This window comes from Rhodococcus daqingensis, from assembly GCF_042665615.1.
Taxonomy (GTDB): Bacteria; Actinomycetota; Actinomycetes; order Mycobacteriales; family Mycobacteriaceae; genus Rhodococcus_G; species Rhodococcus_G daqingensis.
Window position 1 is genome coordinate 170,937 of the sequence record NZ_JBHTCS010000012.1, and the last position, 56,314, is coordinate 227,250.

At 69.9% G+C, this 56,314-nt stretch carries 53 protein-coding genes and 1 pseudogene (2 of these 54 only partly in view); 28 read left to right on the forward strand and 26 right to left on the reverse strand.

The features are described 5' to 3' along the window. Positions 1-179 carry the 5' portion of a DUF4185 domain-containing protein gene (locus ACFQS9_RS11050; protein WP_378404456.1) on the reverse strand. 1,348 nt of this gene lie to the left of the window's left edge, so only the first 179 of its 1,527 coding nucleotides appear in the window; its start codon is at positions 177-179; the stop codon falls past the left edge of the window. Between the two features lie 149 nt (positions 180-328). Between ACFQS9_RS11050 and ACFQS9_RS11055 the strand changes: the two genes are divergently transcribed. From ACFQS9_RS11055 to ACFQS9_RS11070, 4 genes are all read left to right on the forward strand, one after another. Next, on the forward strand, positions 329-931 hold the full coding sequence (locus ACFQS9_RS11055) for a TetR/AcrR family transcriptional regulator (RefSeq protein ID WP_378404457.1): 603 nt from the start codon (positions 329-331) through the stop codon (positions 929-931). Next, on the forward strand, positions 928-2,124 hold the full coding sequence (locus tag ACFQS9_RS11060; protein WP_378404459.1) for a DUF418 domain-containing protein: 1,197 nt from the start codon (positions 928-930) through the stop codon (positions 2,122-2,124). The genes ACFQS9_RS11055 and ACFQS9_RS11060 overlap by 4 nt, the downstream gene beginning before the upstream one ends. Beyond that, the gene (locus ACFQS9_RS11065) at positions 2,114-3,163 is read left to right on the forward strand and encodes an alpha/beta hydrolase family protein (RefSeq protein WP_378404461.1); all 1,050 of its coding nucleotides are present in this window, start codon (positions 2,114-2,116) and stop codon (positions 3,161-3,163) included. Before ACFQS9_RS11060 ends, ACFQS9_RS11065 begins: the two co-directional genes overlap by 11 nt. Positions 3,164-3,384: 221 nt before the next feature. After that, positions 3,385-3,930 (forward strand): hypothetical protein, encoded by a 546-nt coding sequence (locus ACFQS9_RS11070; protein WP_378404463.1) that lies wholly within the window; start codon positions 3,385-3,387, stop codon positions 3,928-3,930. A gap of 18 nt (positions 3,931-3,948) precedes the next feature. Here ACFQS9_RS11070 and ACFQS9_RS11075 read toward each other — a convergent pair whose 3' ends face one another. Both ACFQS9_RS11075 and ACFQS9_RS11080 read right to left on the reverse strand, forming a co-directional pair. Beyond that, complete coding sequence (locus ACFQS9_RS11075; RefSeq protein WP_378404627.1) at positions 3,949-5,220, reverse strand: MFS transporter; 1,272 nt, start codon at positions 5,218-5,220, stop codon at positions 3,949-3,951. Positions 5,221-5,319: 99 nt separating this feature from the next. Further along, on the reverse strand, positions 5,320-6,267 hold the full coding sequence (locus ACFQS9_RS11080) for an NAD-dependent epimerase/dehydratase family protein (protein WP_378404465.1): 948 nt from the start codon (positions 6,265-6,267) through the stop codon (positions 5,320-5,322). Between the two features lie 137 nt (positions 6,268-6,404). Between ACFQS9_RS11080 and ACFQS9_RS11085 the strand changes: the two genes are divergently transcribed. Continuing rightward, positions 6,405-7,109, forward strand: a complete 705-nt coding sequence (locus ACFQS9_RS11085) for a TetR/AcrR family transcriptional regulator (protein WP_378404467.1) — start codon at positions 6,405-6,407, stop codon at positions 7,107-7,109. A gap of 63 nt (positions 7,110-7,172) precedes the next feature. Then, positions 7,173-7,778 carry a YqgE/AlgH family protein gene (locus ACFQS9_RS11090; RefSeq protein ID WP_378404469.1) on the forward strand — a complete coding sequence of 202 codons (606 nt, stop codon included), beginning with the start codon at positions 7,173-7,175 and terminating at the stop codon, positions 7,776-7,778. Between the two features lie 16 nt (positions 7,779-7,794). On the opposite strand, the gene ACFQS9_RS11095 is transcribed toward ACFQS9_RS11090, so the two are convergent. Genes ACFQS9_RS11095 through ACFQS9_RS11105 form a run of 3 tightly spaced genes read right to left on the reverse strand, consistent with a single transcriptional unit; the run spans position 7,795 to position 10,335 of the window. Then, the gene (locus ACFQS9_RS11095; protein ID WP_378404471.1) at positions 7,795-8,793 is read right to left on the reverse strand and encodes a bile acid:sodium symporter family protein; all 999 of its coding nucleotides are present in this window, start codon (positions 8,791-8,793) and stop codon (positions 7,795-7,797) included. 58 nt (positions 8,794-8,851) lie between these two features. Next, entirely contained in the window at positions 8,852-9,820 is a 969-nt protein-coding gene (locus tag ACFQS9_RS11100) for a DUF1648 domain-containing protein (protein ID WP_378404473.1), read from the reverse strand. Between the two features lie 38 nt (positions 9,821-9,858). Next, entirely contained in the window at positions 9,859-10,335 is a 477-nt protein-coding gene (locus ACFQS9_RS11105) for an SdpI family protein (RefSeq protein WP_378404475.1), read from the reverse strand. A gap of 128 nt (positions 10,336-10,463) precedes the next feature. On the opposite strand from ACFQS9_RS11105, the gene leuS reads away from it, so the two are divergent. Beyond that, positions 10,464-13,310 carry a leucine--tRNA ligase gene (gene leuS, locus ACFQS9_RS11110; RefSeq protein ID WP_378404477.1) on the forward strand — a complete coding sequence of 949 codons (2,847 nt, stop codon included), beginning with the start codon at positions 10,464-10,466 and terminating at the stop codon, positions 13,308-13,310. A gap of 73 nt (positions 13,311-13,383) precedes the next feature. On the opposite strand, the gene ACFQS9_RS11115 is transcribed toward leuS, so the two are convergent. Then, a complete protein-coding gene (locus tag ACFQS9_RS11115) occupies positions 13,384-14,853 on the reverse strand; it encodes a lipase family protein (RefSeq protein WP_378404479.1) in 1,470 nt (489 codons plus the stop codon). Between the two features lie 210 nt (positions 14,854-15,063). Here ACFQS9_RS11115 and ACFQS9_RS11120 point away from each other — a divergent pair, with 210 nt between their 5' ends. Both ACFQS9_RS11120 and ACFQS9_RS11125 read left to right on the forward strand, forming a co-directional pair. After that, the gene (locus ACFQS9_RS11120) at positions 15,064-15,438 is read left to right on the forward strand and encodes a nuclear transport factor 2 family protein (RefSeq protein WP_378404481.1); all 375 of its coding nucleotides are present in this window, start codon (positions 15,064-15,066) and stop codon (positions 15,436-15,438) included. Between the two features lie 132 nt (positions 15,439-15,570). Further along, a complete protein-coding gene (locus ACFQS9_RS11125; protein ID WP_378404483.1) occupies positions 15,571-16,788 on the forward strand; it encodes a heparan-alpha-glucosaminide N-acetyltransferase domain-containing protein in 1,218 nt (405 codons plus the stop codon). Here the strand turns inward: ACFQS9_RS11125 and ACFQS9_RS11130 are convergent. Continuing rightward, positions 16,781-17,392 (reverse strand): FAS1-like dehydratase domain-containing protein, encoded by a 612-nt coding sequence (locus ACFQS9_RS11130; RefSeq protein WP_378404485.1) that lies wholly within the window; start codon positions 17,390-17,392, stop codon positions 16,781-16,783. The two genes, ACFQS9_RS11125 and ACFQS9_RS11130, sit on opposite strands and share 8 nt — an antisense overlap. Positions 17,393-17,633: 241 nt before the next feature. Between ACFQS9_RS11130 and ACFQS9_RS11135 the strand changes: the two genes are divergently transcribed. The 5 genes from ACFQS9_RS11135 to ACFQS9_RS11155 all read left to right on the forward strand — a co-directional run bounded on the left by ACFQS9_RS11135 (position 17,634) and on the right by ACFQS9_RS11155 (position 23,274). Then, positions 17,634-18,797: a Rieske 2Fe-2S domain-containing protein gene (locus ACFQS9_RS11135; RefSeq protein WP_378404487.1), complete on the forward strand. Its 1,164-nt coding sequence runs from the start codon at positions 17,634-17,636 to the stop codon at positions 18,795-18,797. Positions 18,798-18,850: 53 nt separating this feature from the next. Further along, positions 18,851-20,032: an acyl-CoA dehydrogenase family protein gene (locus tag ACFQS9_RS11140; RefSeq protein WP_378404489.1), complete on the forward strand. Its 1,182-nt coding sequence runs from the start codon at positions 18,851-18,853 to the stop codon at positions 20,030-20,032. 43 nt (positions 20,033-20,075) lie between these two features. After that, positions 20,076-20,981 carry a biphenyl-2,3-diol 1,2-dioxygenase gene (bphC, locus tag ACFQS9_RS11145; protein ID WP_378404490.1) on the forward strand — a complete coding sequence of 302 codons (906 nt, stop codon included), beginning with the start codon at positions 20,076-20,078 and terminating at the stop codon, positions 20,979-20,981. A 500-nt stretch (positions 20,982-21,481) separates the two neighbouring features. Continuing rightward, positions 21,482-22,345 (forward strand): IclR family transcriptional regulator, encoded by an 864-nt coding sequence (locus tag ACFQS9_RS11150; protein ID WP_378404492.1) that lies wholly within the window; start codon positions 21,482-21,484, stop codon positions 22,343-22,345. After that, positions 22,342-23,274 (forward strand): alpha/beta hydrolase, encoded by a 933-nt coding sequence (locus tag ACFQS9_RS11155; protein WP_378404494.1) that lies wholly within the window; start codon positions 22,342-22,344, stop codon positions 23,272-23,274. The genes ACFQS9_RS11150 and ACFQS9_RS11155 overlap by 4 nt, the downstream gene beginning before the upstream one ends. 3 nt (positions 23,275-23,277) lie before the next feature. Here the strand turns inward: ACFQS9_RS11155 and ACFQS9_RS11160 are convergent, their stop codons facing one another. Then, positions 23,278-23,895, reverse strand: coding sequence for a PadR family transcriptional regulator (locus ACFQS9_RS11160; protein WP_378404629.1), 618 nt, complete (start codon positions 23,893-23,895; stop codon positions 23,278-23,280). 199 nt (positions 23,896-24,094) lie between these two features. On the opposite strand from ACFQS9_RS11160, the gene ACFQS9_RS11165 reads away from it, so the two are divergent. Then, a complete protein-coding gene (locus ACFQS9_RS11165) occupies positions 24,095-24,613 on the forward strand; it encodes a flavin reductase family protein (RefSeq protein ID WP_378404496.1) in 519 nt (172 codons plus the stop codon). Positions 24,614-24,627: 14 nt separating this feature from the next. Here ACFQS9_RS11165 and ACFQS9_RS11170 read toward each other — a convergent pair whose 3' ends face one another. Beyond that, entirely contained in the window at positions 24,628-25,494 is an 867-nt protein-coding gene (locus ACFQS9_RS11170; RefSeq protein ID WP_378404498.1) for a DUF5602 domain-containing protein, read from the reverse strand. A gap of 55 nt (positions 25,495-25,549) precedes the next feature. Continuing rightward, a complete protein-coding gene (locus tag ACFQS9_RS11175) occupies positions 25,550-27,190 on the reverse strand; it encodes an AMP-binding protein (protein WP_378404500.1) in 1,641 nt (546 codons plus the stop codon). A 145-nt stretch (positions 27,191-27,335) separates the two neighbouring features. On the opposite strand from ACFQS9_RS11175, the gene ACFQS9_RS11180 reads away from it, so the two are divergent. The 9 genes from ACFQS9_RS11180 to ACFQS9_RS11220 all read left to right on the forward strand — a co-directional run bounded on the left by ACFQS9_RS11180 (position 27,336) and on the right by ACFQS9_RS11220 (position 36,028). Beyond that, positions 27,336-27,707 (forward strand): nuclear transport factor 2 family protein, encoded by a 372-nt coding sequence (locus ACFQS9_RS11180; protein ID WP_378404502.1) that lies wholly within the window; start codon positions 27,336-27,338, stop codon positions 27,705-27,707. 18 nt (positions 27,708-27,725) lie between these two features. Then, complete coding sequence (locus tag ACFQS9_RS11185; RefSeq protein ID WP_378404504.1) at positions 27,726-29,387, forward strand: FAD-binding protein; 1,662 nt, start codon at positions 27,726-27,728, stop codon at positions 29,385-29,387. A 19-nt stretch (positions 29,388-29,406) separates the two neighbouring features. Continuing rightward, complete coding sequence (locus ACFQS9_RS11190; protein WP_378404506.1) at positions 29,407-29,664, forward strand: hypothetical protein; 258 nt, start codon at positions 29,407-29,409, stop codon at positions 29,662-29,664. A gap of 544 nt (positions 29,665-30,208) precedes the next feature. Next, positions 30,209-31,729 (forward strand): MFS transporter, encoded by a 1,521-nt coding sequence (locus tag ACFQS9_RS11195; protein ID WP_378404508.1) that lies wholly within the window; start codon positions 30,209-30,211, stop codon positions 31,727-31,729. 179 nt (positions 31,730-31,908) lie between these two features. Beyond that, entirely contained in the window at positions 31,909-32,772 is an 864-nt protein-coding gene (locus ACFQS9_RS11200; RefSeq protein WP_378404510.1) for an alpha/beta fold hydrolase, read from the forward strand. A 272-nt stretch (positions 32,773-33,044) separates the two neighbouring features. Then, entirely contained in the window at positions 33,045-33,383 is a 339-nt protein-coding gene (locus tag ACFQS9_RS11205; protein ID WP_378404512.1) for a hypothetical protein, read from the forward strand. A 178-nt stretch (positions 33,384-33,561) separates the two neighbouring features. Then, the gene (locus ACFQS9_RS11210; RefSeq protein ID WP_378404514.1) at positions 33,562-34,239 is read left to right on the forward strand and encodes a PaaI family thioesterase; all 678 of its coding nucleotides are present in this window, start codon (positions 33,562-33,564) and stop codon (positions 34,237-34,239) included. Between the two features lie 223 nt (positions 34,240-34,462). Continuing rightward, a complete protein-coding gene (locus tag ACFQS9_RS11215) occupies positions 34,463-34,726 on the forward strand; it encodes a hypothetical protein (protein ID WP_378404516.1) in 264 nt (87 codons plus the stop codon). A gap of 123 nt (positions 34,727-34,849) precedes the next feature. After that, on the forward strand, positions 34,850-36,028 hold the full coding sequence (locus tag ACFQS9_RS11220) for an NADH:flavin oxidoreductase (protein WP_378404518.1): 1,179 nt from the start codon (positions 34,850-34,852) through the stop codon (positions 36,026-36,028). A gap of 44 nt (positions 36,029-36,072) precedes the next feature. Here the strand turns inward: ACFQS9_RS11220 and ACFQS9_RS11225 are convergent, their stop codons facing one another. The 11 genes from ACFQS9_RS11225 to ACFQS9_RS11275 form a co-directional block, all read right to left on the reverse strand. Beyond that, a complete protein-coding gene (locus ACFQS9_RS11225) occupies positions 36,073-36,972 on the reverse strand; it encodes an SDR family NAD(P)-dependent oxidoreductase (RefSeq protein WP_378404520.1) in 900 nt (299 codons plus the stop codon). 119 nt (positions 36,973-37,091) lie between these two features. Continuing rightward, the gene (locus tag ACFQS9_RS11230) at positions 37,092-37,247 is read right to left on the reverse strand and encodes a hypothetical protein (protein WP_378404522.1); all 156 of its coding nucleotides are present in this window, start codon (positions 37,245-37,247) and stop codon (positions 37,092-37,094) included. A gap of 2 nt (positions 37,248-37,249) precedes the next feature. Continuing rightward, a complete protein-coding gene (locus ACFQS9_RS11235; protein WP_378404524.1) occupies positions 37,250-38,188 on the reverse strand; it encodes an alpha/beta hydrolase in 939 nt (312 codons plus the stop codon). A 324-nt stretch (positions 38,189-38,512) separates the two neighbouring features. After that, positions 38,513-39,193: an SDR family oxidoreductase gene (locus tag ACFQS9_RS11240; RefSeq protein ID WP_378404526.1), complete on the reverse strand. Its 681-nt coding sequence runs from the start codon at positions 39,191-39,193 to the stop codon at positions 38,513-38,515. Between the two features lie 19 nt (positions 39,194-39,212). Then, positions 39,213-39,974: an ABC transporter permease gene (locus tag ACFQS9_RS11245; RefSeq protein ID WP_378404528.1), complete on the reverse strand. Its 762-nt coding sequence runs from the start codon at positions 39,972-39,974 to the stop codon at positions 39,213-39,215. After that, positions 39,971-40,939, reverse strand: a complete 969-nt coding sequence (locus ACFQS9_RS11250; RefSeq protein WP_378404530.1) for an ATP-binding cassette domain-containing protein — start codon at positions 40,937-40,939, stop codon at positions 39,971-39,973. The genes ACFQS9_RS11245 and ACFQS9_RS11250 overlap by 4 nt, the downstream gene beginning before the upstream one ends. Before the next feature lie 42 nt (positions 40,940-40,981). Beyond that, a complete protein-coding gene (locus ACFQS9_RS11255; RefSeq protein ID WP_378404532.1) occupies positions 40,982-42,064 on the reverse strand; it encodes a sulfate/molybdate ABC transporter ATP-binding protein in 1,083 nt (360 codons plus the stop codon). Next, positions 42,061-42,891, reverse strand: coding sequence for an ABC transporter permease (locus ACFQS9_RS11260; RefSeq protein ID WP_378404631.1), 831 nt, complete (start codon positions 42,889-42,891; stop codon positions 42,061-42,063). The genes ACFQS9_RS11255 and ACFQS9_RS11260 overlap by 4 nt, the downstream gene beginning before the upstream one ends. Positions 42,892-42,896: 5 nt before the next feature. Further along, complete coding sequence (gene modA, locus ACFQS9_RS11265; protein ID WP_378404633.1) at positions 42,897-43,697, reverse strand: molybdate ABC transporter substrate-binding protein; 801 nt, start codon at positions 43,695-43,697, stop codon at positions 42,897-42,899. A 17-nt stretch (positions 43,698-43,714) separates the two neighbouring features. Continuing rightward, a complete protein-coding gene (locus ACFQS9_RS11270; RefSeq protein ID WP_378404533.1) occupies positions 43,715-44,119 on the reverse strand; it encodes a TOBE domain-containing protein in 405 nt (134 codons plus the stop codon). 60 nt (positions 44,120-44,179) lie between these two features. Beyond that, on the reverse strand, positions 44,180-46,060 hold the full coding sequence (locus tag ACFQS9_RS11275) for a molybdopterin-dependent oxidoreductase (RefSeq protein WP_378404636.1): 1,881 nt from the start codon (positions 46,058-46,060) through the stop codon (positions 44,180-44,182). 282 nt (positions 46,061-46,342) lie between these two features. Here ACFQS9_RS11275 and ACFQS9_RS11280 point away from each other — a divergent pair, with 282 nt between their 5' ends. The 3 genes from ACFQS9_RS11280 (at position 46,343) to ACFQS9_RS11290 (ending at position 49,822) form a co-directional block, all read left to right on the forward strand. After that, entirely contained in the window at positions 46,343-46,555 is a 213-nt protein-coding gene (locus tag ACFQS9_RS11280) for a TOBE domain-containing protein (RefSeq protein WP_378404535.1), read from the forward strand. Positions 46,556-46,709: 154 nt separating this feature from the next. Further along, on the forward strand, positions 46,710-48,287 hold the full coding sequence (locus ACFQS9_RS11285) for a GMC family oxidoreductase (protein WP_378404537.1): 1,578 nt from the start codon (positions 46,710-46,712) through the stop codon (positions 48,285-48,287). A 35-nt stretch (positions 48,288-48,322) separates the two neighbouring features. Then, positions 48,323-49,822 (forward strand): aldehyde dehydrogenase family protein, encoded by a 1,500-nt coding sequence (locus tag ACFQS9_RS11290; protein WP_378404539.1) that lies wholly within the window; start codon positions 48,323-48,325, stop codon positions 49,820-49,822. A gap of 12 nt (positions 49,823-49,834) precedes the next feature. Here the strand turns inward: ACFQS9_RS11290 and ACFQS9_RS11295 are convergent. Together ACFQS9_RS11295 and ACFQS9_RS11300 are read right to left on the reverse strand one after the other, a co-directional pair. After that, a pseudogene (locus ACFQS9_RS11295) lies at positions 49,835-51,321 on the reverse strand (MDR family MFS transporter). A gap of 189 nt (positions 51,322-51,510) precedes the next feature. Beyond that, positions 51,511-52,194, reverse strand: coding sequence for an aspartate/glutamate racemase family protein (locus ACFQS9_RS11300; RefSeq protein WP_378404540.1), 684 nt, complete (start codon positions 52,192-52,194; stop codon positions 51,511-51,513). Positions 52,195-52,324: 130 nt separating this feature from the next. Between ACFQS9_RS11300 and ACFQS9_RS11305 the strand changes: the two genes are divergently transcribed. Beyond that, positions 52,325-53,857, forward strand: coding sequence for an HNH endonuclease signature motif containing protein (locus ACFQS9_RS11305; protein WP_378404542.1), 1,533 nt, complete (start codon positions 52,325-52,327; stop codon positions 53,855-53,857). Positions 53,858-53,860: 3 nt separating this feature from the next. Here ACFQS9_RS11305 and ACFQS9_RS11310 read toward each other — a convergent pair whose 3' ends face one another. Together ACFQS9_RS11310 and ACFQS9_RS11315 are read right to left on the reverse strand one after the other, a co-directional pair. Further along, on the reverse strand, positions 53,861-56,092 hold the full coding sequence (locus tag ACFQS9_RS11310) for an MMPL family transporter (protein WP_378404544.1): 2,232 nt from the start codon (positions 56,090-56,092) through the stop codon (positions 53,861-53,863). Between the two features lie 7 nt (positions 56,093-56,099). After that, a protein-coding gene (locus ACFQS9_RS11315; RefSeq protein WP_378404546.1) for a thioesterase II family protein crosses the window boundary here: on the reverse strand, positions 56,100-56,314 show its 3' portion. Its footprint extends 565 nt past the window's final position; only the last 215 of its 780 coding nucleotides appear in the window; the start codon falls outside the window, past its right edge — the gene reads right to left on this strand; the stop codon is at positions 56,100-56,102.

Here is a 56,314-nt window from a genome sequence, read left to right on the forward strand (position 1 = left end):
GGGATCTTGATGTCGATTCCGCCCGGGGCTCCCGACTCGTCACCGGCGGAGGGGTCGAAACCCGTCTCCCCGCAGGCGTTGGTCGGCGCCGGCGCCGCGGACGCGGGTGACGCACCGAGCACCGAGCCCGACGCCGCGACGGCGAGGGCGAGCAGTGGTGCGCTGACACGACGGATCACGAAGTCCCCCTATGGCATTCCCGGTCGCCACCGCATCCGGGTGGGTCACGGCGATCGTTCCTGTGAACTTATCAGAGGGCAACGATTCCCGTCCTCCATTGATTAAGTGACCACTCAATGTATTATTGCCGCAGTCGAGAGGAGGACGGATGCGCACCGTCGACGAGGCCGCCAGGGCGGCGAGGCAGGCGGCCCTACTGGACGCGGCCGCACGGTGTTTCGCCGAGCGTGGATACAACGCGACCCGCACCGCGGACATCTGCGCGCTCGCGGGCATGAGCGCGGGCAACCTCTTCCACTACTTCCCCACCAAGCACGCCGTGCTGCTCGCCCTGGTGGAACGGGACGGCGCGCAGACGGCCGAGGAGATGGCGGGTCTCGCGGCGGCGGCCGATCCGGTGGCCGCCCTCCTGGCGCTGCTCGACGAGATCTGCGCGCTCGCGGCCGATCCCGTGTATTCGGGTCTGGCGTTGGAGATCTCGGCCCTGGCGCACCGCGACGAGGACGTCGCGGTGCGCTTCAAGGCAAACGACCTGGCCTTCCGGAAGGGTCTCGCCGACCTGGTCGAGAGGGCGGAGCGGGACGGCCGGCTCGACACGGATCTCACCGCCGAGCACGCGGCGACCTGGCTGGCCGCGCTGGTCGACGGGCTGTTCGCCCGGGTCGCCGCCGACCCGGAGTTCGATCCGCGGTCCCAGGCGCCGGTCCTGCGCCGGATCGTCACCCAGCTGCTCGCGGGCGGCCCGCAGTGACCGTGCGTGTCGACGTCCCTGTGGCGCCGGCCCGACTCCTCAATGTGGACGCGCTGCGGGGATTCGCCCTCTTCGGCATCCTGGCCGTCAACGTCTGGGCGTTCGCCGATCCGTACTACGCCTCCCCCGAATCGAACCCGACGTTCGATTCCGGGCTCGACCATGCGATCCGGTTCGCGATCTCGCTGCTCTTCGAGACCAAGTTCTACCTGTTGTTCTCGTTCCTGTTCGGCTACAGCTTCACGCTGCAGATGGCGGCGGCCGAGCGGGCCGGGACGGCGTTCATGCCCCGGATGCTGCGCCGACAGACCGGGCTACTGGCCATCGGCCTGGTGCACGGGGCCGCGCTGTACTACGGCGAGATCCTGTCCACCTACGCGATCCTGGGCCTGATCCTGTTGGCGTGCAGGCGCATCGCCCCCCGCCGGGCCGTGCAGCTCGGTATCGGACTGGTCATCACGGTCGGCGTGGTGTGGATGCTCCTCGGGCTGGCCACCCTGGCCGAGGGAGGAGCCGCCGCAACGGCCGCGTCGGATGCCGCCGTCAAGCTCACGGCGTTCGGCGGTGACGCGGCCGCGACACTCGGCTTCCACTCCGGGCACCTGCCCGAGACCGTCGCCGCCATCGTGGCCCTGCAGGCGCCGAGCGCGATGGCCATGTTCTTCTTCGGATTCGCGGCCGGCCGGGTGCAGGTGTTCGCGAACCCCGACCGCTTTCGGCCCCTGATGCGCCGGATCCTGATCTTCGGGTTCCCGGTCGGCCTGCTAGGAGCGCTGGTCTACGCGCTGGCGGCGGCCTACGCGCCTGGCGGCGGCGTCGAGACCTTCGCGTTCGGGCTCGGGCAGCTCACGGCGCCGCTGCTCACCGCGTCGTACGTCGTGGCCGGGCTGATGCTGTTCCGGACCGACCCCGGCAGGCGGGTCGAGGCGGCGCTGGCCCCGATGGGCAAGACCGCCCTGACCAACTACCTGTTCCAGTCGCTGGTGCTCGGAGTGCTGTTCACCGGCTACGGGTTCGGCCTGGTCGATCGGCTGTCCCCGCCGGCGGTCGCCGCGGTGGTGCCGCTGATCTTCGCGACCCAACTGGTGCTCAGCCGGTGGTGGCTGCGTGGGCACAGGTACGGTCCGGCGGAGTGGGCGCTGCGCGCGATCACCATTGCCGGCATCCCGCCGTGGCGGCGTCATGGCGACTGACGCGTCACCGTCGCCGCGGCGCCGATGGCTTCGCCGTGGGGTGGGCGGCCTCGCGGCGCTCCTGGTCCTCGTCCTGATCGGCGTGCTGGCGGTCATCGTGGGCAACAGCTACGCGCTCCGGGAGGAGGGCGTGACGATCACGACCGCCGCCGGCCCGTTGCGCGGTGTCCTCGCCCTCCCGCGCGACGTGAACGGGCCCGTCGGGCTCGTCGTCTTCGTGCACGGGGACGGGCCGGTGGAGGCGACCAGCGAGGGATTCTATCGGCCCATCTGGGAGGCTCTGGCGGCGGCGGGCTACGCGTCGCTGTCGATGAGCAAGCCGGGAGTCGTTGGTTCCCAGGGCAATTGGCTCGAACAGTCCCTCCATGATCGAGCGGTCGAGGCCGAGACGTTGATCGACTGGGCGCTCGATCGCCCCGAGATCGACCCGAGGCGCATCGGGCTCTGGGGAGCGAGCCAGGGCGGCTGGGTCCTGCCCGAGGTCGCCGTCGACCGGCCGGAGGTGTCCTTCGTCATCGCAGTGTCACCGGCGGTCAACTGGCTCGACCAGGGCCGGTACAACCTGCTGGCCGAGCTCGACGCCGCCGGGGCCGGCGAGGCCGAACGCCTGGCCGCGATCGCCGAGAGCGACGCGGTCCGCGCGTTGCTGAATCGGAACGCCACCCATGAGGAGTACCTCGAGGCGTCAACGGACGACGAGCCCATGGACCGCGACCGCTGGGGATTCGTCCTGCGCAACCACACCGCCGACGCGACGGCGGCACTCGGGGAACTCGGGCGCAGCGACATCCCGGTGCTGCTCGTCCTCGGGGAGGACGACCGCAACGTCGATGTCGACGACACCCAGCGTGCCTACGCGCGTCTGCTCGGCGACCGGCTCACCACGGCACGCTTCCCGGGCGCCGCGCACACCCTCGCCCGGTCCGGCGTCGAGCAATCGGCGCTGTGGGGAGTCCTGGTCGGGACGTTCGCGCCGCGCCATGTCTTCGTTCCCGGTTATCTCGACGCCCAGCGGGACTTCCTCGTCGGTCTGCCCTGATCGACTCAGCCCGCGAGTTGCCGTACCTCGCCGAGATGATCGTCGATCACGCCCTGCAGCCGGGCTACGACCACACCAGCGAGTTCGGTTATGGCCTGGACCTGATCCTGGATGCGCTCGAGGCGCGCCGGCGGTAGGGCCCGACACCCGCCCCGGGATGTCCACCTCGCCCTCCCCGGGGCCGGTCGGAACCGGCGTCGCCGCGCCCGCGTCCAACACGTATGGGACTGGTGGAGTACTCGTTCGGCACCGGTGACGGCGCGCCGCAGGACTGGGTGTCCGAGGCCGACCTCGATCTCGGCGGCACCGGCACCGCCGACGCGGTGTGCCTCGACTTCGACGGCGACGGGTTGCTCGACGATGCCATGTGGGACAGCGACGGGGACGGGCGCGCGGATCGTTCGGTCCTCGACGTCGGTGACGAGGGCCGTTACTTCGCGGACGCGTCGGGTGCGGGGGTCTGGGATCTCGAGCTCACCGCGCCGGAACCCGCGCACGAGTTGCGTTGGACGGACGCCGCCGGTGCGGCCAGGAGCGTGCCGGGCGACGGCGGGGTCCCGGTCGACGTCGATCTGGACGGGGACGGGGACCCGGACGTCGCGGTGATCGACACCGACGGGGACTCGCTCGTCGACGTCACCGTGGTCCGTGCCGGACCGGGCGGCCGCGCCGCCGCGATCGAGGTTGACGAGCGGTCCGACGGACGGGCGGACGTGACGCTGTCCGACACCGACGGCGACGGCCGGCTGGACGCCGTCGCCCGCTGACCCTCCCGATCGTCGGGGTCAGCGCCGCGGGCGGCGCAGCGAGTTCGCCGCGACCGCCGCCAGGCCGGCCCCGTACGCCGCCGCGCCCGCGAAGACGAGTCCGGGCGTGCGGCCGTCGGCGGCGATGACCGTCGCCGCGGCGGCCAGCGCGGCGATGAAGGCGATGTTGAAGACGGTGTCCTGCAGAGCGAACACCTGCCCGCGCCGGTGGTCGTCGATGTCGATCTGCATCGCCGCATCCCCGGTGAGCTTGATCGTCTGGCCGGCGAGGCCGAGCAGGAACGCGCCGGCCAGCAGCATCGGCTGGGTGAGCGCGGAGATCACCGCCAGCTGGACGACCGTGGCGAACACCAGCGCGCCCACGACGGTCGGGGACCGGCCGATGCGTGGGATGAGAAACGGTGTGACCGCCGCGGCGAGGAGCATGCCCACCGCCGCCGCGCCGACCGCCACCCCGAATCCGGCGAACCCGCCCGGCAGCGATCCGGCCGTCGAGGTGTCCCGCAGGAGCAGCACCATGATCAGAGTGTTGATCCCGAACACGATGCGGTGCACGCCGATACCGATCATCGCGGTGGTGACGCCCGGTGCCTGCCACACGGCGGTCGCGCCGGTGCGCAGGCCGGCCAGCACCGCGCGGACCGCGTCCAGGCCCGTGGGACCCGAGCGGTCGAGGTCGCCGGTCGGACCGAGGCGGTGGGCGGCGAAGCCCGCGGCGGCGAGCGCACCGACCACCGAGCCCGCCGACGCGACGGCCACCGCGAGGCCGGAGCCGCGGTCCCCCTCGCCGAGTACCCCGATGATCGCGACCGCCGTCCCGGCCCCGGCGGCGGCGACCCCGGCGCCGGCGGTCGCGAGCACGGAATTCGTTGACACCAGCCAGGATTGGCGCACGACGTTCGGCAGCGACGCCGAGACGCCCGCGAGCACGAACCGGCTGACCCCGACCGCGGCGAGGGCGAGCAGCAGGAGCGGGGTCTGCGGTCCGCCGGTCATGAGCACCGCTGCGGACGCCAGGATCAGGCAACCGCGCAGCAGGTTCGCCCACATCAGCACGGCGCGCCGGTCCCAGCGGTCGAGTAGCGCGCCGGCGAAGGGGCCGACCAGCGAGTAGGGCAGCAGCAGCACCGCGAATCCCGCGGCGATCGCGAGGGGATCGGTCTCCCGTTCGGGATTGAACAGGATGGCGCCCCCGAGTGCGGCCTGGAAGAGGCCGTCGCCGAACTGGCTCGCGAACCGGACGGTGGTGAGCCGGCCCAGCCCGGGCGATCGGCGCAGCGCGTCGAGCAGGCCCGTGCGCCCGCGCGTCGGGTGGGGCGGGGTCGGATCCGGTGGCGTCGGCTCCCCCGGCGTCGCGCTTCCCGGCGTCGAGTTCACCACCCGGTGACCCTATCGCGGCGCCGGTGCGAGCTCCCGTGCGCGCCACCACCCGACGGTCGCGGCCGCCGCCTCGGCCAGCGGGGTCGGCGCCAGGCCCAGCAGCCGCTCGCTGTTGCTGGAGTCGAGCACGAACGGCCGCTCGAACTGGTACAGCATCTCCGCCAGTTCGCGGCTGTCGCCGTGCACCAGCCCGGCGCCGCGCAGCAGCCACCCGGGCAGCACGCCCGTCTTCGGATCCGGCACCCCCGCCGCGGCGGCGTAGGCGTGCACCAGCGCCCGCTGCGTGATCGCGGCCCCGGTCGGCGCGTGCAGGACCGAGTTCCACAGCGCCGGGTCGGCGGCCGCGGCGATCATCGCCGCCGCGAGGTCGGGCACGTAGGTGAACGAGTGCGGCGTGTCGAGGCCGCCCATCACACGAACGGTCTTGCCCGCCAGGATGTTCGGCACCATCCGCTCGCCCGCGTGAGCCATCAGCACCCGGGGCCCGAAGAAGTCGGAGGCGGCCACGCTGACGGTGGCGGTGTCCGACGCCTCGCGCTGGCGCAACAGCTCGGCGCGGACGCCGAGCTTGCCGCCGCGGGCCTCGCGCGGGGTGCTCTCGGTGATGGGGCCGTCGACCTTCCCGTACGAGTACAGGCTCTCCGGGAACACCACCAGGGCGCCGACCCGGCCGGCCGCGGCGAGCACGGCACGTTCGGTGGGGGGAAGTTCGCGCCGCCAGGCCTCCGCCGAGTAGGCCGAACCGTGGGTGCAGTGGAACACCGCGCTCGCGCCCTCCACCGCGGCGTCGAGCGCGCCCGGCACCGAGACGTCCACGCGCAGTCGTTCCACGAGGGGGTGCTCGGGGCCGGAGCCGGACCTGGTCAGCACCCGGACCCGGTGTCCTTGCGCCGCCAACTGATCGGCCACGGTCCATCCGACGGGCCCGGCTCCGGTCACTACCTGCACTGTCGACATCGCACTCACTCCTGGTGTGGTCTCGGGTCATTGGAGAGCACTGCTCTCGAAAGCAACTCTGCACCCTGTCCGCGACAATGTCAAGAGCAGTGCTCTCTTTTGTTGACAGTGCTCACCAATCCGGTCAGGCTGGTGCGGTGACCAGTACCCCACGCGAACGCGCACGCGAGCAGACCCTGGCCGACATCACCCGGATCGGCCGTCAACACCTGGCCAGGGACGGGGCGGCGGCGCTGTCGCTGCGGGCGGTCGCCAGGGACCTCGGGGTGGTCTCGTCGGCGGTGTACCGGTACGTCGGCAGTCGCGACGAGCTGCTCACGCTGCTCGTCGTGGAGGGCTACACCGAACTGGGCGACGCGGTGGAGGCCGCGGTGGCCGCCGTGCCCACCGGCGATCCGCGGGCCCGGCTGCGCGCCCTCGGCCACGCGGTCCGGGACTGGGCGCTGGCCGAGCCCGCCTGCTACGGGCTGCTGTTCGGCAGCCCCGTGCCCGGCTACCGGGCGCCTGCCGAGCGCACCACCGGGCCGGGTACCCGCGTCATCGGGGCGCTCGTCCGGATCTTCGACGAGGCCGACCGCGCGGGTGATCTCGTCGTCCCGCTGTCGGTTCCGCTCGCCGAGTCGCTGCGGGAGAACCTGACCGCCCTCCGGGAGGAGCTGGGGCTCGGGTTGTCCGAGGAGGCGCTGGCCCGGGGGGTCCTGGTCTGGTCGTCGTTGTTCGGCGCGGTGAACTTCGAGGTGTTCGGGCAGTACGGGGCCGGCACCTTCGCGGACCCGCGGGCGCTCTTCGAACATCACCTGTCGGTGCTCGACGAGGTGCTCGGGTTCACCCCGCAGGGATGAGGCGCTGCGGCGGTGCGCGTATTCCGCGACACGCGTCCGGAGCACCGGTGCGATGATTGTCCGGTGGATCACGCAGAGGAACCCGAGGACCGGATGGCGCCGACCGAACCGATCGTGCGTCCGGGCAGCCTGCTGATCTCCTCGACGGAGCTCACCGAGCCGGCCTTCCGCCGCACGGTCGTCTATGTGATCGAACACAACGATGCGGGCAGCCTGGGTGTGGTGATCAACCGGCCGAGCGAGACCGCGGTGCAGGCGGTGCTGCCGCAGTGGACCGAGCTGTGCGCCAATCCGCGTGCCCTGTACATCGGCGGGCCGGTCAAGCGCGACTCCGCGCTGTGCCTGGCCACGCTGCGCACCGGGGCGAACATCGACGGGGTGTCCGGGGTACGCCGGGTGGACGGCCGGGTGGTCATGGTCGACCTCGATTCCGACCCGGGCACCGTCGGTCCGCTCATCGAGGGCATGCGGGTCTTCGCCGGGTACTCGGGCTGGACGATGGGTCAGCTCGACTCCGAGCTGCAGCGCGACGACTGGACCGTGCTCTCCGCGCTGCCATCCGACGTGATCGGTCCGCCGCGCGTCGACCTCTGGGCGCACGTGCTGCGGCGGCAGCCGCTCCCCCTCGCGCTGCTCGCCACGCATCCGATCGACGTCGACCGGAACTGACCCACCGGGGTCGGGTTCACCGGCCGGGCGCCGAGCCCTCCAGCGCGGGGTCCTGGCGGCGGGCGAACCGCTGCGCCAGCGCCGCGCACACGATCAGCTGGATCTGGTGGAAGACCATCAGCGGCAGCACGATCAGGCCGACCGGCTGCCCGGCGAACAGCACCGAGGCCATCGGCAGGCCGGTGGCGAGGGACTTCTTGGAGCCGCAGAAGAGGATCACGATGCGGTCCGGCCGCGAGAAGCCGAGCGCGCATCCGGCGACGGCCGTCACCCCGAGCACGATCGCGAGGATCGCGCAGCAGACCGCGACCAGTGCCAGTACCCGCCAGGCGGACAGCCCGGTCCACGCGTGCTCGTTCATGCCCGCGCTGAATGCGGAGTACACCACCAGCAGGATTGACCCTCGGTCGACGAGCTTGGTCGGTTCGGCGTATCTCCGCAGCCAACCGGTCACCCACGGCCGGATCAGCTGGCCGATGACGAACGGCAGCAGTAGCTGCAGCACGATGTCGACGATCGAGGACGCGTCGATGGTCGCCTCGCCGGTGGTGTTCATCAGCAGGATCACCAGCAGCGGGGTGACGAACACCCCGATGAGGTTCGAGAACGACGCGCTGACGACCGCCCCCGCGACGTTGCCGCGCGCGATCGAGGTGAACGCGATGGACGACTGGACGGTCGAGGGAACCAGGCACATGTAGAGCACGCCCGTGTACAGCTCGTCGGTGAGGACCGTGGGGGCCAGCACGCGCAGCGCGAGGCCGATCAGCGGGAAGAGCAGGTAGGTCGACGCCAGCACCACCGAGTGCAGCCGCCAGTGCCTGAGTCCCTCGAGCGCCTCGCGGGGGTGCAACCGGGCGCCGTAGAGCAGGAACAGCAACGCGATCGCGATCTTGGTGGCCCAATCCAGCACGGTCTGGCCGCCGCCGGATGCCGGGAAGACGCTGGCCACGACGGCCACCGCGATGATCGACAGGATGAACCCGTCGATGTAGAACCTGCTCAAGAACTTCACATGGGTAACGGTAATCCGGCCCTCGGCGACGCCGAGCAGGCATTGCCCGAGGGACGCGTCAGGCGCCGCCCAACCGCCGGTCCGCCAGGGCGTTGAGGGCGCCGGCCAGCTCCTCGGCCCGCGGCGTGGTGACCGTCAGCCGTTGCCCGTTCGCGGCGGTGAAGACCACCGCGGGCCCGGTCGTGGTGACCAGGCCGTAGTTGCCGCGGCCCTTGAGGCGCAGCCCCCAGCCGCCGAAATCCCGGGACGGGTTCACCTCCTCGACGTCCGCCCCGACCAGCTCCTCGACGCCGTAGCCGACCGCGGTCATGCCCATGTTGCGCACCCACAGCCCCGTCTCGTCGAGGGTGACGCGGAAGCGCAGCAGCCCGACCGCGAGGAGGGACACCGGAACGAAGACCGCCAAGGGCCACCACGAGCCGGCCCGCGCGCACAGCCCGGCGGTGATCGCCGCGCCGACACCGACCAGCACCGCGGTGGTCGCGGGCCCGAGTCCGAGCCGCAGGGTGATCGGCAGGTTCACCGGCCCGCGCGGCAGTCGCGGATCCGGCGCCATGGTGGCCGCGGATCGTTCGCGGTGATCGCGCAGCGTCGACGCGCCGACCAACCCCACTGCCGCGCCCGCCCCGATGCCGAGCCCGATCCACGTCATCGGCAGCTCCGCGCTCACGGCCGATGCCAGGTCCAGCTGGGCGGCCAGCAGCGCGATCCACAGCGTGAGCAGCAGGCCGACCACGGTCAGGCCGACGAGCAGCATGGTGCGGCGCATCATCAGGAGGGCGCCCGCGAGCGCGGCGATCGCGCTGGCGCCGCATCCGACCAGGACGATGACGATCACCATGGTCCACGCCAGCGACCACGGCGTGCTGTAGCCGTCGGGGTCGGTCCCGGACCAGTGCGTGGCGATGTTGTCGGGCAGGCGAGGGGCCCAGAGGAGGGTGAGCGTCAGGCCGACGGCGGCCGCGAGCGCGGGCACACCGATGCCGAACAGGACGCCGGCCGGATCGAAGGTCCGGGAATTGCTCATGGGCGCCGATTCAACCAGGCGGCCGCGTGCAGACCCGCTCAGCTCGGCAGGCAGGCGCCCTTGAGGGCGCAGGACCCGCAGGAGTCCATGCCGCAGTCCGCGGCGGCCGCGGCGTCGGCGGGGTCCTCCGCGGCGGGCTCCGTGGGGCTGCCGCAGCCGCAGTCGTGGCCGCAGCCCCCGGCCGGGGCCGCTGCCGCGGCGGCGCGGGCGCCCATGCTGCCGCCGTACCCGGCCGTGGCCAGGGCCGCGACCACCGCGACGGCGACGGAGAGCAGCCCGCCGGCCGTGCCGAAGGCGAGGGCGCCCAAACCGCCGATGACCAGCAGCACCGCGGCGGCGGCCATGGTGGGCGCGGCGATGCGGTTGGCGAGACGGAAGGCGTCGTCGCTGGCGAGGGTCTCGGGGGTGGTGACCCCGGCCCAGCGGTTGCGAGGCAGCCGGCCGGTGATCCCGGCGACCGCCACCCCGCCGGCGGCGAGGGCGACTACGAACAGCACGGTTGCGACGATGACCACGGGTCCAGGGTAGGCGGGGACCGATGACCGGGGCTGTTCGGGTGACGCTTTAGGCTGGTCGACGGTAATCCCTGCCCGAGAACCAGCCCTGAGACCCCGAGCTCAGCGCAGAGTAGATAGCGAACCACGTGACCGAGCCAGTGCAGCAGCCAGCGGACGACGCCACCCCCCAGCACCGATACACCGCGGAGCTCGCGGGTCGGATCGAGCGGCGGTGGCAGGAGCTGTGGAGCGAGCGCGGCACCTTCAACGCGCCGAACCCGGTCGGCGATCTCGCCGGGGAGCTGCCCGCGGACAAGCTCTTCGTCCAGGACATGTTCCCGTACCCGTCCGGCTCGGGCCTGCACGTCGGGCACCCGCTCGGCTACATCGCGACCGACGTGTTCGCGCGCTACCACCGCATGCACGGGCACAACGTGCTGCACACCCTCGGCTACGACGCCTTCGGCCTGCCCGCCGAGCAGTACGCGGTCCAGACGGGCACCCACCCGCGCACCACCACCGAGTCGAACATCGAGAACATGAAGCGGCAGCTGCGCCGTCTCGGGCTCGGACACGATGAGCGGCGCTCGCTGGCCACCACCGACGTGGACTTCTATCACTGGACGCAGTGGATCTTCCTGCAGATCTTCAACGCCTGGTACGACGCGGACCTCAAGCGGGCCCGCCCGATCGCGGAGCTCGAGGCGGAGTTCGAGTCCGGAGCCCGCACCGCCGAGGACGGCCGGGCCTGGTCCGCGCTCGACGCGGGCGAGCGCCGTGCCGTGATCGACTCGTATCGCCTCGTCTACCGGTCGGATTCGATGGTCAACTGGTGCCCCGGTCTGGGTACGGTGCTGGCCAACGAGGAGGTCACCGCGGACGGCCGCAGCGACCGCGGGAACTTCCCGGTGTTCCGTAAGCACCTGCAGCAGTGGATGATGCGGATCACCGCCTACTCGGACCGTCTCGTCGACGACCTCGAGTACCTGGATTGGCCGGACAAGGTCAAGACCATGCAGCGCAACTGGATCGGACGCTCGCACGGCGCCCAGGTCCGCTTCGGTGTGGACCCCGCGCTCGACGACGTCGCGATCGAGGTCTTCACCACCCGGCCGGACACCCTGTTCGGTGCCACCTATGTCACGCTCGCCCCCGAGCACGAGCTGGTCGACCAGTTGGCGTCCGGCACCTATGCCGATGACGTGGACCCCCGGTGGACCGGCGGTGCCGCCACCCCGGCCGAGGCCGTCGCCGCCTACCGCGCCTCCATTTCCGCGAAGACGGACCTGGAGCGGCAGGAGAACAAGGAGAAGACGGGCGTCTTCCTCGGCGAGTACGCGGTGAATCCCGTCAACGGACACCGGCTCCCGATCTTCATCGCGGACTACGTGCTCACCGGCTACGGCACCGGCGCGATCATGGCGGTGCCGGGTCACGACCACCGGGACTGGGAGTTCGCCACCACGTTCGGCCTCGACATCGTCGAGGTGATCGCTGGCGGCGACATCACCGAGGGCGCCTACGTCGGTGACGGCCCCCTGGTCAACAGCGACTACCTGAACGGGCTCGACGTCGCGGCCGCGAAGAAGGCCGTCATCGAGCGGCTGGAGGCGGACGGCGACGGCAAGGGCACCATCCAGTACAAGCTGCGGGACTGGCTCTTCGCCCGGCAGCGGTACTGGGGCGAGCCCTTCCCGATCGTCTACGGCGAGGACGGGGTCGCGCACCCGCTGCCGGAATCGATGCTGCCCGTGGAACTCCCGGAGGTCGAGGACTACGCGCCGGTCTCCTTCGACCCGAACGACGAGAACTCCGAGCCGTCCCCGCCGCTGGCGAAGGCCGCCGACTGGGTGAACGTCGAGCTTGATCTCGGTGACGGGCTGCGGAGCTACCACCGCGACACCAACGTGATGCCGCAGTGGGCGGGCAGCTCCTGGTACCAGCTGCGCTACATCGACCCGACCAACAGCGACGAGTTCTGCGCCAAGGAGAACGAGCAGTACTGGATGGGTCCGCGGCCCGAGCTGCACGGCCCGAACGACCCGGGCGGCGTCGACCTGTACGTCGGCGGCGTCGAGCACGCGGTGCTGCACCTGCTGTACTCACGGTTCTGGCACAAGGTCCTCTTCGACCTCGGATACGTCAGCTCGAGCGAGCCGTACCGACGCCTCTACAACCAGGGCTACATCCAGGCCTGGGCGTACACCGACTCGCGTGGCGTCTACGTGCCCGCGGAGGAGGTGACCGAGCGCGACGGCAAGTACTTCCACGGCGACGAGCCCGTCCATCGCGAGCACGGCAAGATGGGCAAGTCCCTGAAGAATTCCGTTGCGCCGGACGAGATCTGCGAGGAGTACGGCGCGGACACCCTGCGCGTGTACGAGATGTCGATGGGTCCGCTGGACACCTCGCGGCCCTGGGCCACCAAGGATGTCGTCGGGTCGCACCGGTTCCTGCAGCGCGTCTGGCGCACCGTGGTGAACGAGGAGACCGGCGCGCTCCGCGTCACCGACGAGACGCCGTCCGACGACACGCTGCGCGTGCTGAACAAGACGATCGACGGCGTCAACGCGGACTACGCCGCGCTGCGCGACAACACCGCGGCGGCCAAGCTGATCGAGCTGAACAACCACCTGACCAAGGAGTACCCGAACGGGGCGCCGCGGTCGGCGGTCGAGCCGCTGGTGCTGATGCTCGGCCCGCTCGCCCCGCACCTGGCCGAGGAGCTGTGGTCCCGGCTCGGGCACGAGCGCTCGCTCGCGCACGGACCGTTCCCGCTGGCCGAGGACAAGTGGCTGGTCGACGACACCGTCGAGTACCCGATCCAGGTCAACGGAAAGCTGCGCAGCCGGCTCACCGTGGCCGCCGATGCCGACCCGAAGTCCATCGAGGCCGCGGCGCTGGCGGACGAGAAGATCGTCGCGATCCTGGAGGGCAATGCGCCCCGCAAGGTGATCGTGGTGCCCGGCAAGATGGTGAACATCGTCAAGTAGGTAGGCGGCTGCGCCGCCCGTGCGCGGTTAGCGAGTCCAGAGACCCGCTAACCGCGCACGAGCGCGAAGCGCCTCAGCACTCGCTCGGCGCCGGTTCCCCGCGCAGCCGGGCGTCGACCCAGTCGAATGCCCCGGAATTCCCGGTGAGTTCGCCGAGGATGTGTTCGCCGGGTACCTGCCGGTACAACGCGCGCACGCCGTAGCCGCACTGCTCGTCGTACAGGTTGCGTGCGCCGAGCGCCGGGATCCAGAACTCCTGACCGCCGTTGTAGATGTACAGCGGGGTGCCGGACTTGCGGTCCGCCATCTTCATCCTCGCGTAGATGTCATGTGCGACAGGCGAATCCAGTGCACGCTTCACATTCGCGAGCAACTCGACCGGGACCCCGAGCACGCCGGTGACGGCGAGGGTGTTCGCGCACTGGTCCTTGATGCGGGTGATGGCCAGCCGCTGTCCGAGACTGTTGATCAGCGGGAGGATCTCGGGGTTCTCCCGCGAGATCCCGAACACCGCCGCGAGGAACAGTCCCCCGGCGAGGTTGCCGTTCATGGTGCGTCCGAGCATCTCGAAGTCGGCGGGTATGCCGCCGAGCGCGGCGCCCACGATGTCACCGGACAGCTCGGGGGCGTACGAGTCGATCAGCTTGACCGCGCCGTGCGTCGCGATCGCGCCGCCGGAGTAGCCCATCATGGCGACCTTGCTGCTGCCGAACTCGGCGGGGAACACGCCGCGGACGCCGCGGATGGTGTCGAGGATCGCGTGCCCGGCGACGAAGGGTTCGGCGTATGCCATCCGGGGGCCCTCGTGGTCGGGGATGAGTACCGCGTAGCCGCGCTCCTCGGCCTTCGTGGTGACGGGCCGGAGCAGCTCGAGGAAGTTCTCCGAGGGTGTGATCCCGTTCTCCAGGGTGTAGCCCGGGGTGCAGGTCCGCCCGAGCCCGTTGATCGGCACGTTGTTGACCAGGATCGGCCGCGGTCCCGGACCGGGCCAGGGCGTGGCCGGCACGACGAGCGTCGCGGTCGCGAACGACGGATCGCCGGCCGAGTCGGTGCTCTTCACCTTGATCTGGCGCACCTCCCGCACCGGCCCGCGCAGGAGCGCTCGGGCGGCCGGCGTCACATCACGGGTCTCGATGACCTGGCCGTTGGTCATGCCGGGCAGTCCGGGCGGGTACTCGTCGAAGAACTGGTCCCCGACCGGTTTGGGCAGCATCTCGGCGCGCAGCGTCTCGAGGCCCGGCGGGTCGAGGTCCGGCTCCGGGATCACCGACCCGACCACGCCCGGAATCGCGGACCCCAGTGGTGACCCGGCGGCCGAGCCGGTGCCGAGCGAGCCGGTGACCAGCGTCGTCCCGTTCAGGAGCGTGCCGTCGGAGCCGGTGCCGTCGGTCAGCGATCCGGTGCCGATCGACCCCTCGCCGCCCGCGCTGCCGGAGGACTGGGCCCTCGCCGGGCCGGCGGAGACACCACTCCCGATCGCCACGGTCACCGCGAGAACGGCGACACCCCACTGAACCCACAGACCCCCGCGCTGCTTAGGCATGCGCGGCACGATAGCACCGGAAAGCCACGGCCCGAACGGCTTTCGGTGCGCACGGCCTCGATATCGGGTCCCGTTGCCGACCTACTCCGGACAATCCGGTCGAACCGGTCGCGCCGCCGGTTCGGTGTCGAGCTCCGTTCCGTGGAATCCCGTCGGCGACGCCGGTACCCTCCCAGCTAGAACAGGTTCTAACAATGAAGGGGTACCGGCATGGCGGCATCACGCGACGACATCCTGAACACCATCGAGAGCTACGTGAAGTCGGTGGCCGGCGGCACCGTCGACGACGTGCTCGCGCTGTACGCGCCCGGCGCGACCGTCGAGGACCCGGTGGGCACCGACCCGCGGACCACCGAGGAGTCGATCCGCGAGTTCTACGGCATCATCGAGCCGCTCGAGCAGACCGCCGAGCTCGGGGTCGTGAAGATCGCGGCGGGCACCGCAGCCTTCAACTTCACCCTCACCACCATCATGGGTGATCAGAAGGTGGAGATCTCCGTCATCGACGTGATGACCTTCGACGACGACGCGAAGATCACCACGATGAAGGCGATCTGGGGTCCGGAGGACATGGTCACCCGCTGACCCGTCGCCTGCGGTCCGGCCGGGGTCATACCCCGGTCGGACCCGCAATCAGCTCCACGCCTGACGACGGCGGGGTCGTCGCGGCAATACCTTCGGTTCGTACGACAACGACAACGCGACCGAAGGTATGCGATGACCCAGCTCCAGTCCCCGGCAGCGGCCCCGGCGACCCCTCGCCCACTCCCCCGGATGGTGGGCGTCGACGTCGCGCGGGGGCTCGCTGTGCTCGGCATGATCGCCGTGCACACCGCCACCGCCGAACAGATCGGCGACCTCGCCTTCTTCGCGCTCAGCGGCCGCTCCGCGATCCTGTTCGCGGTGCTCGCCGGGGTGTCCCTCGCGCTGACCACCGGGGGCCCGCACCCGCCCGCGGGCCGCGACCTCGCCGCGGCGCGCAGGTCCATCGCCGCACGAGCGCTGGCCCTGTTCGCGCTGGCGCTGATCCTGACCCAGCTCGGCTCCCCCGTCATGGTGATCCTCGCGTCGTACGCGGTGCTCTTCCTGATCGCCCTGCCGCTGCTGCGCCTGAGCTGGCAGGCACTGGCGGGCGCCGCGGCCGTGGCGGCCGTCGCGGGCCCCCTGCTCTCGTTCGCCATCCGCTCGCGGATGGCGCTCCCCGACACCTTCGGCGAGACCGCGCGGTTCGACATGCTCACCTCGATCGACGGGGTCCGGCACCTCGGCTCGGTGATCCTGCTCGAGGGCGCCTACCCGGTGCTCACCTGGGTGCCGTTCCTGCTGGCGGGCATGGCCATCGGCCGCTGGGGCCTGCGGCGCGAGCGGGCGGGGGTCGTCCTGGTCGCGCTCGGCTCGGCGCTGGCCGTGCTCGGGCTCGGCGGGTCCTGGGTGGCGCTGAACCTGTTCGGCGGGAAGAACGCCCTGGTGGCGTACCTGGACGACATGATGCCGGGCGAGGGTGCGCAGATGCTCGGGGACCTGCTCCGCACCGGGAGCTTCGGCGTCGTCAGCACCGATCCCTGGCAGTGGATGCTCACCAGTTCACCGCACAGCGGCACCCCGTTCGAGGTCGTCGGTTCCGGCGGCGTGGCCCTCGCGGTCCTCGGCCTGTGCCTGCTCGCGGGGCGGGCGGTCCCCCGCCTCCTCACGCCGGTGGCCGCGCTCGGTGCGATGCCGCTGACGATCTACGCCGGGCACATCGTGGCGCTGGCGGTGCTGTTGCGCAGCGATTCGTTCACCCAGTCGTGGACGACCCTGCTCTGGTTCGTGGTGGTTCCCCCGGTCTTCGCCACGCTGTGGCGCACCTGTGTCGGTCGCGGACCGCTGGAGTGGGCGCTGAACAAGGCCGGGGCGGGCGCCGCCCGGCTCGGCTACCCGCGCCCGCTCAACTAGCCCGGGCGAACGTCGCCCACGCCTTGGCGGCGACCGCACCGCCGGGCCTGGTCGCGGTGAGCACGACGTCCACCCGCGGCTCGCCGTCCTGGACGTACTCCTGCAGCACCTCGCCGGAGCAGTCCAGGGTGTCGCCCGCCGCCACCGGCTCGAGGAAACGGGTTCGGAACCGCCGCACCGACTCCGGGCCCAGCCAGTCGGTGGCGTAGTTGGCCAGCAGGCCGGAGGCGATCGCGTCGGTTGCCGAGCCGTGCGTCCAGGAGTCGGCGATCAGCCGGCCCTCGGCGTCGCGGAACTCGGTCAGTTGCTCGGACTCACTGCCGCGCGAGTGGACGTTGAGTCGGTCGCCCGCCCGCGGCGGGGGTCCGAAGAAGCGGCAGTCCTGCTCGGCGGGCAGGGCCTGCAGATCCGGCCGTGCCGACCCGGGCACGAACCCTTCGAAGCAGAGGTAGGTCGGCGGCACCACCGGGCGCTCGGCGTCGCGGTACGCGGCGTGGGTGGAGCGGGTGGCCTCCGCGAACTCGAGGATCTTGCCGCGCTCCAGGTCTACGGTGACACCGGTGAACGGTGCACCCACGGTGCTCGCCGCGGTTGTGGTGATCATCGATCCGCACCTCCTTCGATCAGTTCGGATACCGCGACGGTAGGTCGGCGCGCGGTCCGCCCGGCGTCCTCTTCCCGCTGATCGGGAGGCTCCGGGCACCGGCTTGCTGGGCGGGGGCGAAATCGTCCCGGTCAGCGGGAAGGCCCCATGAACTCGCATGCCGCCGCCCCGAATTATGAGGCTCATCACATCAGTGCGTGACTCGGGCGCGTTTGTCTCGAGCGTGAGAGAAGAGGTAGCGATGGCGCTGCAATCCAAGTCCGAAGCCGACGAGGTCAGGATGATCGAGGCGGCGGCGGCCCCTACCCGGTTTGCCCGTGGTTGGCACTGCCTGGGCCTGCTGAAGACCTTCCAGGACGGAAAGCCGCACGAGGTCAAGGCCTTCGGCACGTCTCTGGTCGTGTTCGCGTCCGAGTCCGACGGCAAGATCAACGTCCTCGACGCGTTCTGCCGGCACATGGGCGGCAACCTCGCCCAGGGCACCGTCAAGGGTGACTCCATCGCCTGCCCGTTCCACGACTGGCGCTGGGGCGGTAACGGCAAGTGCACCGACATCCCCTACGCCCGCCGCGTTCCCCCGCTCGCGCGCACCCGCAGCTGGCCGACGCTCGAGCGCAACGGTCAGCTGTACGTGTGGCACGACCCGCAGGGCAGCAAGCCCACCGACGAGGTGACGATCCCCGAGATCGAGGGCTTCGGTTCCGACGAGTGGACCGCCTTGACCTGGAACTCCATGCTGATCGAGGGCTCGCACTGCCGCGAGATCGTCGACAACGTCGTGGACATGGCGCACTTCTTCTACGTGCACTACTCGTTCCCGCGATTCTTCAAGAACGTCTTCGAGGGCCACGTCGCCACCCAGTACATGCGGTCGACCCCGCGCCACGACATCTCGGTCGGCACCAGCTACGACGACCCGAACTCCACCCTCCGATCGGACGCCTCGTACTTCGGCCCGTCCTACATGATCGACTGGCTGTGGAGCGATGCCCAGGGCATGACGATCGAGACGGTGCTCGTCAACTGCCACTACCCGGTCGACGAGAACTCCTTCGTGCTGCAGTACGGCGCGATGGTCAAGAAGCCCCAGGGCATGTCGGACGAGGCGGCCGAGGGCATGGCGAAGCAGTTCGCCGAGGGCGTCGAGATGGGCTTCGAGCAGGACGTCAAGATCTGGAAGAACAAGGCGCCCATCGACAACCCGTTGCTGTCCGAGGAGGACGGCCCGGTCTACCAGCTGCGCCGCTGGTACAAGCAGTTCTACGTCGACGTCGAGGACGTCACCGAGGACATGACCAAGCGCTTCGAGTTCGAGATCGACACCGACCGCGCCGTGCAGAGCTGGGAGGCGGAGGTCGCCGAGAACATCGCCAACGGCATCGTCCCCATCCAGGCCAACGCCTGACCCATCCGCCCGACCTGCCCACGATCTACCGATAGACAAGAAGGAACACCACGATGACCAACAAGGCACTCGACAATCTCATCGAGATCGCGGATCAGATCCGCGATCAGGCGACCGAGGCGGAGCGGATCGGTCGGCTTCCCGACGAGACTGCGAAGCTGCTCAAGGCTGCCGGCCCGATCAAGCAGCTGCAGCCCAAGCAGTACGGCGGATTCGAGGCGCACCCGCGTGCCTTCTCCGAGACCGTGATGAAGGCCGCCTCGCTCGACCCGGCCACCGGCTGGGTGTGCGGCATCGTCGGTGTGCACCCGTGGCAGCTGGCTTTCGCGGACCCGAAGGTGCAGGAGGAGATCTGGGGCGCGGACGACAACACCTGGGTGGCCTCCCCCTACGCCCCGACCGGGATCGCCAAGCCGGTCGACGGCGGATACATCTTCAACGGTCGCTGGCAGTTCTCCTCCGGCACCGATCACTGTGACTGGATCTTCCTCGGCGCCATGGAAGGCGACAAGGACGGCAACATGGCGCTGCCGCCGCGGATGCTGCACATGATCCTGCCGCGCAAGGACTACGAGATCGTCGAGGACTCCTGGAACGTCGTGGGCCTCAAGGGAACCGGGTCCAAGGACATCATCGTGCGGGATGCCTTCGTGCCCTCCTACCGGGTGATGGACGGCGACGAGGTGATCAACGGGACCGCGCAGAAGAACGCCGGCATGACCGAGACCCTGTACAAGATGCCGTGGTCCAACATGTTCCCGCTCGGCATCTCCTCCGCGGTCATCGGCATCGCCGAGGGTGCGCTGGCCGCGCACCTGGACTACCAGCGTGACCGGGTCGGTGCGCAGGGCACCGCGGTCAAGGACGACCCGTACGTGCTCTTCGCGATCGGCGAGGCCGCCGCGGACATCAACGCCGCCCGCCAGGAACTGCTGGCGAACGTCGACAAGATGTGGGACATCGTCGAGTCCGGCAAGGAGGTCTCCTTCGCGGACCGTGCCGCCGGTCGCCGCACCCAGGTGCGTGCCGCCTGGCGCGCGGTCGGTGCCGTCGACCAGATCTTCGCCCGCTCCGGCGGCAACGCGCTCCGGATGGACAAGCCGCTGCAGCGGTACTGGCGTGACGCGCACGCGGGTCTGGCCCACGCCATCCACGTGCCCAGCACCGTCTACCACGCCTCCGCGGTGAGCTCGCTCGGCCTCGACCCGGCCGACAACCTCAAGTCGATGATCTGACGCAGCGCCGTCCACCACCCCAATCATCAAGAAGGACAAGAGAATGACCGATATCAAGGCACTGGGCTACGTCAAGGTCCAGACCAACGACATGGAGCGCTGGCGTAAGTTCGCGTTCGAGGTGCTCGGCTTCGCCGAGGGCAGCGGACCGGACGAGAACGCCCTCTACCTGCGGATGGACGAGCGTGCCGCTCGCATGGTGGTCGTCCCCGGCGACACCGACGAGATCGTCACCATCGGCTGGGAGGTCCGCGACCACGCCGCGCTCGTGCGCGTGCAGAAGGCCGTCGAGGCCGCAGGCATCGCGGTCAAGCCTCTCTCCGTCGAGGAGGCCGACGCCCGCCGCGTGGAGGAGGTCATCACCTTCCAGGATCCGACCGGCGCGACCCTCGAGATCTTCCACGGTGCGGTGCTCGACCACAGCCCGGTCGTCACGCCCTTCGGGGCCAAGTTCGTCACCGGCGCGCAGGGCCTCGGCCACGTCGTGTTGCCGACGATGGACCCGAACGGCAGCTTCGACTTCTACACCGAGGTGCTCGGCTTCCTGCCGCGCGGCGCCTTCCGCATCCCGGCTCCGCCGGAGTTCGGCCCGATGCGGGTGCGTTTCATGGGCGTCAACGAGCGCCACCACAGCCTGGCGCTGTGCCCGGCCCCGCACGGCGGCGCGCCCGGCCTGGTGCACATCATGGTCGAGGTCGACACCCTCGACGCGGTCGGCCAGGCGCTCGACCGCGTCGTGAAGGACGGGTTCTCCGTCTCCTCGACGCTGGGCAGGCACACCAACGACAAGATGGTCTCGTTCTACGTTCGTGCGCCCGGAGGCTGGGACGTCGAGTTCGGAACCGAGGGCATGCGGGTGGACGAGAAGTACTACTCCGCCGAAGAGATCACCGCCGACAGCTACTGGGGCCACGACTGGTCCGGCAGCGAGCCCCTGGCGGCGATGTAGCCACAGCCCACCCACGTCGCGCGCGGTCCCACCGCTCGTGTGCCTCACCAGCGCACGAGCACCGGGTCCGCGCGCGAGGTGTATCCGGGCCCGATCGAGAGGGCGCGACGGTCGCTCGATCGGCCGGAGCGGGACCCGATTCCGGGTCCGTCCGCGGCGCACCGATTCGCTGGCGGACGGTCCGCAGGGGCGCCGAAAGCGGCATCTCCCCGGGCTGCGGCGAACTTTTTTCGCGCCGGGCGGGCCGCTTCGCCGCCAAGGGCGGATCCCACTGAACGGGCAATAACTGCTGGTCAACCGCAAGGGCCCCGGGTCGAGTCACTCGATCCGGGGCCCTTTGGCGTTCCGTGACACGAAACGAACCGTGCGGTCGTGTGTGACAGCCGACACAAGCTCGTGCTATCAATAGTCATATTCCTAATCGAAACACCCCGGTCGGACCCCCAGCCGATCGTCGCACCATCCCGGCGGCCGAGCCGCCAAGGAATCCGGAGGACCCCATGACAACTTTGGTCGACGCCAGCACCCCGAGCGCCGTGCTCGATCGCGTCTCGCTCGTTCTGGATGCCTTCGACGGCCCGGGACGGTTGACCCTCGCTCAGGTGGTCCGGCGCACCGGGTTGCCGCGGTCCTCTGCGCACCGGATGCTCGAGCGGCTCGTCCACCTCCGCTGGCTGCGCAGGCAGGGCCGTGACTACGAGCTCGGCATGCGGCTGGTGGAGCTCGGCTCCCTGGCGGTCCATCAGGATCGGCTGCATCGGGCCGCGCTGCCGTTCCTGCACGAGCTGCACCGGGTCACCGGTCACGTGGTGCACCTCGCCGTGCTCGACGGACCCGATGTCGTCTACCTCGAGAAGATCGGCGGCCCGGTCGCGGCGGCGATCCCGACCCGCGTCGGTGGCCGGCAGCCGGCGCACTGTACGAGCGTCGGCAAGGCGATCCTGGCGTTCTCCGACGAGTCGCGGCTGCCCGCGGTGGACGCGGAGCTGCCCGGCCGCAAGACCCGGTACTCGATCGCGACCGGCGCGCAGCTGCGCACCGAACTGGCCCGGGTTCGCGAACATGGCATCGCGTTCGAGCGTGAGGAGTCGGTCCCCGGATTCGGCTGCGTCGCGGCCCCGATCGGCAACATCGGCGACGCCGTCGCGGCGGTCTCGATCTGCGGACCGGTCGCGCAGATGAAGCTCGACCACCGGCTCGCCGCGCCCGTGCGGATGACGGCGCTCGGCATCTGGCGCAACGTCGAGGGCGGTCCCGTCCGCGTGCAGCCGACCCTCCAGCAGCAGGCGCGGCCGCTGCTCGGTGGACCGGCGGCGGGACGACGTCCCGCGTCCTCGCCGCTGCCCGAGCGGCTGCCCGCATGAGCCCCGACGCCGAGGTGGCGGCGATTCTCGACGCGCTGGATGCCGGATTCCCGAAGGTCGAGACCATGACCGGCGCGCAGGCCCGTGCCGCGATCCGCGCCAGGCTGACGCTGCCCGATCAGCCGGAGCAGGTCGCTAGGGTGTCCGAGCGCGTGGTCCCCGGCCCCGGCTCGGACCTCCCGGTTCGGATCTACTGGCCCGCCGACTCCCCCGAGGCGGGGGTTCCGATCGTCGTGTTCGCGCACGGCGGTGGATTCGTGTTCTGCGACCTGGACACCCACGACGGGATCTGCCGGTCGATGGCGAACGGCGTCGGCGCGATCGTGGTGTCGGTCGACTACCGGCTGGCCCCCGAGGTGCGGTGGCCTGCGGCGGCCGAGGACGTCCACGCCGTGGCGACGTGGGCGGCCGAGCACGCCGAGGAACTCGGTGGTGATGCCGGCCGACTGGTGGTGGCCGGCGACAGTGCCGGCGGCAACCTGGCCGCGGTCACCGCGCTGATGGCGCGCGACCGGAGCGGCCCGGCCATCGCGGCACAGCTGCTGCTGTACCCGGTGATCGCCGCGGACTTCGAGACCGACTCCTACCGGGAGTTCGCGACCGGTCACTTCAACACCCGCGCCGCGATGCAGTGGTACTGGGACCAGTACGTCCCGGTCGAGGATCGGGATCACCCCCATGCCTCCCCGCTGCGCGCGCAACTCGGCGGCCTGCCTCCCGCCGTGGTGATCACCGCGGGCTGTGACCCGCTCTGCTCGGAGGGCGACGCATACGCGAAAGCCCTTGCTGCCGAAGGTGTCCCGGTGAACCATCGGCGATACGACGGAGCGATTCACGGCTTCATGACGATGGGCATGCTGGCGCTGGCGCGCACCGCCCAGAAGCAGGCGTGGGCGGACCTGCGCGAACTTCTCGGGCCGGCCCGGTAGGGCTCACTCCAGGTCGGGGTTCTCCGCGTCGGTCTCCAGCTCCACCTGGCGCCAGGCGCCCGGGGTGGGTTTCGGGAAGCCGGCGTCGTCCCCGTCCTTGACCTGGGCGAGGACGGCGTCGGCCTTGTCGATGTCGGCGATCAACTGCTCGGCCAGCTCGCGCTCGGCGGCGTAGTAGCGCTCGGACCACCGCAGCACGATCTGCGAGTATGCCCAGGCCGGTTCCTTGTCGGCCCCGGTGGCATCGGCGGCCGCCCGCCGCTCCATCTTCGTCACGTACTCGATGTGCTCGCGCAGGATCTCCTTGAGCCGCTCCGGCTTGTTCAGGTGCCCGAGCCAGATGCGAAGCATCACACCGTGTTTGAGTATGGGCGGGTCGATCGGTGCCTCGTTCGACCACCGCCGTACCGCCGCGGTGCCGGATTCGGTGATCTTGTACAGCCGACGGCCCCGCACCCCGTTGTCGTGCTGGACCCGAGAGGTGACGAAGCCGTGCTTCTCGAGCTTCTTCAGCTCCGTGTAGACCTGGCTGAAGGACGGGCTCCAGTAGAAGAACTTGATGCTCCAGTCGGCCCACTTCTTGAGCTCGTAGCCGGACAGTTCCTCCTCGAATGCGAGCATGCCGAGTACCGCCCAGCTCGTGGCGGGCAGATTGGGGAGATCAGACTCGGAGGCCGATTCGGTCGATGCCACGACGGAAGCCTAACAATTGGACACCCGACCCAGTTAGGGCAAGCTACCGCTGACCGGGACAGCGGATGGCGCGGCGCACATCGGCATCCGATCCTGGGTGTTGCCCGTTTCATCAGGAGGAACAGCAATGAGCGCAGAGACCACAGCCGTCGTCGAGCAGGACGCCCTCTCGGCGCCCGACGCCGCCACGCTGAGGAAGGTGATGGGGCACTTCTGCACCGGGGTCGCCGTGATCGCCGCCCACGACGGCGAACGTCCCCTCGGATTCGCCTGCCAGTCGGTGGTGTCGGTGTCGCTGGATCCGCCCTACATCTCGTTCTGCCCCGCGAAGACCTCCACCAGCTGGCCGCTCCTGCGGGAGGCCGGCGAGCTGTGCATCAACATCCTCGCGCACGACCAGAAGGACGTGTGCTCGACCTTCGCGGTGAGCGGCGGGGACAAGTTCGCCACCGTCGACTGGAGCCCGGCGGGCAACGGCGCCCCGGCCCTCGGCGGCGCGCTCGCCCGGATCGAGGCCACCGTCGAGCTCGAGCACGATGCGGGCGACCACACCATCGTGCTCGCCCGCATCACCGACCTGACCGCGGACGCCGACGGCCGGCCGCTGCTGTTCTTCAAGGGCGGGTTCGGCGGGTTCTCGGAGTAGAACCCGCCCGCCGGTCAGGACTGCTCGCGCATCGTCAACCCGCCGAGCGCGACGACATACTCGCCCGCCTCGTCGTCGAATCGGACGTTGTACGTGGTGGGTGAGTAGCCGGACTTCGGATAGGCCTGCGGCAGCTTGAGGTCCTCCCGGAGCGTGGGCCTGGTCAGCAGCCACTCGCGGGTCATCATCGGCTCGATGAACGTGAACTGGCCGTCCCAGGACCCGTTGAGCAGTACCTCCGTGAAGTCGAAGGAGCCCGGGATCAGGCCGTCGGTGGCGTCGTTCCAGTGCAGGCCCATGGCCGGCACGGCGTTCGCGGCGGGCGGTCCCGGCGGGGTCACGTAGTCCCGCGGGATGTACTTCGGGTCGGGCAGGCGCGCGGCCTTGGCGGCGAAGTCGGGGTCGGCGGGGTCGATGGCGTGTACCTCTGCCATGTCGGTGAGGTAGAAGTGCATGTCGAAGTGCGGTTTGCCCCAGAGGATCTGGGGTTCGTGTCCGTTGGGGTTCCAGTCGAGCATGACCGACTCGAAGACGGTGTCGGACGCCTCGTCCGGCAGGTCGAGCATCAGCATCTGTGGTCGGGCGTCGGGGCCGCTGGGCAGACCGTCGAGCGCGGATTCCGAGATCCGCAGGCCCACCTCGGTGGGATTGCCGTCGGTGTCCAGGTTCACGTACGTCTTCGAGGTCCCGCGCCCGAGGTCGTGCGAGGGACCGAAGAAGGTCCCCCCGCGATCGTCGGACCCGGCGGCCGTGCCGCAACCGGCGAGGGTGACCGCGACGGAGGCGGCCAGCGCCAGGCGCGCGGTTCGCGGCAACCGGAGGGCCGCTCGCCTCGCGGCAGTGTCGGTGTTACGGGGAAAGGGTGTATCGGTGTTCGGCATGCATCGAGCGTCCCGGCAGGCCGGCCCGGTGACCATCCCAGAATCCTGGGTACCGTCACACCGACATGTTGGGGTGACGCTCCGCCCGTCGCTGCAGGGCCAACTCTCGCAGGGCCCGCCGTGAGGGTTTGCCCGCGGCGATCCGCGGCATCTCGCTGAGCAGGACCACCTCGGCGGGAACCTTGTAGCCCGCGAGCGAGCCGCGGCAGTGCTCGACGAGCTGCGGCCCGGTCACGCTGTGGCCCGGGCGCGGGACCGCATACGCGATCCCGCGCTCCCCGAGGCGCTCGTCGGGCACCCCGACGACGGCGACCTCGCCGACCGCCGGGTGCCGGCTCAGCACCTGCTCCACCTCCGAGGGGTACACGTTGAATCCCCCGACGATGAACATCTCGCCGATGCGGTCGATGATCCGCAGTTCGCCGGCCACGAGCACGCCGACGTCGCCGGTGTGCAGCCAGCCGTCCCCGTCGAGGGCCTTCGCGGTGGCCGCCTCGTCCTCGAAATAGCCCGACATCACGTTGAACCCGCGCACCAGGACCTCACCCGCGACACCTTCGGCGACGGCGGCACCGTCGGCGTCGACCACCCTCAGCTCCACCCCGGGCAGCGGCGGCGCGGCGAGCGAAACGGTCTGTGATTCCGGGTATCTCGCGGTCACCGTGCCGCTCGCCTCGGTGAGCCCGTAGCCGGTGACGATCAGGGGGATGCCCAGCACGTGTCGAATCCGGTCCAGCAGTGGCGCCGCGACCGTCGCCGCGCCGGTGACGGCGAGTCGCGGGGTGTGCGCCGCCGCCGGTCCGCCCTCCGGCGATGCCGCGATCAGGTCGGTGAACATCGTTGGCGGACCGGACAACACGGTGATCCGTTCGGTCGCGATCCGGGTGAGCGCGGCGGCCGGGTCGAACACGTCCACGGCGACGTAGCAGCCGCCCGCCGCCAGCGCCGCGAGCAGGCCGGCGTTGAGGCCGAACGAGTGCGAGAGCGGGGTCACGCCCAGGATCCGGTCGCCGCGGCCGATCCCCAGCCGCTCGGACAGGGACCGGTACACCCGGACGAGTTGCCCGTGTCGGAGCACAACACCCTTGGCCCGGCCGGTGGAGCCCGAGGTCGACATGATGTACGCGACGTCGGTGGGGCGGGGCGGCGCCACCGAGTGGGGCGCGTGCAGGTCGACGGGGCGAGGGGTCGTCGCGCGCCCGAGGAGCTGCGCCCAGCTCGTGATGTGCAGGTCCGGTTCCCGGTGGAAGTCGACGACCTGTTGCAGGTCCGGGAGGCCGAGGACCGGTCGGTCCGGCCCGGACTCCCCCGCGGCGGCCCGGAGCATCGCGGCGTAGCCGGTGCCGAGGAACCCGTCGTCGACGAAGAGCATCTTGCTCCGGGTGGTGCGCAGCAGGTGTGCGGCCTCGGCGCCGCGGGCCCTGGTGTTGATCGGCACCACCACCGCGCCGATGGAGTGGGCGCCGAGAGCGACCACCGCCCACCGCACCGAGTTGGGCGCCCACAGGGCGATGCGGTCGCCGTGCCGGATGCCGGCGGCGGCCAGCGCCATCCCCGCCTGGAATGCCGACGCCGCGAGCTGCTCGTAGGTGAGCCGCTCCCGTCCGTCCACCACGGCCTCGCGGTCGCCGTGACGCCGGGCGGACTCGCTCAGTACCGCCCAGATCGTGTCGGGGGTGATGTCGCCGACGGTCATAACCGGTGGACCGTACCGGACATTGCGGCACCTCTATTCCGGCGGTCAGAGGCTCTCCCGCTGGGCGGGAGAGCCGGGGGGCAAGGACGGGCCCCTGTGGCTACCGTCACATGTACCGACCGTACCCATATTCCCGGGAGAGATCATGGCCTCAGCAGACGACATCCGTTCGACGGTGTCGAAGTACCTCGACGCGGTCGGGGGCGGGACCTCCGCCGACATCGCCGCGCTGTACGCGGACGACGCGACGCTCGAGGATCCGGTCGGCAGTGAGCCCCACGTCGGTCGCGCGGCCATCGAGAAGTTCTACAGCGCCCTGGACGCCGTGCAGAACAAGACCGAACTGCTCTCCCTCCGGGTCGCGGGCAACTCTGCCGCCTTCGCGTTCCGGGTGGTCACCGACACCGGCGAGCAGACCATCACGATCGAACCGATCGACGTCATGACCTTCGACGACGAGGCTCGGATCACCAGCATGCGCGCCTTCTGGTCGCAGGACGACATCAGCTTCGGCTGAGCACCCAAGAGAGAGCGTATGTCTGCCAGCGAACAATCCTGGGATCACGAGGTCGACTTCCTCGTCGTCGGCAGCGGCTGCGGCGGCCTGACCGGCGCCCTCGCTGCCGAGGACAAGGGCCTGGACACCCTGGTCATCGAGAAGGCCGCTGTGTACGGCGGCACGACCGCACTGTCCGGCGGCGGCATCTGGGCTCCCAACAACCCGCTGCTCGTCCGTGAGGGACTCGGCGACTCGCGCGCGGACGTGCGTGCGTACCTGGACGCCGTGGTCGGCGACCGGGTGCCGTCGAAGAACCTCGACGCGTTCATCGACGAGGGCCCCCGCATGCTCGAGTTCCTGGAGACCTCGAGCAGGCACATGCGCTTCCAGTGGTGCACGGGCTACTCCGACTACCACCCCGAGGAGCCCGGCGGCCGGCCGAAGGGTCGCACCATCGAGCCGCTCCCGGTGAACCTCAAGGAGCTCGGCGAGGACGAGGCGCTGCTGCGCCCGGCCGCGTTGGCGACCCCGCCCGGGCTGTTCATCACCTCCAAGGACTTCGTGCAGCTGAACATGGTGACGCGGACCTGGAAGGCGAAGTGGACCGCGCTGCTCACGGGCCTGCGCGCGGTGAAGGCGATCATCCTGCGCCGCAACATAGACACCCTCGGCCGCGCGCTGATCGCCCGGCTGCGGCTGGCGCTCAAGGATGCCGGGGTGCCGCTGTGGCTGAACACCGCGCTGCAGTCGCTGGTCACCGACGAGTCCGGTGCGGTGGTCGGCGTGGTCGCCGAACGGGACGGCCGGGAGGTGCGGATCCGTGCCCGCCGCGGCGTGCTGCTCGCCACCGGCGGGTTCGAGTACAACGAGGACATGCGCAAGCGCTACCTGCCCGAGGGTGGCCGCGACAACTTCAGTGCGGCCGCGGTGGAGAACACCGGTGACGGCATCGTTGCGGGCGAGAAGCTGGGTGCCGCAATTGATCTCATGGACGATGCCTGGTGGATGCCGTCGTTCCGGCGACCCGACGGCATCAACCAGGTGCTGGTCTCGGAGCGCTCGATCCCGCGTTCGATCATCGTCGACCAGAACGGCAAGCGATTCACCAACGAGGCGTCGCCGTACGTCAACTTCGTGCACGCCCAGCTGGCCGGCGGGCACGAGCCCACCTGGTTCGTCTTCGACGCCAAGGCGAAGAACCGGTACCCGATCTGCGGAATCATGCCAGGGCAGAAGTTCCCGAAGGCCTGGCTCGACAGCGGTCTCATCCAGGTCGCCGAGACCGTCGAGGAGCTCGCGGCCAAGATCGACGTCCCGGTGTCCGCCCTCGCCGACACCGTCCAGCGGTACAACGGATTCGCGCGGGCGGGCCGGGACGAGGACTTCGACCGGGGCGTCAGCGCGTACGACAACTACTACGGCGACCCGAGCCTGCCCCAGCCGACGCTGGACGTGCTCGACAAGGGCCCGTACTACGCGCTGCGCGTGCGCGCAGGCGACCTCGGCACCAAGGGTGGTCTGGTCTACAACGAGAAGGCCCAGGTGTTGCGCACCGATGGGGGCGTCATCGAGGGCCTCTACGCCACCGGCAACACCTCCGCCGCGGTGATGGGCAACGACTACGCCGGTGCGGGCGCCACGATCGGCCCCGCCATGGCTTTCGGCTACATCGGCGCCCGGCACGCGGCCGAGGCCTAGCAGGGAAAGAGGCTTTGTCATGCAGGAATTGAGCTGCACCAGCTGCGGCAACCGGGTGTTGGTGGAGAAGTACAGCCCCACCCACACCAGCGTGCAGTGGCTCGACGACGCGGAGTCGGCGTGCCCGGAGTTCGCCCGTCGGGCCGCGCTCGGCGAGCACAGCAACTGGATCCCGACGTGCTCGGCGTTGAAGGACTCCATCGAGCAGGCAGCGATCAAGGGAGTGATCGAGACCGACTCGCTGCGCAGCTACCCGGTGCCCGGACAGCTCGCGTAGCCGAGTCCTGCTGACCAATCCCCAAGTGACCCAGTGTCACATCCGGATCATCTGACGATCCGGATGTGACACTGGGTCGCTGTCGTTTCGGCTACCGGCCGAGGAACTCCAGCGTCAGCCGGGAACAGGCCGCCCTCGTAGTGCAGCATCCGGCCGTCCCGGCCCCGGATCACGCAGCAGGAGAACGGATCTCGTACCGCTGGGCGGGAGATCGTGACTCGGTGGCGCGGGCGCCGGCCTAGACTCCGCGCCCCTCCGGTCGCGGCGACGTGACGAGCGCCTCGTGGCCGCTCCCGGCAGACTCTGCTACGCGCCCGATTTGCCGTTTACCACGGCTTTCAGGGTGGAAAAGGACCGTGAATGGCGCCGTTCTCCCGCTGGGCGGAACAACGGATGGTGCGAGGGGCCCTCGAGGAACTGTGATGTCGATTACACATTCAGTCGGCAAGCACCTGGTGAATGTGAACAACCACCACATGCCCGGCTCGAACCCTTGTCGGTCTCCGACAACGAGTTCCGTGGATTCACCCGAAAGGACCCGATGATGGTCGCTCCAGCTCAACCCGGCGGTTCATTGCCGCCGCAGGTTCAGGACGCACTCCCGCAGCGGTGGACGCCGCGCCTGATCTTCTCCCTGGCCTCGATCGTGCTCGTTCTCGAGATGCTCGCGATCAGCTACATGATGATCTCGATGGCGCTGCCGTCCATCGCGGCGCACTACCAGACCACCCAGGGTGCCTGGCTGCTCACGGCGTTCCTTTTGGTCGGTGCAATGGCCGCACCGCTCGTCGGCAAGCTCGCCGACATGTACGGCAAGCGCAAGCTGCTGCTGGCGTGCATCGCCATCGCGGCCCTGGGATCTTTCCTCTCCGCCGTCGCCTCGAGCTACGCGGTGCTGATCGCGGGTCGCTGCCTGACCGGCCTGCTCATCCCCTGCCTGTTCCTGAGCTACTCGCTCATCCGTGACGTGTTCCCGGCCAAGACGGTGGCGCTCGCGGTGAGCATCGCGACCAGCGGCATGGGCCTGATCGCCATCCCGGCACCGTTCATCACCGGCTGGCTGATCGACAACCACGGCTTCCGCAGCATCTTCTGGTTCTTCGTGATCGGCCTGGTCGTCCTGGGCGGGATGATCTTCGTGAGCACCAGCGAGTCGCCGGTTCGCCTGCGCTCGCGGCTCGACTTCCTCGGTGCGATCCTGCTGGGCGGCGGCATCGCCGGCATCCTGATCGGCATCAGCTTCGGTCCGACCTGGGGCTGGAAGTCCGGCTCCACTCTGATCTACCTGCTCGGTGGCATCGCGCTGGTCGTGGCGTGGCTGGTCACCGCGGGCACCGTCAAGGAGCCGCTGATCGACCTGAAGGTGCTGCGCCAGCGCTCCGTCGCCTTCACCGCCACCGCCGCCGGATTCATGTACGGCGTCAGCGGCCTGTACACCATGCTGCTCCCGATGCTGGCGATGACGCCCGCGATCATGGGCCTCGGCTACGGGTTCGGTGTCGACGCCGAGGGATTCGCGATCTTCCAGGCGCCGATCGGCGCGCTGACCGTCGTCGGCGGCCTGATCGTCGGAATCCTGGTGGGCCGCAACGTCCGCCCGCGCCCGCTGCTGGCGATCGGCGCCGTCTCGGCCGCGATCGGCTGCGCGGCCACCGCGTACTCGCACGACAGCAAGGGCACCCTGATCCTGTTCGCAGGCCTGGTCGGCCTCGGCATGGGTATGGGCTACGCGGCCGTTCCCAACCTGCTGATCGAGGCGGTCCCGCCGCAGCTGCAGGCGTCCACCGCCAGCATCGTCGGCGTGTTCCAGAGCGTGTTCCCGGCCGCGCTGCCGGTCATCGCGTTCACCGTCATGAACAACTCGCACATCGCGCCGATCCCGCCGGAGATGACCGGGGGCTTCGTGTTCTACACCGACAAGGGCTTCCAGGTCGCCTTCCTGATCGCGGCGGCCGCCGCGGTGGCCTGCCTCGTCGCGGCGCTGCTGCTGCCGCGTCGGATCGAGCAGGTGCAGGTCCCGGCGAGCCAGGTCGACGGCGAGCCGGCCATGGCCACCGTCGACTGATCCCGACCCTCGGATAGAAGGGCGCCGTCCTCCGGTTCACCGGACGACGGCGCCCTTCGCTCGTCGCGGGGGCCGATTGCCCACTGACCGGAACACGAGCTGGGAGTCCGGCGCTCGCGGTGGCAATGTGACGGTGACCACTGGCGGACCGGTACCGCCTGTCGAGAGGGAGGTAGGCGATGACATCGGACCTGAGCTACGAGGGCACACTTCGGGAGATCTCCACGGAGGCGGGCGTCCTGCGCTATCACGAAGCCGGTGACGGTCCCCCGCTGCTGCTCCTGCACGGCTCGGGTCCCGGCGTGACGGGCTGGCGCAACTTCCGGGGCAACCTCGGTGTCTTCGCCGAGCACTTCCGCTGCCTGGTCCTCGAGTTCCCCGGTTTCGGGGTCAGTGACGACTTCGGCGGGCACCCGATGTTCACCGCACAGGATGCGGTGGTCAAGTTCGTCGATGCCCTCGGCCTCGACAGCGTCGACATCATCGGGAACTCGATGGGTGGCGGTGTCGCGATCAATTACGCGATCAACCACCCGGACAAGGTGCGCCGCCTGGTGACCATCGGTGGCATCGGCAAGAACATCTTCAGCCCCGGCCCGGGCGAGGGCATCAAGCTGCTGCAGGAGTTCACCGAGGAGCCCACCCGTGACCGCCTGATCCAGTGGCTGAACTCGATGGTCTACGACCCCGCGATGGTCACCGAGGAACTGATCGAGGAGCGCTGGGTGCAGGCCACCGACCCGGAGACCCTCGACAGCGCCCGCCGGATGTACGGCAAGGCCGCCTTCGTGCAGATGGTGAAGGCGATGGAGGCCTCGGACGCCCCGCCGCCGTGGGCGATGATGCACAAGGTCAAGGCGCCGACCCTGCTGACCTGGGGTCGCGACGATCGCGTCAGCCCGCTGGACATGGCGCTGGTCCCGATGCGCACCATCCCCAACGCCGAGCTGCACGTGTTCCCCAACTGTGGGCACTGGGCGATGATCGAGCAGAAGGAAGCGTTCGAGACGGCCGTCCTGGCCTTCCTGCTGCGCAAGGGTTAGCAGGTCGGGTCGGTCGGGCGGTGGTACCGGCCGACCCGACCTCGCGTCGGAGCTCGCGGCCGCCTCGTGGTGTGGCCGTCGAGGACCCCCGTCCGGGCATGCGGACGGGGGTTTTCGCGTATCCGGGCACGGCGACCCAGCCCCACGGGTGAGGGACTTCCGCCCTGGTGATGATGGATTCGGCCGAACCGGCCCATCAGAGTTGACGGTGTTCGCAGTACACCGGAGGCCCGCACACGTCGGTGCCTTCCCGAGGTCACCCGGAGTTCCCCATGAGTACCGCTCTCGCGACCCGCACACGGGCCCTGCTGCTCGTGCTCGGCGCCGCCGCGCTCGTCGCGGTCGGCGGCGGCGCGGCCGCCCAGGCCGACGTGCCGCCGCCCCCTCCGCCGCCCGAGTGCCTGGCGGGGCCGCATGCCCAGACCGACGCCAACGGCTGCCTGATCCCGCCTAAGCATCAGGGATCGGCGCTTGCCCCCGAGCGCCTGCGGACCGTCGTGCCGGGTCGGCCGATCGCGCCGCCACCGAGGCAGTGGCACGACCCGGCGATCGTGCCGCGGCCGCCCCAGCAGGGCCCGGGTTGCGGCGGGCCGCTGGTGTTCTGCCCGTAGCGGGAAACCCACGGGCTGCCCGGGTCGGTCACGCCGCTGGGGAGACTGTGTGGCCCGCCACATCGGCGGTGTTCATCGTGCACACCGTATGTACAGTGCATATCGGATGAACGATGGGCACGTCTCCAGACCCCACCCCGGGGGCCCGGGCGCCCACTTCCCGTACGAGTGAGGCACCGTGACTGATTCGATCGCTCGCCAGCAGTTGCTGTACGTCCAGGACCAGGCGTCCGACGACGAGATCGCGCGCCAGGCCGAACTGTACGGGCCGCTCACCGACAGTGTCCGGGAGCTGATCGAGGTCGCGCTGCTGACCGAGGTCGACGACCCAGAGGTCCGGGCCGCGCTGGAGCACATCGAGTCCGCCAAGCGTCTGCTGCGTCAGCGCATCAATCCCGGACCCTACGGCGTGCGGTGGGGCGCCTCGGGGCAGAAGCGGGCCTGGGGCAATGCCGCGGCCGGGCTCCGCAACGCGGTGGCGCCGCCCCTGATCGTGGAATGCGATCCGGACGGCCGGGCGAGGGTCGATTTCCACCTCGGTTCCGCGTACGAGGGTCCCGCCGGGCTGACGCACGGGGGTGTGTCCGCGCTCGTGCTCGATCAGGTGCTCGGCGCGGCGGCCGAGGCGGCGGGCGCGCCGGGGATGACCGGGACGCTGACCCTGCGCTACCGTCGGCCCACCCCGCTCGGTGCGCTGCACGCGGAGGCGCGCATCGACCGCGTCGAGGGCGTCAAGACCATCGTCACCGGGCACCTGTCCGGGCCGGATGGCGTCTGCGTCGAGGCGGAGGGTGTCTTCATCCTGCCCCGCTGGGCGCGCGGCAAGGACAGCGCCGCGGTGTCCGATCCGGCTTGACCGGGATCGTCGGCGAGCCCCAATGTGGGATGGCCGTTTTCACCGCTTGTGGTGATGTTCATTCATTCGTGGGTGTACGAGACTTGTAGCCAGCAGTGAGGGAGTTCGAGAAGCCCCGGAGAACTGCACTGGCACAACATCTTCCGATCCACGAAAGAATGTGATCTCCGTGAACAGATCGACGCGAGTCCTCGGACACGTTCCTGCGTCAGGTACGTCGTCGATGTCGGCGCCGCGCGACAGGCGCCGCGGCCTCCTCGGTGGCGTCGCGCCGTTGCTGGCCTTGCTGGTCCTGCTCGGGGCGCTCTCGTTGTGGGCGGGCCGCGTGGCCTCCGTCGAGGTGTCGGCGCCCGCCGGCGGGGCCGGCATCGAGGACCTGGCACCCGGGCTTCCAGATCTCCGGCACCTCGAGTCCGACGCGGGCGCGATGGAACTGGTCCTCACGCCGGATCCCGCGGAGGTGTTGCCCGCCCGCCCGAGGTGGTGATCCGGTGGTGGGGAAGGTCGTGCCGGGCGCGGAGTCTTCGGAGCTCCCGCTCAGTGGGCGATCGCGCCGCGTCCGGTAGGTCGTGCGCCTACGGTCGGGCCACGCACTACGGAAAGGCCGATCGTGACCGATCACCCAGACGTTTTCGCTCCGGCGAAGCTCGGACCTTTGACGCTGCGCAACCGCATCATCAAGTCGGCGACCTTCGAGGGCAAGACGCCGAATGCCCTCGTCACCGACGAGCTGATCGAGTTCCATCGCCGTCCGAGCGCGGGCGGGGTCGGCATGACGACGGTCGCGTACTGCGCGGTGGCGCCGGAGGGCCGCACGGAGTACGGGCAGCTGTGGATGCGGCCCGAGGTGGTCCCGGGACTGCGCAGGCTCACCGATGCGATCCACGCGGAGGGTGCGGCCGCATCCGCGCAACTCGGGCACGCAGGCCCGGTCGCGAACCAGAAGTCCACCGGATTCCGCGCGTTGGCGCCGTCTCGGTCGTTCAACCCGCTGAGCATGCGGATGATCCGCAGTGCCTCCCGCGACGACATCGCGCGGATCACCGAGGCGCACGGAACGGCGGCGGAGTTGGCGGTCGAGTCCGGCTTCGATGCGGTGGAGATCCATTTCGGCCACAACTACTTTGCGAGTTCGTTCCTCAGCCCGAAGCTCAACCGCCGCAAGGACGCCTTCGGAGGTTCGCTGGAGAACCGCGCCCGGGTGGTTCTGGACACGGCGCGCACCGTTCGCAAGGCCGTCGGCAGCAAGGTCGCGATCCTCGCCAAGCTGAACATGGACGACGGCGTCCCCGGTGGCTTCTGGATCGACGAGGCCATCCAGGTGGCCCAGTGGCTCGAGGCGGACGGCAGCGTCGACGCGCTCGAGCTGACCATGGGCAGCTCCCTGCTCAACCCGATGTACCTGTTCAAGGGCGACGCCCCGATCCGTGAGTTCGCCGACGCCATGCCACAGCCGATCAAGCTCGGCGTGCAACTGGTGGGCAAACAGATGATCCATGCCTACCCGTATCGGGACCTGTTCATGCTCGAGCAGGCCCGCCAGATCCGGGCGGCGGTGTCGATGCCGCTGGTCCTGCTCGGCGGCGTCACCGACAAGGCCGGCATGGACACGGCGATGGCGGAGGGCTTCGAGTTCGTCGCGATGGCGCGTGCGCTGCTGCGCGAGCCCGACCTGGTGCACCGGATCAAGCGGGACGAGCGGACCAGGTCACTGTGCATCCACTGCAACAAGTGCATGCCGACGATCTTCTCCGGCGCCCGCTGCGTCCTGGTCGAGCGCGCCTCGTAGCTGGTCGCCTGACGCACCTCCCCACCGCGGTGCCCGCCCGGGGTTCAGTTCGGCGCGGCGATACCCGACGGCTTGATGTTCGGGTTGGTCCACGCCGGCGGCTCCCGCCGCGGCATCTCCGCACGCCCGTCGAGGGTCATCACCGGCACGTCGTGGTGCCACGGGAAGTGCAGGCTGAACGCGACGAGTCCGGTTCGCTCCGCAGCGGGCAGCCTGCACATGGCGAACACCGTCTCGGCCAGGTACTCGACCGGTTCGGTCTCGTACCCCGTGGGCAGCAGTGCCGCGGCGCCCGGAGTCATGATCGCAGTGGAGGGTCCGACGGCGTTGACGGCGATGTTCGCGTCGAGCAGTTCGGCGGCGAGACCCTGGGTCATCCGGTGCAGGGCGGCCTTCGTCGACGCGTAGATCACGTCGCCGGACGTCTTGTTGTAGTCGCGGAACGGTCGGATCGGATCCATGCCGGTTGACGAGCCGATGTTGACGATCCAGCCGGCGCCCCGCTCACGCATGTGCGGGATCGCCGCCCGCGACAGCACGAAGGGTGCGCGCAGGTAGTGCTCGATGGTTCGGTCGAACGTCTCGAGGCTCATGTCCTCGATCGGTGCGTAGTCGGCGAAGCCGGCGTTGTTGACGAGGATGTCGATGCCGCCGGTGGACTCGACGACCCGGTTGACGAGGCTGTCGCGAGCGTCGGCGTCCTCGAGATCGGCCGGGATCGCGATCGCCTTCCCGCCGACGGCCTCGATGAGCGCGACAGTCTCGTCCAGTGAGCCGGGTATCACGGTGCTCTGCTCGGCCCTGATCGACGAGCTCGGCCGCCGCGAGCGCGCGGTGACCACGACAGTTGCTCCCTCGGCGGCCAGACGTTGCGCGATGGCCCGCCCGATTCCGCGACTACTGCCGGTGACGAGGGCCGTCCTACCTGTAAGTACTCCGGTCATGAACTACTCCGAACATCGTAATGGTGTGGTGCACAAGCGCGTTGGTAGATATCCGCAGAGTGTGGCGCAGCATCTGAACGAACCCGAAGTGCTACAACAGTTTCCACTCCTTGTGACCGTCAGCGGCCGGCGTAGGAGCCGCCGCTGAGGCGGATCGTCTGGCCGGTGACGAACTCGCCGGCGGCGGCCAGGGTGTGGGCGATACCGAGCCCGGTGTTCTGCCCACCGCCCGTGATGACGGCGATTCGGTTCTCCAGCGAGAAGCCGGTCAGCATGGCTACACCTCGCCGTCCGCGGCGGCGAGCACGTCGCGCATCATGGCCCAGATCTCCTCGCGCGCGGGCGCGGTGAACGAGAGCGCCGGGATCGTCAGGAAGCCGTGGAAGAGCCCGTCGAATCGCCGATGCCGCACCGGAACCCCGTCGCCGGCAAGCCGCTGCGCGTACGCGTCCCCCGCCGAACACGGCGGATCGAGTTCGGCGGTGACCACGACCGCGGGAGGAAGGCCGGCCAGGCTCTGTGCGCGGGTCGGGACCAGGCGGGCGTCGTCGGTCCCGTTCGGCGCGTACTGCTGCCAGTACCACTGCATCGCCCTGGTGGTGTTGTAGTACCCGGTGCCGTACAGCCGGTACGACTCGGTGTCGAAATCATCGTCGATCACCGGGTACATCAGTACCTGCGCCGCGACGTCCGGTCCGCCGTTGTCGCGGGCCGCGACCGCCACGGTGGCCGCGAGGTTGCCGCCCGCGCTGTCGCCCGCCAGCACGATCCGTGTCGGATCGCCGCCGTGGTCTGCCGCGTGCTTCGCGATCCACTCGAGGGCGCAGTACACGTCGTCGTGGGCTGCCGGGGCGGGATGCTCGGGCGCGAGGCGATAGTCCACCGATGCCACCACTGCCCCGACACCCTGCGCCATGGACCGGCAGAATTCATCGTGGCTGTCGAGGTCGCAGAACACGAACCCGCCGCCGTGGGCGAACACCACCACCGGCAGTTCCGGTGCGTCGTGGTGGGGACGAAAGACACGCAGCGCGAGGTCGCCGCCCGGCCCGTCGATGATGACGTCGCGGACCTCCCGCATGTCCGGCTGCCGTTGCAGCGGCGCGCGTCGGCTGCGGATCACCTCGCGCAGGTCCGGCGGCGGCACGGCGGTCACGTCCGGAAAGCCCTTGTCGAGCGCCTCGAGCATGGCGGCTACTTCGGGATGCAATGTCATGGGTGGTCTCCTGTCGCGTCGAGACGTCGTGCAACAACACCGATTCCGCCGACTCACGGGCTCGGCCGGGCATACCCCGGGGCACAGCCCTCGAACCGGATAGGCGGTGACGGTCGTCCTCGCGCTCACGGTCGAAACCATCTCGAGTCCTGCCGATGACGCCGTGGTTCTGGGCGTTGCGTGCCATGGACGCTAGGACCCACCGTGACGCCGTGAGAATCCTGTTTCCCGGCCAGTGGTCACACTCGCTCGCCCTGCGACTGCCGCGCGTGAGCTGCACCGCCACGGCGGTGACGAGGCGGTGGATGCTCGAGGATCAGGCGCTCACGACCGCGCGATCGGCCGCAGCACGACCTCGGTCGGGTGCGCGTCGCGCGGCGTCTCGATCGCGCCCCGCACCGCGCCCGCGACCGTGGTGGCCTTGAGGAACTGGCCCGGGTCGTACTCGCCGCCCTCGGTCGCGACGATGTCGCGCTGCATGTCGGTGTCGATCCGCCCAGGGTGGATCGACGTCACCCGCAGTGCGGGCTCCTCCAGCCGCAGTGCATCGCCGAAGGCGCGCAGGGCGAACTTGCTGGCCGCGTAGGCGCCCCAGCCGGCGTTGGCACGAAGCCCGGCGCCCGAATTGATCAGCACCACATGCCCGTTCGCGGACCGCAGCGCCGGCAGCAGCAGCCGGGTCAGCTCCGCCACCGCGACCACGTTGGCCTCGAACGTCCGACGCCACACCTCGGCGGTCGTGTCGGCGACCGTGCCGAGGTCGGCCACGCCGGCGTTGTGCACCAGCACGTCGAGACGCTCGATGCCCGCCGCGGCTGCCGCCACCGCGTCGTGATCGGTGAGGTCCGCCGGCCAGCCGACGGCACCGGGCAGCTCCTCGAGCATCGGGCTCAGCGCCTCCGGGCTGCGCGCCCCGAGCAACAGGTCGTGGGTGGGGGCGAGCTCGCGGGCGATGGCGGCGCCGAGGCCGCGGCTCGCCCCCGTGATCAAGGCAGTCGGACGCATGGCTCGAGGCTAGCGGAACCTATGCGTTCTCCTTCGCGAACGTGCGGGCCCCGATCAGCCCCAGCACCAGCGCGAGGCTGATGGTGACGAGGGTGCCGATGTAGACGTCGGAGGACCCGAAGTCGCCGCGGAACAGGGCGCGGGCCGCGTCGACGGTATGCGAGAGCGGGTTGAGCCGCGCCAGGGTCTGCAGCCACCCGGGGCCGAGGGTCATCGGCAACAGAATTCCCGAAAGCAGCAGCAGCGGAACCGAAACCATGTTCAGCACCGAGGCCAGCGAATCCTCCGAGCGCGTCGCCAGCGCGAGCGCGTACGAGGCGGAGGACATCCCGGCGGCGATGATGGCGACCAGGATCAGCGTCAGCAGGAAGCCGAGGGGGTTGGGCCGCAGGTCGAAGAGCAGCACCGCCACCAGGGTCAGGATGGTGGCCTGGACCATGAGCACCACCATGTCCTTGAGCACCCGGCCGAGCAGCAGTGCCCCGCGGCTGGCCGGGGTGACCCGTTGGCGTTCGATGATCCCGGAGCGCAGCTCGTAGACCATCGCGAAGCCCGCGAACATCGAGCCGAACAGCCCGATCTGCATGATCAGCCCCGGCGTGAACAGCAGCCAGGGGTCGGTGCCCGCGCCCATCGGGCTGGCGACTCCCTCGAGCAGCGGACCGAACAGCACCAGGTAGAGGATCGGCTGGGTCAGCCCGATCAGCACCCACAGCGGGTTGCGCAGGTTCGCGCGCAGATGGGCCCAGAAGATCAGGCCGGTCTCGTTGAGAAAGCTCATGCTTGGTCTCCGTCCCGAAGCGAGCGACCGGTCACGGTCAGGAACACGTCGTCGAGGCTGGGTCGTTTCACGGTGAGCGAGCCCGGCACGATGCCCGCCCCCTGCAGCGCGTGCAACAGCGGGATGACCGCCGCGTCGCCGTGCTCGACGGTCAGGTGCACGTGATGGCCCTCGGTGAGCTGCGAGCGCAGGTCGAGGGCGTCGTCGGCGACCGCGATCGCGCGCGCCGTCAGCTCCGGCGCGATCTCGAGGCTGATCACGTCGCCCGAGATGCGGCGCTTGAGCTCGTCGGGCGTGCCCTCCGCGACGATCTCCCCATGGTCCATCACCAGGATGCGGTCGCAGAGGGCGTCGGCCTCGTCGAGGTAGTGGGTGGTGAGCACGATGGTGGTGCCGCGGTCGCGCAGCGAGCGGATGTGATCCCACAGGTTGGCACGGCTCTGCGGGTCCAGCCCGGTGGTCGGCTCGTCGAGGTAGATGAGGTTCGGCTGGTGCACGAGCCCGAGCGCGATGTCAACCCGTCGGCGCTGACCACCCGAGAGCTGCTTGCACTTTCGGCCGCCGAGGCCGTCCAGGTCGAGGGCGGCGAGCAGCGCCTCGGCATTCGCGGTGGCGGTCGCCTTGCTGAGCCCGAAGAGCCGGGCCTGCAGGATCAGCTCGTCGAGGACGAGCTCCTCCTCGTTGGTGGATCCGCCCTGCGCGACGTATCCGATCCGGGAGCGGACCCCGCGCGGGTCCCGGAGCAGGTCGGCGCCGGAGATCACGGCCTCGCCCGCGGTCGGGTTGATGAGGGTGCTGATCATGCGCAGCGTGGTCGTCTTGCCCGCACCGTTGGGACCGAGCAGGCCGAGGATCTCGCCCTCGTACACCTGGAAGTCGATGCCCTTGACGGCCTCGACGGGTCCGGTCTTGGTCGAGAACGTGCGCGCGAGTCCCGAAACGCTGATCATGGCTGGGATGCTCATGGGCCCACGATAGGCAGACCCACCGACAAACGGCGACCGATATCAGGGCGCCAGCGCGGGATGCAGCTCCATTTCCTGGGTCTTGACCACGAAGTAGACGTGCTGCCCCGGCGCCAGGTCGAGGTCCGCGACCGCGGCGGCCGTCACGTCGGCGGCGGGCCCGGTGCTGCCGTCCGGGTGATCCGCTCCCCTGATCCGGACGGTGTTCCCGTGCACGTCCAGCTCCGCGACGGTCACCGGGATCACGTTGCGTGGACTGGCGTGCTCGGGCGGTTCGAGGTGCACGGCCACGGCGCCCGGACGGAAGAGGGCGACGGCCTCGGTGCCCGCCTCCGCATCACCGATACCGGACAGCGTTGTGCCCCACGGGGTCCGGAGCAGTCCCGGCTCGGTGATCGTTCCGGGCACGAGGTTGACCCCCGCCATCCGGGCCGCGAAATCGCTGCGGGGAGTGGTCAGCACCTCGCGCACCGTCCCCCGCTCGACTATCCGCCCGGACTCCAGGACGATCACGTGGTCGGCCAGTGCGAGCGCGTCGAGCACGTCGTGGGTGACGAGCACGGCGGTGCGCTGCTCCTCGCGCAGGATCCGGCGCAGCAGGCGGCGCACCGCGGGAGCCGAGCCGACATCGAGCGCGGCCATCGGTTCGTCGAGCAGCAGCAGCCGCGGGTCGGCGGCGAGGGCGCGGGCGATCGCGACCCGCTGGGCCTGGCCGCCGGACAGCTGCGACGGCCGCCTGCCCGCGAGCGGTTCGGCATCGACATCCCGCAGCCATCGGGTGGCGATCTCGCGTGCCGCGGAACGGTTTTCGCCGCGGCTGCGCGGCGCGAACGCGACGTTCTCCGCGACGCTCAGGTGCGGGAACAGCAGCGCCTGCTGGGACAGCATCGCCACGCCGCGCGCGTGCGCGGGCAGGAACTCCCCCGTCGTCGTGTCGGTCAGTGCACGCCCGTCCAGCTCGACGCGGCCGTGGTCGGGCCGAACCAGTCCGGCGATCAGCGCGAGCAGGGTGGACTTGCCCGCCCCGTTGGGGCCGAGCACCGCGAGCACCTGCCCGGCGTCGAGTTCGACGTCGAGTTCCACGCCGCGATGGTCGAGGCGGGCGTGAACCCGAAGGCCGCTCACAGCACACCGCCGGCCCGTCGCCTGCTGGAGCCGATCACGATCAGCGCGGCCACCAGGACGAGCAGCAGCGACAGCGCCACCGCGGCCTCCGGATCGGTCTCGCGCTGCAGGTAGATCTCGAGGGGCAGGGTCCGGGTGACGCCCTGCAGGGAGCCGGCGAACGTGAGGGTGGCGCCGAACTCCCCGAGCGAGCGCGCGAAGGCCAGCACGGCGCCCGAGACCAGCCCGGGGAGCACCAGCGGGAGGGTGACCCGGCGCAGCACGGTCGTCGGCCGGGCGCCGAGGGTCGCGGCGACCGTCTCGTAGCGCCTGCCGGCGGTGCGCAACGCGCCCTCGAGGCTGACGACTAGGAACGGCAGCGCGACGAAGGTCTGAGCGAGGACCACCGCGGTGGTGGTGAACGCGATCCGGATCCCGAAGGCCTCGAGCTGCTGCCCGAGCAATCCCTGCCGCCCGAAGGTGTAGAGCAGCGCGATGCCGCCGACCACGGGAGGCAGCACGAGCGGCAGCAACACCAGCGAGCGCAGAACCGACTGGCCGGGAAAGCTGCTGCGGGCCAGGACGAGCGCCATCGGGACGCCGACGAGCACGCACAGCACCGTACTCGCGGTGGCGGTCCGCAGGCTCAACAGCAGTGCGGCCCTAGATGATTCGGAGGTGACGAGCGGCACGAAGTGGGCCCAGTCGATCTCCAGCAGCATCGCCACCAGCGGCAGGATCACGAAGAACGCGCCGAGCGCGGCGGGCAGATACACCCATCGGGGCAGTCCCACGGCGACATCGCCCCCGGTCTCCCGGGGGCGAGGCACGGCGCGGAGCGCCCCGATGGGGGTCACGGTGCGCCGAATCCCGCCCCGGCGAGCACCTGACGGCCGGTGGGGCCGGTGACGAGTTCGACGAACTCCGCCGCGGTGGCGCTGTTCTCGGAGCTCTTGAGCTCGGCGATCGGGTAGGTGTTCACCGCGCCCGACGACTCGGGGAACCGGATCGTGGTGACGGCGGAGCCCGCGCCCGCGGCGTCGGTGACGTACACCAGTCCGGCGTCCGCCTGGCCGGAGGTGACCTTCCCGAGCACGTCGGTGACCGAGGATTCCTCGCTGACCGGTGTGATCGCGGTGCTGGTCGACTCCTCGATCTTCTGGGTCGCCGCGCCGCACGGCACCTGCGGCGCGCACACGACCACCTGGTTGCCCGGGTTCGCGAGGTCGGCGAAGGTCGCGATGTTCTTCGGGTTGCCGGGCGGGGTCACGATGGTGAGCGTATTGGTCGCGAAGCTCACCGGGTCGGTGACGGTGAGCCCGGCATCGACGGCCTTGGTCATGTTCTTGGTGTCGGCGGAGGCGAACACGTCCGCGGGCGCGCCCTGGGTGAGCTGCGCGACCAGGTCGGACGAGCCGGCGAAGCTGAACTCGACGTTGGTGCCGGGGTGCTCGGCCTCGAACTTCTCGCCGAGCTCGGTGAACGTCTTCTTCAGCGAGGCGGCGGCGAAGACGGTGATGTCGCCGCTGACCGGTGCGGTCGCCGCGGACGTGGTGGCCTCCCCGGCCGGCTCGGAGTCCGAGCTGGAGCAGCCGGCGACGAGGGTGGCGGCGGTCAGCGCGGCGAGCGCCGCGGCTGTCGGGCCGATGCGCATCGCGCGGGACGTGCGGGTCACGACATTCCTCCTGGGGTTTCGACGATCACGGTGGTCGCCTTGACCACCGCCACGGCGACCTTCCCGGGCTCGAGCCCGAGTTCGGCCGCGGATCCGCTGCTCATCAGCGAGACGACGGTGAAGGGGCCGCACTGCATCTGCACCTCGGCCATCACCTTGTCGGAGGTCACCTTGGTGACCAGGCCGACGAGGCGGTTGCGGGCGGAGCTGCCCACCCCGAGCGGGTCCGGCGGGGGCGTCGCGTGCTCGCGGGCGAAATCGGCGAGGGCCTTGCCGTCGATGACCTTGCGCCCCGACTCGTCCTTCGATGCGGCGAGGCTGCCGCCGTCGATCCAGCGACGGACGGTGTCATCGCTGACCCCGAGCAGCGCGGCCGCGTCCTTGATCCGTATGGACGACACGTGAATCCTTCCGTTGGAACGTCTTTCGATGCCTATCGAGGTTCGTGAGCGTTGCGGTGGTCAGCTCACGCCGAGGTCCACCACCCGTAGTTCGGTCAGTCCGGCGCGACGCCCACCAAGAGAAGGGCAGAGAAAGATCCGGTTCCGCGTTCGCGTCATACGATGAACTCTAGAACAGGGTTTGCGTTGATTCGATACATGATTCTCCGCAACTGCGGTTTCGATTTGGTGCAGAATCGCCGTTGGGTCAGTAGACATCGCGCACGTACCTCTTGTCGGCCGCCAGGGACCGCACGTATGCCTTCGCCTCGTCCGGGTCGAGGCACCCATATAGAAGTGGGCGCCGTTCTGGAGCCAGACCCACAGCTGCGCGCCGCGCTCGCGCATCCGGTCCTGAACGTAGACCTTCTGTTCCTGATTGCGCGAGAACGCAAGCTCGAGCTCGGTGAGGAAGCCGTCCCGGTGCATCGCCTCGATCTCGTCGCGGTAGTAGAAATCGGTCGCGGCGTGTTGCTCGCCGAAGAACAGCCAGTTCGGTCCGGAATGTCCGAGCGCGCGGCGCTCGTGCAGGAACCCGCGGAACGGGGCGATGCCGGTACCGGGGCCCACCATCACCCCGTCCGACTCGGCCCACAGCGCCGCGGGCAGCATGATGTCGGCGTAGTCGTTGGTCTCGGTTTCGAGGAAGGCGTCCTGCGCGATGACCAGCTCGGCGGTCTCGAGGCCCTCGATGACGGTCTTGCGATTGGCTACCGTGGCAACGGGATTCGTGCAGATGATCCAGCACGCCTTGATCTCGCCCGCCGCCATCCGCCCGAACATCTCGATGGTGCCGCCGCCGACCTCGGTGCGCAGCGATCCCCTCGGGATGCGCCACCGGTCCTCGACGAATTCCCGGTCGGCCTCGGAGATCACCGAGCGTTGGCCGGGCAGGCCGGGCCCCATGTACCCCATCTCGCGCCCACCCATGGCGTTGGGCTGACCGGTCAGCGAGAACGGGCCGCTGCCGAGCTCGCAGATCGCGCCGGTGGCCAGGTGAAGGTTGCAGAGCGCGTTGGTGTTCCAGGTGCCGTGGGTGCTCTGGTTCAGCCCCATCGTCCAGCAGCTCATCCAGTTCCGCGCGGATCCGATCCAGTCGGCGGCCTGGCGGATCCGGTCCTCGGGGATGCCGGTGATCTCGCTGACCCGCTGCGGCGAGTAGTCGTCGAGGAAGCTCGGCATCACATCCCAGCCCTCGGTGAACTCGTCGATGAACTCCTGGTCGGTGTGTCCGTTCGCGACGAGCAGGTGCAGCAGGCCGTTGAGCAGCGCGAGATCGGTTCCCGGCTTGATCTGCATGAACAGATCGGATTTCTCCGCAGTGGTGGTGCGCCGCGGGTCGACGACGATGAGTTTCGCCCCGGCCTTCACCCGGTCCATCAATCGCAGGAACAAGATGGGGTGGCAGTCGGCCATGTTGGCCCCGATCACGAAGAAGACGTCCGCGTGATCGAAGTCCTCGTAGGAACCGGGCGGGCCGTCCGCGCCGAGGGACAGCTTGTAGCCGCTGCCCGCGCTGGCCATGCACAGCCGGGAGTTCGATTCGATCTGGTTGGTGCCGATGAAGCCCTTGGTGAGCTTGTTGGCCAAATACTGTGCCTCGAGCGACATCTGGCCGGAGACATACAGCGAGACCGCGTCGGGGCCGTGTTCGTCGACGATGGACCGCAGGCGCGCCGCCGCCTCGCTGATCGCGGCGTCGACGTCGCGGGGCTGCGGCGGCTCGCCCCGGGAGGGGCGGACCTGGGCGGTGTCCATGCGTCCCCCGGCGGCGAGCATGTCGGCCGTCGTGGCGCCCTTGGTGCACAGGCGCCCGGAGTTGGTCGGATGGGACTTGTCCCCGGCGGCCTTGGCGACGAGGCGGAGTCCGGTAGCCGGGTCGCGGCGGACGTCGAACGTCATGCCGCACCCGACCCCGCAGTACGCGCACACCGTCTTGACCACGGCGTCAGGCTGCTGCTCCCCCACCGCCCCTCCTTCCGGTCACAGTCGGTGCCAGGCACCCGGTCAGGCGACCGCCGCGGGTCGCATGCAGATCTTGATCCGCGGGTATTTCGCGGAGTGGACTCCGCTGTTGCCGCTATATGAACTAGTTCTCTCCGTCAATGCGGTTTCGTGTGTGCCGTGGCCTGTGCCGCCTTCGGTAGCGTGGCGTCCGTCATCTCGTCGATCTGGAGGCCGTCCATGCGTCTGTCCACCCGCAATCAGCTGTCCGGGGTCGTCACCGAGGTCACCGTCGGCGCCGTGATGGCGACCGTGAAGGTGCGCCTCGACGGGGGCGACCAGATCGTGACCGCCTCCATCACCAAGGAGGCCGTCGAGGAGCTGGGCCTCGCGCCGGGGGTGCCGACGACCGTTCTCGTGAAGTCGACCGAGGTCATGCTCGCCGTCGAGTGAACGGCTGTGGCGACGCCGCGGTGTTCCTAGACTGGGTGGGCGCGATGAGACGCCCGTCACATCGCGTTGGCACCACCGAGGTCGAGGAGCGCCCGTGGCTGGAGAATCCGCGTCGGAGCGGGCTGGGGTCAAACAGTTTGGGTTGAGACAAGACGTGTTCAACTACGTCATTGTCGGGGCGGGGAGTGCCGGGTGCGTGCTGGCGGCCCGCCTGACGGAGGACCCGAGCGTTTCCGTGCTGCTGCTCGAGGCCGGTGGCGAGGACGACGCCGACGAGATCAAGATCCCGGCGGCGTTCCCGGCCCTGTTCAAGACCAAGTGGGACTGGAACTACGAGACCGCCCCGCAGAAGCACCTGGACGAGCGCCGCGCGTACTGGCCGCGGATGAAGGCGCTCGGCGGCTGCTCGTCGATGAACGCGATGATCTACATCCGCGGCAACCCGGCCGACTACGACGGCTGGCGCGACGAGCACGGCGCGCAGGGCTGGGGGTACCAGGATGTGCTGCCCTACTTTGTTCGCGCGGAACACAATTCGCGTCTCTCGGGCCCGTTTCACGGCACCGACGGCCCGCTCCGGGTGGAAGACCGGCGCTACACGCACGAGCTGACCGACGCCTGGGTCGCCGCCGCGGTGTCGGCGGGGATCAAGCCGACCGAGGACTTCAACGGCGCCGAGCAGGAGGGGGCGGGCCGCTATCAGGTCACCTGCCACAAGGGCAGGCGCTGGTCCACCGCCGACGGCTACCTGAGGCCGGCGCTGGGGCGGCCGAACCTCACCGTGCGCACCGGCGCTCTCGCCACCCAGGTGTTGCTGCGTGGCACGCGTGCGGTCGGCGTCCGGTACCTGTGCGACGGCGTCGAGGGCACCGCGCACGCCTCCGTCGAGGTGATCCTGAGCGGCGGGGCCATCAACAGCCCGCAGCTGCTGATGCTGTCCGGGATCGGGCCCGCCGGGCACCTGCGTGAACTGGGCATCGACGTCGCGGTGAACCTTCCCGGGGTCGGCGAGAACCTGCAGGACCACCCGGTCACCCCCATGCTGTGGAACACGAGGAACACCACCGACCTCGCCGACTTCTCCACGCCGCTGCGGCTCGCGCAATGGCAGGTCACCGGCCGGGGCCCGCTCGCCTCCAATGTGGGCGAGGGCGGGGCTTTCTTCGCCAGCCGCGAGGGCCTCCCGGCGCCGGATCTCCAGATCCTGGTGGCGGCCTCGGGCTTCTACGACAACGGCCTGCGCGAACCAGTGGGCAAGAGGTTCACCGCCGGGGTCACCCTGGTCAGCGTTGCCAGCCGCGGCAGGCTGCGGCTGCGTTCGGCGGACCCACTGTGGCGGCCGGAGATCGATCCCGCGTACTTCGCGGAGCAGGTCGACATGGATGCGATGCTCGCCGGCTGCCGGCGCGCCGTCGAGATCGCCGGTGAGCCCGCGATCGCGGCGTATCTCGCCGGGCCGAGCATGCCTGCCCGCATGGACAGCGACAGCGACCTGGCCGACCACATCCGCGCCTGGTGCCAGACCCTGTACCACCCGGTCGGCACCTGCACGATGGGTGGCGGTGAGGACGCCGTCGTCGATCCGCAGCTGCGCGTGCACGGGGTCGAGGGGCTGCGGGTGGTCGATGCCTCGGTGATGCCGACCGTGCCCCGCGGCAACACCAACGCCCCCACGATCATGATCGCCGAGAAGGCCGCGGACCTGATTCTCGGCAGGCCCGCAATTCGATGACCACCACTGACGACAACCAGATTCGAGGACATGACATGACCACGCTCGAGACCGACCCCACGACCGGCGCCGGCGCCACCTTCGACTCCTTGGATCCGGGGACGGGTGAGGTCGTCGGTACCTACCCCGTGCAGGATGCGGAAGCAGTGGCCGAGACGGTCGAGCGCGCGCGGGCCGCGGCGAAGTGGTGGTCCGGGCTCAGCTTCGCGCAGCGCCGGACCCACCTGGACGCGTGGGCCGGGGTGCTCACCCGCCGGATCGCCCAGCTGGCCGAGGTGATGCACGCCGAGACCGGCAAGCCGCATTCCGACGCGCAGCTCGAGGCCGTGATGGCGATCGGGCATCTCGCCTGGGCGGCCAAGAACGCGCCGAAGGTGCTGGGGCGCAAGCGGGTTCCATCGGGGCTGGAGATGATCGACCATGCCGCGAGCGTGGAGTACCTCCCGCTCGGGGTGGTCGGCGTGATCGGGCCGTGGAACTATCCGGTATTCACCCCGATGGGCTCGATCGCCTACGCGCTCGCGGCCGGCAACGCGGTGGTGTTCAAGCCCAGCGAGTTCACCCCCGGCGTCGGGGCCTGGCTCGTCGACGCCTTCGCGCAGGTGGTGCCGGAACATCCCGTGCTGCAACTGGTCACGGGACTCGGGCCGACCGGCGAGGCGCTGTGCCGCTCCGGCGTCGACAAGCTCGCGTTCACCGGATCGACCGCCACCGGCAAGAAGGTGATGGCCGCCTGCGCGGACACCCTCACCCCGGTGGTCATCGAGGCGGGCGGCAAGGACGCGCTGCTGGTGGACGCCGACGCCGACCTCGACGCCGCCGCCGACGCGGCGCTGTGGAGCGGGATGTCGAACGCGGGGCAGACCTGCGTCGGCACCGAGCGGGTATATGTGCACGAGCGGGTGTATGAGCCGTTCCTGGCCAAGCTCGTCGCGCTGGCCGAGGGCGTGCGGGCGGGCACCGATCCCGAGGCGAAGATCGGCCCGATGACCATGCCGACTCAGTCCGGGGTGGTGCGCAGCCACGTGCTCGACGCCATCAAGCGGGGCGGCCGCGCGGTGGTCGGTGGCCCGGACGCGGTGGGAGACAAGCTGGTTCAGCCGACCATCCTCGTCGATGTCCCCGAGGACTCGATCGCGGTCACCGAGGAGACCTTCGGCCCGACGCTGACGGTCGCGCGGGTTCGTGACATGGACGAGGCGATCGAGCGCACCAACGCCTCGCGCTACGGCCTGGGCTCGGCGGTGTTCAGCAAGCGCCGCGGCGCCGAGCTCGCCCGCCGGATCCGGTCGGGGATGACGGCGGTGAACTCGGTGATCGCGTTCGCGGCGATCCCCTCGCTGCCGTTCGGCGGGGTCGGCCAGTCCGGCTTCGGCCGGATCCACGGCCCGGACGGGCTCAAGGAGTTCGCCTACTCGAAGGCCGTGGCCCGCAGGCGGATGCCCGCACTGATGGCGCTGACCAGCTTCACCCGCACCGCCAAGACCGACAAGATCCTCACCACGATCGCGACGCTGCGGCACGGACGCGGGTGAGACGAACCGCCGCTAGGCGGGTACGTCCACAGGTGCGTCGCCTGCCGGTTCCGCCGCGTCCGCCGGCTTGCGGACGAAGAGGCATGCCGCGATCAGCACGAACGACAAGATCCCGGCGACGAGGAACACCGCCCGCACACCCTCGACGATGGCGTCGGGCGAATCGGCAGCATCACCGGATCGCGAGGAGACCACCGTCATCACCGTGACGAACAATGCCGTGCCCGCAGCACCGGCAACCTGCTGGAACGTGCCCACCACCGCCGAACCGTGCGCGTAGAGGTGCGGGGCCACCGATCCCAATCCCGATGTCATCAGCGGTGTGAACGTCGCCGCCAGACCAAGGCACAGCGCCATGTTCGACAACAGCAGCCACCACAGCGAGGTCGAGGTGCTCACCGCCGTCAGCATCCACACACCGACGCTGACGAGGATCGATCCGGGGATGACCAGCACGAGCGGACCCCGCTTGTCGTAGACGCGGCCCACGATCGGTCCGGCGAGACCCATGAGAAGGCCGCCCGGGAGTGTGATGAGACCCGTTTCGAACGGGTCGAGGTGAATCACCGACTGCGCGAAATACGGGACGATGATGAAGGTGCCCATCATCGTTCCCATGCCGACCAGCATCGCGACGACGGCGATGGTGAACTGGCGGTATCCGAACACGCGCAAGTCCAGCAGGGCGCGATCCTCGCGTTGCAGCCTGGTCTGTCGGGCGATGAAGCCGAACATCGCGGCCGCACCGATGAGGAACGGCAACCACACCGGGATCGTCGAGGATCCCTGCGCCGATTCGCCGATGCTCACCAGGCCGTACACGAGGCCACCGAATCCGAGTACCGCGAGTGGGACCGACAAGAGGTCGATGCGCGCCGTCGTCGTCTCGGACACCGACACGAGGAACCGTGCGCCGACGACCAGCGTCACCAGCGCGAACGGGGCCACGAATCCGAAGATCCAGCGCCACCCGAAGTGGTCGAGGATGAAACCCGACACGGTGGGGCCGAGGGCAGGCGCCACCGCGATCACGATGGAGATGTTGCCCATCATCGCCCCCCGGCGAGCGGGCGGTACGAGCGTCATGATCGTCGTCATCAACAGCGGCAGCATGATGGCCGTCCCCGACGCCTGCACGATGCGGGCGATCAACAGCACACGAAGCCGGGTGCGGCGAACGCGATGAGAGTTCCCGCCGTGAACAGCGACATGGCGAGCGTGAACAGGGTGCGGGTGGGGATGCGCTGGATGAGGTAGCCGGTGAGCGGGATGATCACCGCCATCGTGAGCATGAACGCGGTCGTGAGCCACTGCCCCACGCTCGGAGGTACGCCCAATTCGACCTGCAGGACGGGGATGGCGATGGACATCACCGTCTCGTTGAGGATCACCACGAAGCTGGCTACCAGCAGGACGCCGATCACCTGGAGGTGGCGCCGTTCGATTCGGTCGCCTGCGTCGGCGACCCCGTCGGTCTCGAGACGGGTGGACTCGGTCACGGTGGACCTTTCGGATGGTGGGAACGGGGGTCATGCCGGCGGCCGGCGGCGCAGAGTGGGGGTGGTTACCGAACCTACTGGTCCGTCGCGATGCCTGCCACCCGATTTCGGTGAGACCGACAAGATCCCCACCACCATCGTGACGATGCGGCCCGGCCGCGGGTGAGCCGGGTCGCCGATGAGGATGATTCAGTCGTCGAGCGCGTACTCGACGGCCGTGGCGGCCAGTATCTTCGTCGAATCGAGCAGGGGCAGAGCGGAATTGGCATCGTCCACCACCATCGGCAGCTCGGTGCAGCCCAGGATCACGGCGTCGCCACCCGATTCGGCGTGCCTGCGGATCAGCGTCGCCAGATAGTCCGAAGATTCTCCGCTGCGGATCCCCCTGACCAGCTCACCGGTGATGATCTCGTGAATCCGGTCGGTCTCCGCAGGGGATGGGGCCACGAGCGAAGCGGCGCTCGCGAACGCGCGGTCGTAGACACCGCTCGCAGCGGTGTACCTCGTCCCGAGCAGTAGCGGGCGCCGCAGTCCGCGGGCATCCGCCTCAGTGCGGACAGCGTGCGTAATGCTGATCCACGGGATCGGCAGGCGCGACGCGACCCGGTCGTAGACCTCATGGGGCGTGTTCGAGGGACAGATCATGAAGTCGGCGCCGGATGCGTGGAGCTTCGCCGCGGAGGCCTCGAGGAGGCTCGCCCAGGTGTCCAGCCGGTCCGGACCGGCGTTGACATGCTCGGCGAAGGAGAACATGTGCAGGGTGATCTCGGGGTTCTCGTGCAACCCGATCGAGTGCTCGGAGATCCGGCAGATCTGTTGGAGGACAATGGCGGCGCCCTCGGCCGTCACGCCCGCAATCCCGATGTGCCGCATCGTTCGGACCTTACCGTCCGGGCCCGGCAGGCCGTCACCGTCCTCGAGGTCGACGAGGACTACTTCGTGTAGCGGCTCGCTGCTACTCGGATCGCCGATACGTGTCGGAGGGGCGGGCTACAATTCGAACATGCTTTCTAATGGGGGCCTTGGAGGGTGTGGCCAGGTGGAACGGCACCTGGCCGCCCTCGACGCCGCCGTCGAGGGCCTGCTCACCGACCCACTGTCGGGGCTTTCCGAGGCCGATGTCGTCAAGACCCTGCAGCGGGTGGAGACGTCGCTCCGGAAGGCGTCCGGGGTGGGGCACCGCCTGATCGTGGAATCCGTCGAACGGTCCATCCCGGGAAACCTGGCTTGTCGGTCGATCAACGACTTCCTCGTCACGACGCTCCGCATCGCAGCATCCGACGCCGCGAAACGCGTGAAGGGAGCCACCAAGGTCGGCACCTGGCACACCGTCGGCGGCGACGAGATGGACGCGACCTTGCCGGCCACCGCGTCGGCCGTCCGTGCCGGAGCGATCGGACCCGACCACGTCGCCGCCATCGCGAAGACCATGCGGAAGATCCCGCACGGCACCGGAGTCGACGAGATCACGATCGCCGAGAAGATTCTCGCCGACGCCGCCCGCTCCACCACCCCCGAAGACGTGACCAAGATCGGCATCCACCTGCTCGCGCACCTCAACCCGGATGGAGACCTTCCCGACGAGCGTGAACGCAGGCGCCGCCGCGGCATCCGGATCGGTAAGCAGGGTGCCGACCTCATGACGCCGATCTCCGGCATGCTCGACCCCGAACTGCGCGCCCTCCTCGACCCGGTTCTCGCGAAGCTCGCCCGGCCCGGAATGAACAACCCGGACGATCCAGAATCTCCCTCCGGGGACGTCGATGCGTCGACTCTCGACCGCACGGCCCTCGCGAAAGCCGCGGCCCGTGACACCCGCACCCCGGCGCAACGTAACCACGACGCCATGAAAGTGGCCCTGCAGCAGCTTCTCTCGTCCGGAGTGCTGGGCAGCCATCGTGGCCTGCCCGTGACCGCGATCATCACGATGACGCTGCAGCAACTCGAGGACGCCAGTGGGGTCGTCACCACGGCCTCCGGCGGCATCGTCCCGATCAAGGACGCCCTCCGGATGGCCGAACGTGCCCATCCCGCTCTCGTCCTCTTCGACCACAACGGCCGGCCCTTGCACCTCGGCCGCAGCAGACGTCTCGCCTCCGCCGATCAGCGGCTTGCGCTCATCGCCGCGTCCCGTGGGTGTACCCGCCCCGGTTGTGACGCGCCTGCCACCCTCGCCGCGGTCCATCACATCCGAGAGTGGAAGGACGACGGCCGCACCGACATCACCAACGAGGACCTCGCCTGCGACTGCTGTCATGCGCTCGTTCACGACGGCCCTGGCGGATGGAAAACCGATGTTGCACCGCCTGATTCAGAGTATCCGGGCCGCACCGAATGGACCGCACCGCCGCACATCGACCCGGAACAGAAGCCGCGGGTGAACCACCGGCACCACCTCGACGAACTCGTCTCCGGAGCGCTCGCCCGCTACCGGGCACGCCAGGACGCCGAACTGCGCCGCTGGCAAGGGCAGGGGGAACGACAGATCCGCAGGCACGCCGACGGGATATCTGAGGGCGACGATGAGGTCCCCTGATCGTCAGTACGGCGCCACAGGGACCGGCACGGGTGAGACGGGCGGGGCGGGCACGGCGGGTCGGCTGTGCCGGGCCGCCGTCTCGCTCAGTCCGATCACGCGATGCAGCCTCCGCAGCGGCCGGGGAGCCCACCAGTTGAGCTCGCCCGCGACGGCCATGAAGGCGGGCACCAGGACGCCACGGACCAGGGTGGCGTCCACCAGGACCGCGAGCGCGGTGCCGATGCCGAACATCTGCATGAACGACAGCCCGGTGGAGAAGGACAGCAGGGTGACGGTCAACAGGGCCGCGGCGCTGCTGACGATGCGGCCCACCCGGCCGAGCCCGACCACCACGGCATCCTCGGTGCTCGCGCCTGCGTCGCGCGCCTCCTTGATCCTGCTGAGCAGGAAGATCTCGTAGTCCACCGACAGGCTGAACGAGATGCAGCACAGCAACACCGCCATCGCGATGTTCAGCGGCGCCGGTGTCGCCCCGATCAGCCCGGCGAGGTGACCGTCCTGGAATATCCACACCATCGCACCGAGCACCGCGGCGAGGACGAGGACGTTGAGCAACAGCGCCTTCAGCGGCAGGACGACGCTGCCGGTGAGCAGGAACAACAGCACGAACGTGGCGGCGGCCATGATGCCGAGGGCGAGGCCGAGCCGGCTCATGATCGCCGACCGGCTGTCCAGCAGCTCGGCCGTGGGCCCGCCCACCGAGATCTGGTTCTCGTGCACTCCGGGCAGCGCCCTGATCGCGCGGACCAGGTCCTGTGCGGAAACGGATTGCGGGTCGGCGTCGGGGTGCACCAGGAGGTAACCGGCTGTGCCCGAGTCGAATCGGGCGCTCGCGCCGCCGGGGCCCGCGACCTGCACGCCGTGCGCGTAGCGGCCGGGCCCGCCCTCGGCCGACGCCACGCCGTCCAGGGTGGAGATCTGGGCCGCGAGCGGGCCGAGGGACTCGCGGTGGGTGGTGGTCACCAGGGTCACGGCGTCGGTCTGGTCGGCGGGGTAGTCCGAACGCATCGAGGCGGTCACCTGCCGGGCCGCGGAGCCGGCGGGCAGTGCGCGTTCGTCCGGGGTCGCGAACTGCGCGTGCAGGAACGGGATGCCCATGACGATCAGCAGTGCGACGACCGGGATCGCGGCCCGTCCTGGCCTGCGGGTCACCGCCGCCGCGGTCCGCCGCCAGAAGCGCGAATCGGTGGCCAGCCCGTCGCGTCGGCGCAGCACGGCGAGCGAGTCGACGCGGGACCCGAGGAGGGCGAGCAGCGCGGGGAGCACCACCACTGCGCTGACCGCGGCGACCGTCACGACGGCGATCGCGGCGAGCCCGATGGACCGGAGGAAGTATGTGGGAAACACCAGCAGGCCGGTCATCGCGACCGTCACCGTCGCGGCGCTGAAGACGATGGTCCGGCCGGCAGTCGCGACCGCCTCGATCGCCGCCTCTCGCGGTTCGAGACCGCCGGACCGTTCCTCGCGGAACCGGGAGACCATCAGCAGCCCGAAGTCGATGGCCAGGCCCAGCCCGAAGGCGGTGGCGACCGTCAGCGCGTAGAGGGAGACATCGGTGAGCTTGGCCAGCCCGAGCAGGACCAGCAGGGTGGTCAGGATCGAGGCGATCCCGAGGGAGAGCGGCATCAGGGCGGCGACGATGCCGCCGAAGGCCACGACCAGGAGCACCAGCGTCGTCGGCAGTGCGATCGACTCGGCGAGCTTGAGGTTCTGGTCGACCCGGGTGTCGATCTCGCTGGCCAGACCGAGCTTTCCGCCCGCCCGCACCTGCACGGCCGGGTCGTCGGCGGGCAGTCGATCGACGATGCCCTCCGTGCTCCGCGCCGCCTGTTCCGGCGTGCCCGCGAGATGGAGGAGGATCAGCGCGGAGCGTCCGTCCGAGCTTCGGAGGTCCGCCGAGTTCGAGGACCAGTAGGAGCCCACCTCGGTGACGCCTGGCTCGGAGCCGACGCGCTCGGCGAGCAGGCGCCCGGCCTCGGCAACTCCCGGGCTGTCGACATCTCCGCTGCGGGCGGTCACCTGCAGCACCAGGTTCGGCGTCGAACCGCCGAAGGTGCCTTCGAGGATCCGTCCGGCCTCGGACGACTCGGATCCGGGATCGTCGAATCCGCCGACCTTCAGGTGGCTCGTCACACCCGCGCCGAACACCCCGGCCGCGACGAGGAAGACGAGCGCAGTGGCGAGGACCAGGCGTGGACGCGCGACGACGGCGGTGGCGAGGCGTCTGAGCATTGTCGGTTCACTTCCCGTGGTCGGAGGAAGCGGTCCGCGCGTAGTCGCGGAGCAGCGGTCGCAGCAGGCGGAACAGCTCGTCGGGTGACTCGTCGAGGTAGAAGTGACCGCCCTCGAGGATCCGCACGTCGATGATGTGGGTGGTGTGTCGGCTCCAGGCGCGCAGGTCGATCTCGCTCACCAGCGGATCCGAGTCGGCCCCGAACAGGTGCATCGGGCAGG

Coding starts and splice junctions, on each gene's coding strand:
- ACFQS9_RS11055 (WP_378404457.1), top strand. CDS start 329: ATGCGCACCGTCGACGAGGCCGCCAGGGCGGCGAGGCAGGCGGCCCTA.
- ACFQS9_RS11065 (WP_378404461.1), top strand. CDS start 2,114: ATGGCGACTGACGCGTCACCGTCGCCGCGGCGCCGATGGCTTCGCCGT.
- ACFQS9_RS11070 (WP_378404463.1), top strand. CDS start 3,385: ATGGGACTGGTGGAGTACTCGTTCGGCACCGGTGACGGCGCGCCGCAG.
- ACFQS9_RS11080 (WP_378404465.1), bottom strand. CDS start 6,267: ATGTCGACAGTGCAGGTAGTGACCGGAGCCGGGCCCGTCGGATGGACC.
- ACFQS9_RS11100 (WP_378404473.1), bottom strand. CDS start 9,820: ATGAGCAATTCCCGGACCTTCGATCCGGCCGGCGTCCTGTTCGGCATC.
- ACFQS9_RS11115 (WP_378404479.1), bottom strand. CDS start 14,853: ATGCCTAAGCAGCGCGGGGGTCTGTGGGTTCAGTGGGGTGTCGCCGTT.
- ACFQS9_RS11120 (WP_378404481.1), top strand. CDS start 15,064: ATGGCGGCATCACGCGACGACATCCTGAACACCATCGAGAGCTACGTG.
- ACFQS9_RS11125 (WP_378404483.1), top strand. CDS start 15,571: ATGACCCAGCTCCAGTCCCCGGCAGCGGCCCCGGCGACCCCTCGCCCA.
- ACFQS9_RS11130 (WP_378404485.1), bottom strand. CDS start 17,392: ATGATCACCACAACCGCGGCGAGCACCGTGGGTGCACCGTTCACCGGT.
- ACFQS9_RS11135 (WP_378404487.1), top strand. CDS start 17,634: ATGGCGCTGCAATCCAAGTCCGAAGCCGACGAGGTCAGGATGATCGAG.
- ACFQS9_RS11140 (WP_378404489.1), top strand. CDS start 18,851: ATGACCAACAAGGCACTCGACAATCTCATCGAGATCGCGGATCAGATC.
- bphC (WP_378404490.1), top strand. CDS start 20,076: ATGACCGATATCAAGGCACTGGGCTACGTCAAGGTCCAGACCAACGAC.
- ACFQS9_RS11150 (WP_378404492.1), top strand. CDS start 21,482: ATGACAACTTTGGTCGACGCCAGCACCCCGAGCGCCGTGCTCGATCGC.
- ACFQS9_RS11155 (WP_378404494.1), top strand. CDS start 22,342: ATGAGCCCCGACGCCGAGGTGGCGGCGATTCTCGACGCGCTGGATGCC.
- ACFQS9_RS11160 (WP_378404629.1), bottom strand. CDS start 23,895: ATGCTCGCATTCGAGGAGGAACTGTCCGGCTACGAGCTCAAGAAGTGG.
- ACFQS9_RS11165 (WP_378404496.1), top strand. CDS start 24,095: ATGAGCGCAGAGACCACAGCCGTCGTCGAGCAGGACGCCCTCTCGGCG.
- ACFQS9_RS11170 (WP_378404498.1), bottom strand. CDS start 25,494: ATGCCGAACACCGATACACCCTTTCCCCGTAACACCGACACTGCCGCG.
- ACFQS9_RS11175 (WP_378404500.1), bottom strand. CDS start 27,190: ATGACCGTCGGCGACATCACCCCCGACACGATCTGGGCGGTACTGAGC.
- ACFQS9_RS11180 (WP_378404502.1), top strand. CDS start 27,336: ATGGCCTCAGCAGACGACATCCGTTCGACGGTGTCGAAGTACCTCGAC.
- ACFQS9_RS11185 (WP_378404504.1), top strand. CDS start 27,726: ATGTCTGCCAGCGAACAATCCTGGGATCACGAGGTCGACTTCCTCGTC.
- ACFQS9_RS11190 (WP_378404506.1), top strand. CDS start 29,407: ATGCAGGAATTGAGCTGCACCAGCTGCGGCAACCGGGTGTTGGTGGAG.
- ACFQS9_RS11195 (WP_378404508.1), top strand. CDS start 30,209: ATGGTCGCTCCAGCTCAACCCGGCGGTTCATTGCCGCCGCAGGTTCAG.
- ACFQS9_RS11200 (WP_378404510.1), top strand. CDS start 31,909: ATGACATCGGACCTGAGCTACGAGGGCACACTTCGGGAGATCTCCACG.
- ACFQS9_RS11205 (WP_378404512.1), top strand. CDS start 33,045: ATGAGTACCGCTCTCGCGACCCGCACACGGGCCCTGCTGCTCGTGCTC.
- ACFQS9_RS11215 (WP_378404516.1), top strand. CDS start 34,463: ATGTCGGCGCCGCGCGACAGGCGCCGCGGCCTCCTCGGTGGCGTCGCG.
- ACFQS9_RS11225 (WP_378404520.1), bottom strand. CDS start 36,972: ATGACCGGAGTACTTACAGGTAGGACGGCCCTCGTCACCGGCAGTAGT.
- ACFQS9_RS11230 (WP_378404522.1), bottom strand. CDS start 37,247: ATGCTGACCGGCTTCTCGCTGGAGAACCGAATCGCCGTCATCACGGGC.
- ACFQS9_RS11235 (WP_378404524.1), bottom strand. CDS start 38,188: ATGACATTGCATCCCGAAGTAGCCGCCATGCTCGAGGCGCTCGACAAG.
- ACFQS9_RS11240 (WP_378404526.1), bottom strand. CDS start 39,193: ATGCGTCCGACTGCCTTGATCACGGGGGCGAGCCGCGGCCTCGGCGCC.
- ACFQS9_RS11245 (WP_378404528.1), bottom strand. CDS start 39,974: ATGAGCTTTCTCAACGAGACCGGCCTGATCTTCTGGGCCCATCTGCGC.
- ACFQS9_RS11250 (WP_378404530.1), bottom strand. CDS start 40,939: ATGAGCATCCCAGCCATGATCAGCGTTTCGGGACTCGCGCGCACGTTC.
- modA (WP_378404633.1), bottom strand. CDS start 43,697: ATGCGCATCGGCCCGACAGCCGCGGCGCTCGCCGCGCTGACCGCCGCC.
- ACFQS9_RS11275 (WP_378404636.1), bottom strand. CDS start 46,060: ATGACGTTCGACGTCCGCCGCGACCCGGCTACCGGACTCCGCCTCGTC.
- ACFQS9_RS11280 (WP_378404535.1), top strand. CDS start 46,343: ATGCGTCTGTCCACCCGCAATCAGCTGTCCGGGGTCGTCACCGAGGTC.
- ACFQS9_RS11290 (WP_378404539.1), top strand. CDS start 48,323: ATGACCACGCTCGAGACCGACCCCACGACCGGCGCCGGCGCCACCTTC.
- ACFQS9_RS11300 (WP_378404540.1), bottom strand. CDS start 52,194: ATGCGGCACATCGGGATTGCGGGCGTGACGGCCGAGGGCGCCGCCATT.
- ACFQS9_RS11305 (WP_378404542.1), top strand. CDS start 52,325: ATGCTTTCTAATGGGGGCCTTGGAGGGTGTGGCCAGGTGGAACGGCAC.
- ACFQS9_RS11310 (WP_378404544.1), bottom strand. CDS start 56,092: ATGCTCAGACGCCTCGCCACCGCCGTCGTCGCGCGTCCACGCCTGGTC.